This window comes from Shewanella sp. GutCb, assembly GCF_002836135.1.
Taxonomy (GTDB): domain Bacteria; phylum Pseudomonadota; class Gammaproteobacteria; order Enterobacterales; family Shewanellaceae; genus Shewanella.
In genome coordinates this window covers 57,672-115,342 of record NZ_PJBL01000025.1, presented here as the reverse complement: position 1 = coordinate 115,342, position 57,671 = coordinate 57,672, and the positions used below count along the sequence as shown (strand labels likewise).

Genomic DNA, 57,671 nt, shown 5'->3' with positions numbered 1-57,671 from the left:
ATCGCTGAAGCGCGCACATTAGCTCGCCGCGCAGCTGCCGATAAACACGCTAATGGTTTGATCATTAAAAATTGCCTATTAATCGAAGCATCGACACAAAATTGTGTCACCAGTGCTCTTTGTGTTGGCCAAGCAATTACCACCACCAGCGTCCCAAAATAGCCGCGCCTCAAACTAAGAGTAACCAATGTCCTTTACTAACCAAATCCAAGCTGTCGCGTATTGCCGAACGCCTTATAAACAAAAATTTGGCATTCCACGCCAACCAGGCTTAGTGTCCGCAGCACGTGGTTTTGTTGAACTTGCCGCCCCTTTTAATCAAGTTGATGCAGTTAGAGGGCTAGAGCAGTACTCTCATGTGTGGTTGCTGTTTTGTTTTCATGAGAACTTAGCTCAGGGCTGGAAAACCACCGTTCGTCCGCCAAGATTGGGCGGTAATGAAAAGCTGGGAGTATTTGCCACACGATCAACCTTTAGGCCAAATGGCATCGGTCAATCGGTGGTGAAGCTGCATGCGGTACATACTGACAATGGTAAAGTCAGACTTGAGATCTCAGGCATGGACTTGCTCGATGGCACCCCTATTGTCGATATAAAACCCTATATTCCCTTCTCTGATGCGATTGATGACGCACACGGCGGCATAGCCCAAGAAGCACCAAAGTTGGCAAGTGTGACATTTTGCGAAACAGCCCAACAACAACTTGAGCAATATCAGCAAAATCCCGCATATCCGCGCCTAGCAGAGCTTATTGAAGGCGTATTAGCACAAGACCCTCGCCCAGCGTATAAGAAGGCCAAAGCCGATCCTAAGTTGTATCAAGTCGCGCTATATGATTTAGATATCTTATGGAAAGTAATCGACGATAGTATAGAAGTGCTAGCGTTACGCCCCTCTCAAGTGGGACTGTAAGCATGAGCAGCCTTTTAGCCAGCACTAACTCAGTTGATAAACCAGATTATCGAACACAACATAAGAAACGCCTGTCTTATATGCCGTGGCTGTATTTCTCGTTAAAAGAGAAACACCTTTTATGGGCTAAACCTTGGCAAGATGAGGTGCAAACACATTTTTGCGCCGTAGAAACAATCTCGATAGCTGATAACTGCTTTATTGCGCCAGAGGCAAACCTGTTTGCCGAACCTGGCCGCAATATCGAAATGGGTAAGCAATGCATGATTGCCGCCGACAGCTTTTTACATGGTCCAATAACCTTGGGTGATGAAGTGGCTATCAATCACGGTTGCTCATTCGATGGCGGCCGTCATGGTATCACCATCGGCAACCAAACTCGTATCGCTAACAATGTCACTATCTATGCCTTTAATCACGGTATGGCGCCCGACACCCCCATTTATCAACAAGCCTCAAACTCCAAAGGCGTAGTGATTGGTAATGATGTGTGGATAGGGGCTCAAGCAGGCATTGTTGATGGTGTCACTATAGGTAATCACGCTGTCATTGGTATGGGCGCAGTTGTGACTAAAGATGTTGCCCAGTACGCCATTGTGGCAGGTAATCCAGCAAGAGTGATTGGAGATAGACGAGACAAAAACTAAGCCGTTGGCACTCGCTTTTCAGAGAATTCCAGCTCGGCAATTATTGCTTAATTGCCGAATCTCCAGTTGCAACTCTCATCATGCTCTTTCCCTTGCAGGATGAAAATAGATCAAGTGACTCCTGATACACACTAGAGCTGACCTGCAATAGACCTAACATGCTATGAAAGATATTATCGTGGCTAAACTCATTTTGCTCTGCGTTTTTTGTTAGACACTTAGTATCAACTTTCATTGGCTCGGCAAACCAAGTTAACAAGGGTACATGTTTTTGCGATTCCGGTGCCAATGCATAAGGAAAACCATGTAAATATGCCCCGTTTTCACCAAGCGACTCACCATGATCAGAGACATATAACATTGCCGATTCAGTGTTAATCGGTAATCCACTTAGCTTATCTATCACCTTTGAGATCACCCAATCGGTATAAGCGATGGTATTATCGTAAGTATTAATTAACGTCGCTGTACTGCAATTTTGGATATCACTGCGTGGGCAATCATCTTTAAATATACGTTGATTATCAGGATAACGCTTATAATAAGTAGGACCATGAGACCCCATCATATGCAACACTATCAAAGTAGTATTAGCCGTTAGATTTTGCAATTTATTCTCTAGTGGAGCCAGTAATGCTTCATCGAAACAGTAATCACCATCACACAGTGGCGAGTCTGATTTAACGTCGATGGTCACTGTTGGTACTCGCTCACATACCCCTTTACAGCCATTATTATCCACCCACAACACATCAACTCCAGCCAGTAAGACTAAGTCGAGTAAATTTTGCTGTGAGTTCGCTTTATTGTGATCGTATTCCTCTCGGCTTAATGCAGAAAACATACAGGGAATTGACACCGCAGTTGCAGTACCACAGGAGTACATGTTTTTGAATGAGGTCACCGGTTGCACTTGAGTGTACGGGTTAGTTTGTTTTGAATAGCCATTATGTGAAAAGTGATCTGCCCTCGCCGTTTCGCCCACTAGCATCACAAGAACCCGCTTAGCTCCAGCATGTTGATTATGCAGTTTTGGTTCACTATCTAGTAACTTAAATTCAAGTGGGGTCGAAAAATAATGGTCGCGTGCATATTTACCTGTTGCGACTAGATATTGAAAGGGGATAGAGGACTTCTGCAGAAATTTATTATTGCGCCCAACAGAGGCGTAATTGGGATAATACAAGTAAGCAATCATCACTATAGTAACGAGACTGATGAGGCTCAGCTTTACACTATGGGCCACATTTCTACCCATCGACAAATAATGGACGTCACTACGAGCAATCAAAATGGCTGGTAATAGCCCACTCAGCAAGAAGAACAGCACCGAATACTGATTGAGGTACATCATGGCTTCTGAGCTATGGCTCTGCAATGAGTTTTGTACCATACCGTAATCAAACACTACACCATAAGTTTGCCTGCTATAAAACGCTAATGAAGATAGCAGTAGCAACGTAATAAGCACTGGCTTTAACAAGTATCGATGACCGCCTAAGCTAAGCAGATTGATAACCTGTATACATAGACAAAAAACCAGTAGAGGTATGCTATATAAGAAACCGAGATTATATTCAGGCAGCGCTGTTACAACAGCCCAAACTTCTTTTAAAAATGGAAAGTTAAATACTAAGGTAAAATATAATGCAGTAATACAAACCAGCTGATTAACGCTAATATTACTCAGTAAATAATACAAAGGATTAATATGTTCTTCTCGACTCTTCATACAGAAATAAAACACCGTAATGGCTAAAGAGGCTAGGCTATCACTGAGCTTAGTTTTGTAGTGTAACCGAGTGTAACCCGCAAGTAAGCAGATGTAAGCGCTGAGTGGTAATCGCTCTGGTAAAATACCATGGTCCAAAGAGTATGATGAGTGGAGCTGATTTCAGTCCAGCATCCAGCTAGGCAAAGACTTTAACTAGCAGCTGTTTTTATCTATTTCAATAAATACCTGACCAGTTCAAAGCTATTTAGATCTTGTAATTTAAGCTAGGTTGTTGAATAAATTCAGCAACACTTATAAGTCAAGTTCACCAAATGAGCCGACTCACTCCCCTTTGTAAGTTAACCAAAAAATAATCTACGTTGTTCATTAATTTTTAACCCATGCTCAATCATTCTACCCTATATTAAAAATGCCCAACCAGAGAGTGATATCGATTTAAATCATGAAAGCCGCAAAATAAAGGTATTGTTTAACTTGTCCAGACTAAACACTAAAAGCAGAAAAGCAGAAAAGCAGAAAAGCAGAAAAGCAGAAAAGCAGCAAGTCTGATAGCAAGCTTTATAGGTTCAATATAAATTCGATTTAAAATATTTTGACGATGACTTTGTTCTATTTTTAAATGAACATTCCATTATTCTTATGAGAAAAAAAGGCCAAGTCATTGCTGAACTCGGCCTTTAAAACGAGATAAACAGTAATGCTATCGCTTAGCTTGCAGCAACACCTTTAGGGTTATCACCGTAGCTGTTTTCATCGTGACTGTCTTGTACATAGAAAACTATCAATACGATAAGACCAATCAGAGGAATAATCCCAATCAACTGCCACCAGCCACTTCTGCCAGTATCATGAAGTCGCCTCGCGCCGATACTTAGCGAAGGGATGAGTAATCCAAGCGAGAAGATAAATGTTAGCACGCCAAGACCCAGTAAAGAGTCAATAATACCCAGTAGGAAACTAAAAATCATATAAAACAAAATAAACATCCAGAATTCAGTTCGTCTTGCGCGCCCTGAAAAATCTGCGTACTTCTTTAAAGCTCCAATAAAATAATCCATTATTGTGGACTTTCCTTGTTGTTATAAATTTCTACACTCAATATTGAGCAAATACGTATATCACAATATCTCATAAAACGACCAAAGCCATCCAAACGGGTCACGGTAAGACTCTTTGCAGTCCACAACACCCGTTTTAAAACACTTGAATTGCCGCGAACTGCCATTAATGGTGATAAGCAAAAAATAAAATGCCTAATTCCACTTTAATCAGCAACAACGCTGACGCCACAAATGCTCACTCTAGAGATTACAAATACGTTAAATTAAATCACGTTAATTAACAAGCTCTTAAACTAAATAATCAAGCCTGTCTTTGGATATTATTTAATACCATTACAGTTAAAAAAATTTTCACGCTAACACTGTGTCAATACTGTACTCATCACAGCAAATGTGACACATGCTATATATCTCTAATATTAAAGCTTATTTCAGTTAAAACATTTGCGTTTATCGACTGTATTATTAGTGAAACTCAACAATTTTAACGAATGTCGAAATGGGTAGGTGACATCACTTCAACAAGTGATAAAATGGCGCCCATTCAACTCAATTTCGGACACTCGGTAATGCGCGTAAGCAAGTACCTGCTATCAACTCAAAAAGAAACACCGGCTAATGCAGAAGTAGTTAGTCACCAGTTAATGTTACGTGCGGGCATGGTCCGTCGTAATGCATCAGGCTTATACAGCTGGTTGCCGACAGGTTTACGTGTACTGCGTAAAATTGAAGCTATCGTTCGCGAAGAGATGAACAAGGCCGGTTCGGTTGAGATCCTTATGCCTATGGTTCAACCTGCGGATCTTTGGGTTGAATCTGGTCGCTTAGAAAAGTTTGGCCCCGAGCTACTGCGCTTCCAAGACCGTCATAACCGTGACTTCGTTTTGGGCCCAACTCACGAAGAAGTGATCACTGATATCGTGCGTAAAGAGGTTAACTCTTACAAGCAACTGCCCCTGAACTTGTTCCAAATTCAGACTAAATTCCGTGACGAAGTTCGTCCACGCTTTGGCGTGATGCGTTCACGCGAATTCTTGATGAAAGACGCTTATTCTTTCCATTTAGATCAAGAAACCATGGACGAGACTTATGAGTCTATGTTCCAAGCGTATAGCAACATTTTGACCCGCTTAGGCTTAGCTTTCCGCCCTGTAATGGCTGACACTGGCGCCATCGGTGGCAGCACATCACATGAGTTCCATGTTTTGGCTAATAGTGGTGAAGACTTAATCGCATACTCAACTGAGAGCGATTACGCAGCCAACGTTGAAAAATGTGAAACACCAATGCCAACAGACACTCGTCAAGTAGCCACCAATGAGATGACGCTTGTAGACACTCCGAATGCTAAAACCATTACCGAGCTCGTTGAACAACACGGCATTGCGATTGAGAAAACAGTTAAAACACTTATCGTTAAAGGCGCAACAGAAGAAGCGCCGTTAGTGGCGGTTGTTGTTCGTGGCGATCATGATTTAAACGAAGTCAAAGCTGAAAAGATTGATGCGGTACTGGCTCCATTTGAATTTGCCGATGAAGCTGATATCCGTAAAGCGATTGGCGCAGGTCCTGGTTCTATTGGGCCTGTAGGTCTTAATATTCCAGTATTTATCGACCACAGCGTCGCAGTAATGAGTGACTTTGGCGCCGGTGCTAACCAAGATAATAAGCATTACTTTGGTATCAACTGGGAACGTGATCTACCAGAGGCACCAGCATTTGATCTGCGTAATATCATCGAAGGTGAACCTAGCCCATGTGGTAAAGGCACTATTGCCCTGCTTCGTGGTATCGAAGTCGGCCATATCTTCCAGTTGGGCAACAACTACTCTGAAGCGATGCACGCTAACGTACTCGACCACAATGGTAAGTCTAAGACCTTACTAATGGGTTGTTACGGTGTTGGCGTGAGCCGCATGGTTGCAGCAGCTATTGAGCAAAACCACGATGATCGCGGTATTATTTGGCCAGAAGCTATTGCACCGTTCTCCGTCGGTATTTTACCAATGAACATGCACAAATCTCACCGTGTTAAAGATAGCGCTGAAAAGCTTTATCAAGACTTAACCGACGCAGGTATAGAAGTCTTGTTTGATGACCGTAAAGAGCGTGCGGGTGTGATGTTTGCTGATATGGAACTGATTGGCTTGCCAAATGTGGTTGTTATCGGCGACCGTAACATTGATAACGGTGTATTCGAGTATAAAAATCGTCGTACTGGTGAGAAGCAAGAAGTGCCATTCGAGCAAATTGTTGAGTTCTTAAAAGCGCAACAAGCTTAAGCTTTCTCTCATTAAGTTAGGGTAATTTAGCTTATGTTCATTTAGCTACCTCAATTTGAAATAGCTAAACTAGCGACAGTAGAACGCCGATGATGATTCATCGGCGTTTTTGTTTCTGCAGTGCCTTCAAACCATTAACGTTGATCTTCAATCACAATACCGTCGTCCAGCATACTGCCTATAGCGACTAAGCTAACGTCGCTAGAGAGTTGTGTCACCGCGCGAATCGATTGTTGAATCGCCACAATGTCAATGTTAAGCCGTACATTATCATCCACTTCGCACAGCAGGCACATCTTGTCATTGTCATTTTCACTGCAGACCACCAGTCTCACACGCTTGATGGCACTATGATAAAGCCGGACTCGTTCAACCTGCTCAGGATGTATAAACAAGCCTTTGACTTTAGTGGTTTGGTCGGCGCGCCCAAGCCAGCCCTTGATCCGCATATTGGTGCGGCCACAGTCACTTGGGCTGTCTAACTGCGCACTTAGATCGCCAGTCGCAAAACGAATTAATGGATAGTTTGGGTTAAAACTGGTGATCACCACCTCTCCCACTTCACCTCGTTTGACTGGCGCTAAACTGCCCGGCCTGACAATTTCCAAAATAATATCTTCAGCCACGACTAAACCCGCATCAGCAACACTCTCAAAGGCAATTAAGCCAATATCAGCGGTGGCATACGCCTGTTTAACCTCAATATCAGCCTCGTCAAAAACGGCTTTAAGCGCGGGAGTCAGCGCCTCCCCAGTCACTAACGCTTTACTAAAAGGCAATGGTCCTTGCTGCTGAAGCTTAGCTTTATCTAGCAATATTTTAAGAAATGAAGGCGTGCCGCAGTAACTGTTAGGTTGTAAATTATGAATGATATCGAGCTGCATTTCGGTCTGCCCAGGGCCTGCGGGGATCACACTACAACCGCAGGCTTTAGCACCAGAGTCCATAATAAACCCACCGGGTGTAAGATGATAAGACAAACAGTTTTGTACCAAATCACCCGCCCTAAACCCTGCAGCAAAAAATGCTTGCCCCATGCGCCACCAATCGTGGCCATCGGCTTCCGGCTCATAGATTGGCCCTGGCGACTGAAAGACCCTCCCCACGCCACTCATATTCGGTACCATACCCGCAAACGGCATATTTGCCGCTTGAAGCTTAATCAAATCTGACTTTCGAGTGATCGGCAGCGCAGCCAGTGCTGAGCGAGAGTTGATTTGGCTTAGGTCGATATTAGCTAACACGCGGTGATAATAATCAGATGACTCCTGAGCAAAACATAAAAAATCGCTCAAGCGAGACATTAACGTCGCTTCTCTTAGCGTCGCAGCTTGTTGTTCTTGTGCACTAAAAAATGACATGGGTATCGCTCCTTATTACAACCAGCGTTTACGGCGCTTATAAGATTTCAAGTTTTTAAAACTCTTACGCTTTTCTTTGCCGCCACCAAGATAAAACTCTTTCACATCTTCATTATTCAATAGCTGCTCATTGGATCCATCTAGCACTATTTTTCCTGACTCCATGATGTAGCCATAATTTGCCGCCTTTAGCGCATAGTTAGCATTTTGCTCCACCAGCAACATGGTGATCCCTTGGTCACGGTTAATCTTTTCAATAATGCCAAAAACCTCTTTAACCAGTAACGGTGACAACCCCATAGACGGTTCGTCTAAACAGATCATCTTAGGTCGTGCCATTAATGCGCGCCCAATTGCTAGCATTTGCTGTTCACCGCCAGACAAATATCCCGCTAACCCAGTGCGCTCTTTAAGACGAGGGAAATAGTTATACACCATGTCTATATCTTGATTCACCTGACTATCTTTACGGGTATATGCGCCAAGTTTTAGATTTTCAATAACACTCATGTCCTCGATGATCCGGCGCCCTTCCATCACTTGGAAAAGTCCGGAACGAACAACATCCTCAGCATTTTTGACATCAATACGCTCACCCATAAAATGGATATCACCGCGTGATACTTCACCATTTTCGGTCTTGAGTAGGCCTGAAATCGCTTTCAAGGTTGTCGATTTTCCCGCACCGTTAGGCCCTAATAGGGTCACAATTTCACCTTGAGGAACATCGATGCTAACGCCACGTAGTACTTGAATAACATCGTCATAAACCACTTCAATGTTATTAATCGATAAAAGAGGACTTTCAGGCTTTAACTGCACAGCTTGTGTCATAACAACTCCAACTTTCAATGTTATTGCCTAGCAAGAAAATACTGACTTGCTAGGCAAATAAACGAACTTCACGATCGGTTCAGGCTTAGTATCCTAACCAGTCAACACGGCGTTCTAGCGTTATCTGATCTACTTTTTCAACTTGTATATCGCCACCATTAAAGTTGCCTTTATAGATGTTAACTTGGTTAATACCACGGTGATCCTCAGGGGTCCATGTCGCGGGTAAACACACCCCTTCGAGCCCTTTAGGTACCCAGTTTTTACGCACATACATGCCCTTTTTGATATTCTCACCCGTGACACCACCGTTGGCTTTAGCCCACTCCATAGACTCTTTCATAAAGTAAACTGAGCACACACCGCGGATATAGTGATGTAGCCGTTCTTTATTCCCCTCACTGTCAGACATCTTTGAAATCTCGCGTACCAGTTTCATTCCCGGTACATCATCAGTCCAAAATGGCGTCATAGTGGGGAATATATAGTTTTTAACGCCCTCTCCCGCAGCTTTAAAGACTAATTTGTCGCCGCCCCAGATATTCGACATAAACTGAATATCGGTGCCTACGGTGTTACATGACTTAATCAGTGATTGCACTGAACCGCCTAAGTTACCGATATAGCCATAGTTTGTTTGAGAGCTTTTAAGGCTTAAACACTGGGCTTTAAAGTCACCCGGTTTCATTGAAATAACCACCGAAGGCTGAACATCAAAACCTAATTCTGTTGCATATTCAGCGCAGGCCGCTTTGGGGGCGTTAGGAAATGGATGGTTAGCGCCAATATGAGTAAACTTAGGCTTACCTTCACCGCCTTTAGCTTTCCAGTCATCGGCAGCCCACTGCACTAGTCCACGACAAGAATCTGAGTAAGATGCACCATAGAAAAAGTTATAAGGTGCTGGCTTTTTAGTGTTGGGATTCTTGCCCTGAGGATCAGTTAAGTGGCCAGAATAGGATGCTGAAAAAATAGGGGTTTTATCTTTCGCTGCAAAAGAGATCAGCGCCTCGGTATCTGCTGTGCCCCAGCCTTGCATGGCCACCATATTTTTACGTGACTGCCACTTTTTATAAGAGGCTATCGCTTGAGGCACTTTGTAGCCGTAATCAATGGTTTCATACTCAAGCTTGGTGCCATCAATACCGCCATGGGCGTTAATATAAGCGAGTGAATCACGCACACCGTCGGCATAGGGCTTACCGACAAACGCCGTAGGACCCGACATATCAGCTAAGTGGCCAACAAAAATAGTCTCTTCTGCGTGCGCTAAACCACTGGCTGTTGTGGCTAAACAAGCAAGGCTTGAGCCCAGCGCCCACTTTAAGTATTTCACTTTATTCAATCCGTTATTATTAGTATGGTTATGCATAGTTATGATCCTTCAAATGTTCAGTCAAAGTTGAAAGCTGTATACCGCTGCTGTTACAGCTCGAAAAAAATCAGTAAGCAAACGGGTAAAATTTCCAATAGTTCTTAATCTGCGCCCAGCGATGAGCAAGCCCCTCTGGTTCGAAAATCAAAAACAGAATGATGACCAATCCAATCGCCATCTCTTTGATATACGCTAAGCCGTCGGTCACCATGGGAATATTGCCCCAGTCGGTGTACTTCATCAGACTGACCATGGTTTCAAGCACTTCAGGCAGTAACACCATAAACACCACGCCCATTAAGGTGCCCTTTATCGAGCCCAGCCCACCAATAATCACCATGGCTAGAAACTGAATCGACATTAAGATAGTGAAGCCCTCTGCAGACACATAGCCCAAGTAGTGCCCGTATAATGCGCCGCCAATACCGGCATAAAACGAGGAAATACCAAAAGATAACAAGCGATACTTGTTGAGCTTAACCCCCATTATTTCGGCTGAAAGGTAGTGATCACGTACCGCAACAAAAGCGCGTCCGTCTCGGCTACGCATCAGATTGCAGCCCCAGGTGTACATAAACACCAAGGCAAATAGTGCGATGTAGAAAAAGCTCTGATCGGTATCAAACTCAAACCCAAACAGATTGACCGGTGCAGCCATCGAGCCTGAAGAACCGCCAGAGAACCAATCTGCTCGAGCAAAAAAGTCTTCAATGATAAACTGAGCCGCTAAGGTGGCTATCGCCAAATACAGCCCCTTAATCCGCGCTGCAGGCATACCAAACATCATTCCAACGGCCATGGTCAGAAAGCCCGCTAAAGGGATACAAAGCACCACTGGGATTTGAAAACTGGTATTTAACCAGGCTGAGGCAAATGCACCAAAGCCAAAAAATGCGCCATGGCCCAGTGAGATCTGCCCGGTAAAACCGACCAGTATATTGAGCCCTAACGCCGCAATACCAAGATAAGATATTTGGATAAATAGGGTTAAAAAGTAACCATCAAGCACCAAGGGTGCACCACAGGCAATGGCGATGACTGCAATCATCAGCAGCCGAACGGTTTTGGTTTCAAATATTGTATTGTCGGCTTTATAGCTTGTGCGGAAATCACCACACGGTCGCATCGCTAAGCTAGACATAAAAACTCCTTAAAAAATCTGATAAACATAACTTAGTGAATAATCTAAATGCGCTCGATATTACGGGTACCAAACAGGCCGTAGGGTTTAAACCAGAGAATGATCAACAGCACATAAAATGGAGCAATGTCATACATATTGCCGATATGCAGATACTGACTGTCGAAAAACTCGGCCACGTTCTCAAGTACGCCAATCATGATCCCCCCCACAATGGCCCCAACAATCGAATCGAGGCCGCCCAAGATGACGGCTGGAAATACTTTGATACCAATAGAGGAGAGTGAATCTGAGACACCGTTGACCATGCCGATCACAACACCTGCGGTAGCAGACACCGTGGCTGCTATTCCCCAACTCATGGCAAAGACTTGTTTAACGGATATACCTAAGCTCTGGGCCACTTGCTGGTCAAACGCCGTAGCCCGCATGGCTAAACCGTGCTTAGAATATTTAAAAAACAAGAAAAAACTGACCATGATAATGAGTGCAATCACGGTACTCATTAGGTAAGCCAGCTCGACATTAAGCCCAAATATAGCAATAGATTGGGTATCAAAAACTTTTGGATAACTCTGTGGTGACACACCAAAGATCCACTTAGTTAGCGACTGGAAGAAGATGGATAAACCTATGGTCACCATGATCACCGAGATAATAGGTTCACCAATCATCGGACGCAGGACAATCATCTGCAAAAACACACCGAACACCCCCATAAAGCAGAGCGTGAGGAAAAAGCCTAAAAAGAAAGGCAGTTCCAAATAGACTAATAATGCCCAACATACCCACGCCCCTATCAGCAAGAACTCGCCTTGAGCGAAGTTAACTATCTGCGTCGATTTATACACCAGCACAAAACACATCCCCACCACACCGTATAACAAACCGACAATCAGTCCATTGATGATTAGCTGCAGTAACAGTTCAAAATTCATGAGGCTCTCCTTTGAGAAAGATCAGTGTCTAACGTCGCACCAGCTTCAATAACGGTAGCTACCTTTAGCTGCGTTTGAATACGAGATTTGCTGCCATCTTGGAAGGTAATCACAGTATCAATATCGACATGGGACTTATCGCTATAGATGGACTCGATAATGTCAGCGTATTTTTCAGCAATAACGCCACGACGAACTTTACGAGTACGAGTAAGTTCGCCATCATCGGCATCAAGTTCTTTATACAGTAATATGAATTTATTGATTTTTTGTGCATCTGGCAGCGACTGGTTAACAATTTCAATCTCTTTAGTGAGCTGCTCATACACCTCAGGTAAACTCGATAAATTGGTATAGTTGGTAAATGCCAGCCCTTGCTGTTCTGCCCATTTTGAAACGATGCTAAATCGGATACACAAGATGGCAGAAAGGAAGGGTTTGTCTTTACCAAGAATGACCGCTTCACCGATAAATGAAGAGAATTTTAATTTGTTTTCAATGTATTGCGGGGAGTACTGGATCCCTTGACTGGTTTTGGCCAAATCTTTGATCCGGTCAATCACCACCAAATGCCCAGAAGGTTTGAAATAACCAGCGTCTCCGGTGTGCATCCAACCCTCTTTAACATCTTCGTCATAGGCGGCTTGGTCGCCCAAATAGCCATTGAACATACCCACCGTCTTGGCGATAACTTCACCCACACCTTCGCTATCGGTATTGATCACCTGCAATTGCGCGGTATCGAATGCTACGCCTACGCTGTCATAATCGACATCATCCTGATGATGAATGGTATATGCACCGCACATCTCAGTTTGGCCATATAGCTGGCGCAGTGGCACGCCAATACTCTGGAAGAATTTAAAGGTATCGGGTCCCATTGCTGCGCCACCCGTTGCCGCAGACTTTAGAAATGAGAAGCCTAATCTATCGCGCAATGCTTTCATTAAAATAAGATCAGCGAAGGTCGAGCGCTTCCCCTTAGCAAGTGCCGCTTCGGCGCGTTTGAGCGCAAATTCAAATAGCTTCTTTTTCAGCGGAGTGGAATCCATCATCCGCGCTTGAACGTCGGCTAAGATCCCTTCCCAAACTCGCGGTGCTAGCAGCACAAAGCTGGGACCTATCTCGCGTAGATCTGCCATCATGGTTTCCTGCTCTTCGACAAAATTAACGATTTGTCGTGCAATTAACGCCTGCCCAACCGCATAAACCTGCTCCATGATCCAAGGCAGAGGCAGTACCGACACATAGTTATCACCTGGTTTTCTAGGATCAGCGCGTAAATATGAGCAGCAATGCTCGATAAACTTACTGCCTTGCAGCAATACTATTTTGGGCTTTGAAGTGGTACCTGATGTGGTGCAATAGATAGCAATATTCTCAGGTTTCCCAGCATCGACTAGCTTGTCGTAACCTTGTGGGTTTTGCTTATCTAGCTTTCGCCCTGTCTTATATATGTCTTCGATGCTGATTAATCGTGGGTCGTTATATTTGCGCATCCCTCTTGGGTCGCAATAAACAATATATTTTACCGTCGGAATTTGATCGCCAAGCTCAAGTAATTTGTCGCATTGCTCTTCATCTTCAGCGATCACGACTTGCGCATTGCTGCGATTAAGTAGGTATGCCACCTCTTCATGCATTGAGTCTTGATAGATCCCAAGCGAATAACAACTCAGTGCATGGGCCGCAACTTCTCCCCATACCCATTCAGGTCTGTTATCACCGAGTAACGCAATCGTCGCTTCAGCTTCAATACCTAAATGGCGAATGGTCAGTGACAGCCACTTCACGCGGTTGTGATAATCGAGCCAGCTAAATTCGCTCCAAATACCAAACTCTTTCTCGCGCATGGCAATATCATCACCCCACAAAGTGGCGTTATGGCGTAATATCTTTGGAAAGGTATCCATATCCCCCATATCGAAGCGATTTGCCGATGATTTATTGTCCTTTTTCATTAGCCCACCTCTTGTAATTGCTCGTTATCATCTAAGCCTAAATAAGCCTGTCTAACGTGCTCATTAGCCATCACTTCATCGGGTAAACCACTCACGAGTTTCTTACCAAAGTCGAGTACCATCACTTGATGTGAAATATCCATAACCACCCCCATGTCATGCTCAATCATCACAACGGTAATGCCGAACTCCTCGTTGAGATCCAAGATATAGCGCGCCATATCCTCTTTCTCTTCTAGGTTCATGCCCGCCATGGGCTCGTCTAATAAAATAAGCTTGGGATTAAGGGCTATTGCACGAGCTAATTCGACGCGCTTGCGCAGGCCATAAGACAAGGTTCCAGCAACGGATTTACGCACGTGGGAGATATCAAGAAAATCAATTATTTCTTCCACTTGACGGCGATGTTTGAGTTCCTCTTTTTGAGCGGGTGAAGCCCAATAAAGTGGCCCAGTTAACCAGTTATTTTTCATCTGGTGATGTCGGCCAACCATAATGTTATCGAGTACCGACATATGGCCAAATAGCGCGAGATTTTGAAAGGTACGGCCTATTCCCAAATCAGCGCGATCATTTGGCCGTAAATGGGTCACTTCTTGGTGATCAAATTGAATGCTGCCCTGATAAGGACGGTATCGACCTGAGATGCAGTTAAGCATTGAGGTCTTGCCTGCACCATTAGGACCAATAATTGAGAATACAGCCCCTTTCTCAACTTCGAAGCTAACGTCGGTTAATGCTTTAACACCACCAAACGCCAGAGAGATTTGATCAACTTTTAATATTTTATCTGTCACACCCATACTCCTTTAAACTGCACATATCGCTTTTTCGCTATGCTCAAACCAGGTTGAGCATTAGCGTTAAACGACTGTCATGGGTAACCAATCACGGGATTTACAAGCGATGCTATGCAAAAAAACGACGGCAGAAGCGTTATCTCTACTGCCATCAAAGGTTAAAGTGCGTAGCGGAATGAAAGCTGAGCGTAGTCAGAGTCGACATCTTGGTCGCCAATTTCAAAATTACCGACTTCAAAACCAATGGCCAAATGAGGAGTCAAGTTTTGGAATAAATTGATGCTCCACTGACTGCGCTCCGCATTGCCTATGTCAGTTTCAACACGGCCATATAGCGCAGTACTTCTTAAGGTATCGGTCCAGTAATGGCGGTATGCCGCCAAATAAGAGGTGGTATTTTCAACCTCTTCTCCGACTAAATCTCTGGCAACACCAATACCTACATAACGACCAACTTCACCTTGATGGAATTGAAAACGCAGGTCATCTTTACCGAATGTTTTGATCCGCCCGGCGATAGAGCCACCGAGGGCTGTTTCACTATTTCCTAAGTCGGTATTGAGACTGCGGCCGAGGGCCGATATCGAGATGTCTCCCCAATCACCTTTAAGGTTATAACGCGCAACGACATCGGGTAGATCATCATTAGTGGTATCGCCACCAACGCTTTCTGGGTTTTCTATAGAAAATTGGAAATTACCAATGTCGTAACGGATCTGCCCTTGACGAATAAAGGCTAGGCCCACAGTTGCACCGGCAAAATCGGCAGACTCAGGAATGGCACTGGTGTTCATAAAGGTGGTCCAAGTCTGGCCCGCTGTTATCCCTTCATATTTAATAAATGCGTGACGTATTCTTGGGTTTGCGGAGTTAGATACCACCTGATTACCACCACCACCGAGAAAGTCCATTTCAATAAAGCCCATCACGTCGCCATGAACATATTTGGTGTTAAAACGTGTTTCGTTGGCAAAGATGCGAAATTGAGATGCACTCTCTTCAAGTGGCGCACCGGTACCAATCCAAAAGTCACGATAAGCAACATCACCACTGACATAACGAGCATCAACTTTGATGTAGCCACCGAAGGTTAATTTGCCATCGTCACCGACGTCAAATTCATAACTTGCTGCGGCAGAACCCGCCAATAAACACAGTGAACCGGCTAACGTAATTTTTTTTATTTTTGAAATAAGCATCTTTTATCCCCTTTAATGTCTGCACTTAAGATGAAGAAATAAAAGGGTTTGCTCAATTGTGAAATGGTATTAGTGCAGGAGTCTTAATACGTTAGCTGTAATACGGGCGGATTAACCCGTGGGGATTAATACCGATAGATTAAGACTTAAGTCGATAGTCTTTGCCGACCTAATAGAGTCAAAATATGATATGTTAATTCCCATAACAATTAAGGGATTAAATAGCTATAAAGCTAACATTTCCCAATAAGAAGGTGTGGCTACAGCATGTTTCCTAATTGGCTATTGGTTACAATTAGTATTAGCTATATTGGTTTGCTTTTTTTGATGGCATTTCTGGGCGATAGGTACCGAGAAAAACTTTTTAAGCAGCAACATACCATCATTTATTCACTCTCTCTTGGTGTCTATTGTACCTCCTGGGGCTTTCTTGGCACTGCGGGTCAAGCCGCGAGTAATTCGTTCTCATATCTACCGGTTTATATCGCTCCCATTTTACTGTTTATGTTCGCTTGGCCTTTCATTCAGCGCATTATCAGAGTGTGTCTCAAATTAAATATAACCTCTATCGCGGATCTATTAGCGGCACGATTTGGTAAGTCGCAACTGTTAGCGATAGTTGTCACCTTTGTCGCCCTATTTGGCACCTTGCCCTATATCGCCTTACAGCTAAAAGCGATTGTGAACTCCTATGAAATTTTAAGACAAGATCACCTATTATCGTCTTGGCAACTCGGCCTGGTTGTTAGCTTAATTCTGGCGGGGTTTACCATTATATTTGGCGTTAGGGCCATTGATGTCACCGAGCGTCACCCCGGAATGATGCTGGCTATCGCCTTTGAATCTTTCGTCAAGTTAATCGCCTATCTCACCATCGGTATTTTCGTGTCTTTCTTTCTATTTGATTCACCGCTGGACATTTGGCGTCAAGCCAATGAGGCTTCGCCGGTATCAACTGAGTTTACCTACCCCAATATGGTGTCGATGTTTGGGTTACTCTTTATCGTTATGTCAGCTTTTCTGTGTCTTCCGCGACAATTCCAGGTATTGATTGTTGAACTCAAAGAGCAAAAACATGCCATTTGGAGCCGCTGGACGTTTCCACTCTATATCTTAGTGTTTGCTTTCTTTGCCACTCCGTTAGGCCAAGCGGGCAATATCCTCTATGGTGACTCGCTGCAAAGTGATGCTTATGTATTGTTTCTACCCGCCTTTAGTGGCCAAGCATGGCTCGGATTATTTAGTTTTCTAGGGGCAATATCAGCAGCAAGTTCTATGGTTATCATCTCAACCATTGCGTTGAGCACCATGCTGAGTAATGAGGTGGTTTTTCCGACACTTTTTAAAGTAAGTAATATACAGAGTACCGATTTTAATAAATTTAGATCCCACTTGCTTAACATTCGCAAAGGATTAATTCTATTAGTAATATTTTTAAGTTATGGCATGTTTCTGCTAGCACCACCCGATACGCTAGCATCATTGGGGGAGGTTGCATTTGGTGCTATCGCACAGATTGGCCCAGCCCTCTTCGCTGCCTTTTTATGGCGCAGAGTGACCCTTATTGGTGTACTTGCAGGCATCATCAGTGGTTTTTCACTCTGGTTAACACTCAATCTATTGCCACAACTGGGCCTCTACAACCATCCTTTTGCGGCAAGTGAATACTCCATGACGACAATGGCCACGTTGGTGGGGCTATTTGTCAATATCATTATGATATGGATAGTTTCTTCGTTTACTCGACAAAGTGTTCATGAGCAGATGCAAATAGCTCACTTTATTGAACGACCAGATCTGGGTAAGCTGCAATCCGCAGTCCCTAAGTATATCAACCCAACGGAGTTAGAGTTATTGGTCGCCCGCTTTGTCGGTAAAGATAAAGCCGCCCATGGTTTTCAAGCTTTTTACTCAAGCCAAGAGCAGCCTGTAATTGATAAAGCGGCTCACAACCAAACACTGATCTTCTATACCGAAAATATGCTCGCCAGTGTCATGGGATCGGCCTCTGCGCGCTTGGTGATCTCCTGTGCTCTCAATGGTCGCGGGATCGCGATTGAAGATGTGGCACAACTAGTTGAAGAGGCCTCTAGTCACCGCACAGAATTTAGTCGCTCAGTGCTGCACAGCGCAATAGAAAATGCCAGTGAAGGGATCTCTGTGATAGACAGAGAGCTCAACTTAGTCGCTTGGAATCAGCACTATTTAAAGCTCTTTAATTATCCAGAGGATCTCGTCTATATCGGCTGTCCAGTCAAACAGCTTATTGAATATAACCTGAGTCATGGCCAGCATTTTAAGCATGATTTAACGCAGCAAGTTGAACGTCGTTTGGCTTATCTACGTCAAGGGAGCCGCCACAGTACGGAGCGACTACAACCCGATGGTAAAACCATCAGGATTGAAGGAAACCCGATACCTGACGGCGGCTTTGTGATGATATTTTCCGATATCACCATGTATCGAGAAGCGGAGAAATTACTAAAAGAAAAGAACTTAGATCTTGAAGCCCGGGTCTATGAACGCACCAAAAAACTGGAGCAAGCAAATCTTAGTCTTGAGCATTCTAATCAAGAGCTAGCAGTCGCACTGCAAAAGGTTGAACAAGCACACCAAAAGAAAAGCCAATACCTCAAGGCATGTAGTCACGATCTACTGCAACCATTATCAGCCGCAAGATTATTTTCCTCTGCGTTTGTTCAGAATGGTCAACTGTCGAATAAACAAAAACAACAAATGGGTTATATCGACAACTCATTACAGGTTGCCAATGAGCTGCTGCTGGACTTAAACGAAATTTCCCGTATAGAAAGTGGCATCATAGTCCCCGAAATTACCGAGTTTGCCTTGCAAGAGGTGATCGATTCGCTCGTCGATGAGTTTGGTGCTATTGCCGCAACGGAAGATGTAAAATTCAAGCATATTAACACCCAGATTTGGGTCAGCAGTGACAAGGTGCTGCTTAGGCGTATTTTGCAGAACCTCATCAGCAATGCATTTCGGTATGCGGGTAAAGGTAAAATTTTGCTTGGATATCGACGCATCGGAGACTGTATCTCGATTCAAGTCGTTGATGATGGGCCGGGGATCCCTGCAGAAAAACAAGCGGTCATTTTTGAACAGTTTACTCGATTGCAGCACTCAGGACATGAAGGTGTTAATGGTCTCGGCTTAGGTCTAAATATTGCGCAGGGTTTAGCCTCTTTGCTATCGCATCAATTAGCACTGTCTTCGACAGTTAATCGCGGTAGCATATTCAGTCTTCAGTTAAAAACCGTTTTAGCAAAAGCAGAGTCCATCGTTAAAGCCCCTGCTGATATCCTTACTCTTAATGGCGTTCATGTACTGTGTGTCGATAATGACCCTAATGTATTAGCGGGGATGGTGGAGTTACTCCAAGGTTGGAAATGCCACGTTTATCAAGCGGCATCAGCGCTACAAGCAAAAGCACAATTTTCAAAACACGCTCATAAAATTGACATTGTATTGATGGACTATCAGCTTGAAGATAATCAAAATGGGTTAGATTTAATGGTCGAGTTGCAACATCAATCAGACTTACCTATTGCCGCTATTTTGATCACAGCGACGATTGATGAAGCTGTGGTCAATAGAGCCAAGGAGCAAGGCTATGGTTATCTACGCAAGATAATTAAACCTATCGCTCTGCGTGCAGTGATGAGTGCCACGTTAGCAACAAGCTTACGGACAAACTATGCAGCATCCGCAACCACTCATTACAGCAGCGAAGAAGACAATTAAGCCGACATAGGTATGCCGGCTTAATTTGTAATAGAAGATCTTTCCAGCTTAATCTATTAAGCGGTTAGTGAGGTTTTATCGAGTTGCAGTTGACTCATGGCAATCACAGCTTGAGTGCGTGTATGCACCCCTAATTTTAAAAATATTGCACTGGCATGAGCTTTAATGGTGGCTTCTGAAAGCCCCAATTCATAAGCTATTTGTTTATTGAGTAGACCATCAGCAAACATCATTAATATACGATGTTGTCTCGGTGATAAGCTGATGATTTTACTTGTCATACTATCGGCTTCTATTGCTTCAACGTTACTGCAACCCGCAGGCATCCATTGTTGGCCTGCGAGTACTGCTTTAATGGCTTTGACCATCTGTTCAACTGAAGTCGATTTAGGAATAAACCCCGCCGCTCCAAATGACATGCTCTTACCTACCGTGACTTTATCTTCTTGCCCGGAAATCACAACGACCCCCATTTGGGAGTGACAATTACGGATATTGACTAAGGTATTAAAGCCATGAGCTTTTGGAATATTAAGATCGAGTAACAGTAGATCTGCATCTTGTTGCTTTAATAATTCATCGAGCTCTACAATCGTCTCAGCTTCAAATAATCTTACATTATCAAAGTGTGTGGTTAATATGTTGACCAGTGCTTGTCTAAATAATGGATGGTCATCAGCTATTATTATTTTTAGTGGCTGTAACATGTTTGATCCCTCATATATTCATTTTTTCAGTCTACTCCATTGCCTTTTATTATCAACTTGCCATTATTCCTTTACCCTGCCAACAATTCTTGATTTAACACTTTAATTACAATTAGATAGTCTGATAAGCATATTTAAATCTCATCATTACACCGCAACAACATAGACTTATTAACTAGGTTAACGGTTAAATATTTATGCTAGATACCCTTTAAAAGCTGACTCATACCCTCATTGATGTAGCGAAATGCACTCTTAATCACATAACAACAATGCTGTAATTCACCGTGGAGAAGTCAACGGCGGTGCTTTCACCTCTAGATAATGCTAAGAAACACCCATCAAACTTACGGCCAAAAAGAAGGTAAAAAATCGCCGTAACACCTGACTAAGAGGGACCGACGCATCACGACTAAAAGAAACTGGCAGACTAATTTACGGGTAAAGCTTGTACATAAAGCAACTCTCACATATTCTAAATTCAGGGACCGTTTTTGAATAAGTTTTGTTTTTCAATTGATAGGGATCGCCAATTTGTCAGATAAAATTGCATTAGTATTAGGTGGTGGTGGCGCGAGAGCTGCGTATCAAATTGGTGTCCTCAAAGCTATCGTACAGTTTTACCCTCGTAATCACGGGATCCCCTTTAAAATTATCTGCGGTACATCGGCGGGCGCTATAAATGCCACCTCCATGGCTACTCATGCATCCTGTTTTCATTTGGGCGTTCGCAAACTCGAATGGGTTTGGCGTCATATTCATGCAGAGAAAGTCTATCAAGCTTCTATCGGCAGTGTATTAAGTCATTTGGGTAAAATGGCGCTTAAAGGCGTACAAAGTGATGGCGCCTCTCGTAGTGCTGGCAGCCTGTTTAACAGTGAACCACTACGTGGCTTGCTTAGCGACCTGATTAGTTTTGAGCGTATTGGTCGCAATATTAGTAGCGGAGCACTCGATGCCGTTAGCTTAGATACCTCTTGCTACGACACCTCTCGTTCGGTCACATTTTTTCAAGGTAATCCTCTTATAGAGGATTGGCAGCGGGCACGCCGATGTGGTCAACGCACCCGTTTAAATACGGATCATCTATTGGCAAGTTCCGCTATTCCCTTAGTTTTCCCATCCGTAAGACTCAACCAAGAATATTATGGCGATGGCTCAGTTCACCAGCTAGCTCCCTTGAGCAGTCCGATTCATTTAGGGGCTAACAAAATTATGGTGATCAACTTAGAAAGCCCACATAAAGTGCAACCAAGAGAGCTTGAACACCACCCTAAAACAGCCACCATTGCCGGCCACCTGCTTGATACTATATTTTCAGATACATTGAACAGCGATTTGGAGCGGTTAGAACGGATCAATAGTACTTTGTCACTCATTCCGGAGGAAAGCCGTAAAGGTTTGCCCTTAAAACAGATCGAAACGCTAGTGATTAAACCGAGTGAGGACTTAAGCGCAATTGCCTCTCGTTATTTTCACGATATGCCCTTTGCTATCAAGATGATGATGAAGGCGTTAGGGATCAATGAGCACTCAGATTCAAGTATTGGCTCTTATCTGTTATTTGAGCAGAGTTATTGTAGCGCGCTAATTGAACTGGGCTATGAAGATGCAATGTGCCAAATTGACGATATCAAAACGTTTTTTGATATTAAATAGCTTTAGCACTGTCATCTGATTTAGCGACCAACCGCTCGACATTCCCCTATGCTTCACAAAACGGTCCTAGGGGCTATATTAACTTTGAGACTAAACTGACATTTGATGCTTAAGCAAGATAGTGTCTACGACACTTTGGCCCCAATGTTGGTAAATTTGAACCCCGGGATGAAACCCGTCGACAGCCATCAACTCGGGTTGAAGTTCAGCGCCAAAATCGAGCAATATGAACGGCGCCGTCGTTGCCAACTGAGTTAATTGTTGATTGAACTCATCACAACGCTTACCTAAAAACCAACGTAAAGGTTGCGGCAATGCAGGAAAACCGCCCATAGGCGGAACCTGCGTGAGTATTAATTGACGACACTTCACTGCAACGGTCAGGAACTCAACCAGTTCTAATTGTTTCCGCCGCCACTGCCGAGCAGAAATAGGACTAAGTACATCATTCACCCCGAGTGAGACCACCACAATGTCAAAGTCCAAAGCATGTTCATCATGCTTCTTTTTAAGCATTTTTAGCGTCTGTTCAGTGTTAGCCCCCGACTTTGCCAAGAGCTGCCAAGACACCTTAAAGTGAGCCGATAGTCCAGAGGTCACAGTGCCACTGAGCGCTTGCCGCTGCTTGCTAACACCAACGCCTGCTGCGGCAGAATCACCCAAGAGCAATAACGAAACCTCTGGTCCTGAGCCAAGTTCGCCAACGCGCATCCCTGCAGCCTCCGGTAGTTTAGGGGTGTTTTTTTTAACTAACCGACCTTGAATAAACATAAGCGGCAATAACAGAATAAATATAATGTTGTGCAAAAGTCATCTCCCAGACCGGTGCCTTAAAATCAGCCCTGCAGTAAATAGGCTTCGGCTTTCTCTATTCGTCTTGGTTTTCCAAGCAAAATAAGAATATCACCGGATTTTATCTGCCAGTCTAGCTCAGGGTTTTCCACTTCAGCACCTGCACGCCTAACGGCGCGGAGCTCAACTCGTAGTTTCTCCCATGGGATATCAGCTAATGTTTGCCCAACGGCATTCGCGCCTTTAGGTAATGCCACAGCATGCAGTAACTCCAGTGTAAAGTCTGTTTCTGCTCCTGAGAAAAAGCCATGCAAATATTGATAATGGTTACGACGTTCAGATTCCAAGCGCTTTAAAATTCGGGCTAGCGGCACGCCACATTGATACAGTACCTGTGAGACCAACATTAAGCTCCCTTCCAAGGTCTCAGGAATAACTTGGCTAGCACCTGCTTTTTCAAGCTCTTCCATGCCAGAATCATCACGAGTACGCACTAGAATTTTGGCCTCTGGTGCCAACTGACGACACAGCGGTAATACCTCTTCTAGAATACGTCCACTACTAAAGGTAATAACAATGAGTTTGGCGTGCCGTACATGTGCTTGTTTAAGGATACTGCGCTTACAGACATCACCAAAGTAGACGGGCTCGCCTGCGGTTCTGGCCTCCGAGACTCGTTTGGGATCTAAATCTAGTACGATATAAGGGATCGCTTCGGTTTTCATAAATCTAGCGATCGTTTGCCCAACACGCCCATAGCCTAGGATCAAAACAAGATCGTCAGCCGGATCAACATTAACCACAATAGGTTCACTTTTTTCAGGCTTAGGTTTAAGCCCTTGCAGTACTCTGGCAATATCGACACTGTGACGAACCAACCAAGGAGCAAGCGCCATAGATAACACGGCCACCATCACTAAAGTGGTACTCGTTTTAACGTCAAGCAACTGATAATTAACCGCTAATGCCAATACAACAAAACTAAATTCACCTACTTGCGCTAGACTCAGCGCGGTCGATACTGAGACTCGAAATGACTCTTTAGCGAGCTTTAACAGTGCAAAGACGACTAAGGCTTTGCCTAAAATCACAGTAATAAGCAATAAAATGATCTGCCACCAAAACTGCGCCACAAGCTGGAAGTCGAGCAACATACCGATTGAGATAAAAAACAGTCCCATCAGCAGATCTCTAAAAGGGCGAATATCGGCTTCTAGCTGCCGACGGTACTGGCTTTCACCCAACAACATACCGGCCATAAAGGCGCCTAGTGCCATCGATAAACCTAACCACTGGGTAATGGCGCCAGTAACTAATGCCACTACAAGAGTAGATAACACAAACAACTCGTTTGAACGAGAGCGCGCCACTTCATCAAATAGTCTTGGCAAAGCCCATTTGCCAAAGGCCATTAAAGCAATAAAGGCCAAAATACCTTTTAACAACGCGTAGGCGACATCAGTCAACAGTAATGGCGCACCATCGCTGGCTAAGAGCGGCAATAAAATCAACAAAGGTACTACGGCGATATCTTGAAACAACAGCACACTGACAGAAAGCTCACCATGACGGCGCCGCAGCCATCCTTGCTCATTGAGCAGTTTCAATACTATCGCAGTTGAAGATAACGCAATAGCAGAGCCTACTACTATAGATTCGGTCACACTCAAATTACACAATAAAGCAATGACTATACTCAATGCTGCCGTCACTATAACTTGAGCGCTACCCAAGCCAAATACGGTTCTACGCATCGCCCATAGTCGAGGGACTGAAAACTCCAGACCTAAGCTAAACATCAATAACACCACACCGAGTTCTGCCACTGATTGCATTTGATGTTGTGAAAACCAATGAAACCCGCTTGGACCACTAATAATCCCCGTCACCAAATAGGCCAAAATGGCAGGCAACCCAGCACGCCTAAGGATGGCGATAGAGACAATTGCTACAACCAGCATAAGCAATATTTGGATCAAAAAGCTGTGTTCCATACGTGTAATTCGCTCCTAGGGGGCTGTGATACTTTCGAGCTTTGTTTTTGTTCGGTTATTTATCATAAAGAATAATAGTTGTAGTACAAGGTAAAGCGTTAATAACAGTTCACTTGTGTCAAAGAAGAGAAGCATTAAAGCAACCCGAGGGCCGAGCTTGTTGGCTATTTTATGACGTCATGGCGAACAGTATTGAATAGTTAAGCCGCCTTACTCAAATAGCCTATAAACGGCACCAAAAACAACCATGAAGGATGAGTAACCTCTTGTCAAAATACTGTCACTGCAAAAAAGCTCTGCTAACAAAGAGAGTAACTTAATGACAACTAAAGATAAATAAAGACAAATATTATTAACGAATGTTTCGGCACAATTATTGCTTTATCTAAAATAGCTGATGCTGTTAATTAATTTGGAGTCGAGAACATGGAATTTGGCCTAGCGACCGAGTTTTTTCCTAACGAATATCGTGTACAAGCTGATGTTGAATCAGCCTACGCGTTAGATCTTGATCTCGTCAATATTATCCAGCAACTACACCAACACTTAGATCCGCGGACAGTCTTTGCCTGCTTCGGCAAAATCATGGGGCAATACTTGCCGCTTCACGGCGTGCAGCTCACTTATAAGCAATACCATTTTCATTGGGGACGTCAAGGTGGCTATTCAATTGAACAGCACCTCACGCTAGCTGACACCAGTGTGAAAGTTAACTATAACCTAAAAGCCACTTTGGTGCCGTCGCAGGCTCAGCGCTTAAACCAGCTACAAGGCTTGGTATTACAGCCGTTATTTAATGCTATTCAGTTCCAAGAAATATCCAAGCAAGCCATGTTTGATGCACTAACCAATTTAGGTAATCGCCACTATTACCTTGAGCAGATAAAGAAAGAGATCGCCCGTGCTCAGCGAACCCAGAGCGCTTTTTCTTTAGTGACCTTGGACCTTGATAACTTCAAACGGCTCAATGACCGCTACGGCCATCAACTTGGTGATGAGGCTCTTGTTGCCTTTGCAAAAATGCTAACAAATGTCATTAGAGATACTGACCAAGCCTTTCGAATTGGCGGTGATGAATTTACTATATTGGTTCAAGGGGATGCACAAGCCGCGGCAATTCTTTGTCAGAGAATTCTAATAGCACTAGAAGAGCATGCTGATTTAGCAGGCTACCAAGTCAAAACGAGCTTAGGTATTGCACAGTGGCGGCACAACGATACAGAGCAGAGTTTGTATCAAAAGTCTGATAGCGCTTTATATCAGGCAAAAGCGGCGGGGAGACAATGTTATAGTGTTTTTCAGCCCCAAGACTCATAAATTGCATCACTACAGCAACAATGGAGCATTAGCTTACCTCAGGGAGTATTTAGCAAGTTAACCTTTAAAGTTGATGCCTGTTTCATTTTCAGCACAAAGAAAAGCTTTCTCATTCCAATAGCCTATCGCACAGACCAATTTTCCGTTATAACACAATAATGGGACATGAGATCTTGTCCACGGTGGCACTTCAAATTCTTGCCAAAGTTTCTTTAGCTCTCTACCTTTACTGCGATATTGTGGTTGGCAACGTGTGCTTCCCGGCAAGGAAAACTCAATAGTCACCTTTTCGTCAGCACGGGGGAAACGCACTCCGGCATTAATGGCTAAGGTTGCTTGAATAAGCTTATTATGACCATAGTTCAGCCCCACTTCTAACAGCTCATCGAGTGAAGATACTGCGATATTGGCCGAGTGTGCTGACGCCGTCATCGGCAAAAAGTATCCAGTGCCTTTAAAGCGTTTTATCAATACATCGGTTAATTTTATCTCTAAATTTGCGTCGACTTTAGCATCAAGTAACTGTGCAATAATTTGCTCGGCTTGTACTTTTGACGGCGGAGCAAACCCCAAAAAATCCATGTGACCACGCAGCAGTAATACTTGCCACGCTTTGGAGTATTGCGCTAAAGCGGCAAGGTTTATAACACATTCGCCGCCCAGCTTTGTTTGAATTCGCGGTAATCGCGCAGCCAGCTCTTCATCAATAACGCTTTGCTGCATTGCGCACAGTTCAGCACTACGGCTCGCTGTGGCAGCAATGGCGCTCCAGCGCTGCTTTAACGTGGGAATGATTGATTGACGCAAAAAGTTTCTGTCATACTTTTCATCAAAATTACTCTCATCTTGAATATGACGAATGTCCCGTGTTTTAGCATACGCTTCAACATCACTTTTACTTAAATCGAGCAACGGCCGAATAAGCCACTTATCGTTATCGAGAGATTGTACTTTCCCCATCGCCGACAAACCTTTAGGGCCGAGTCCTCGCTTTAACGCTAATAAAATAGTTTCGAGTTGGTCATCTTGGTGATGCGCTGTCATCAAGATATCTGCTGCACACATCTGCGCTAATAAAGCCTCATAACGCACAGAGCGAGCTTCGGCCTCGACACTAGTTCTTGGTGCAAGCTTGACCTTTACGCGCGCTATAGTACACGGAAGTTGATATATCTCAGCTTGTGCTTGGCAATGTAAAACCCATTCATCTGCATTGACACTCAGTCCATGATGCACATGCACTAACTGACAATCGAACTGAGGATGCAGCTTGGCAAACTCAGCTAATCCATGGGCTAAAATTTCTGAATCTACGCCGCCACTATAAGCAAGTACCAGTTTGCGCGGCGCAGCTGACGCCGCGATAACAGGCAAGGCATCTACACAATGACCAATGAGCTGAGCAATATTCATGACTAAAAAACAATCCTGACTTTGTCTGAGCCTGTTAATGACTCAAGCGCTAGCATCAAATCATCCGTTGGATTCACGCGCCACTCATCACCCAGCGTAAACTGCGCTTTAGTTTCTGGCTGAGCATAATTAATCAGCACCGGCACAGCGCCATTTTTCCAAGGCTCGACGGCTAATTGGAAACGGTTCAACCATTCGGCGTTAATATCCTCTGACTGTAGGTCAACTTCTACCGCATTGGCAAAATGACTACGAGCTTCACCGATATCGATAATATTACGCGCCGTCATACGGTTGCCACCGGCAAAATCATCAAAGCTAACTTCACCTTCAATGATCAGAATCCGGTCTTTCTCAAGCAGATGATTATACTTCTCAAACGCCTCAGTAAACAGCATGACCTCTAGACGGGCACTCTTATCATCGAGGGTCACTAAGCCCATTTTAGAGCCACGCTTGGTCATCATCACTCGCGTTGCAACGACCAGACCTGCGGCCTTCATTGTTTTACCACGTTCCGTTGGATGTACGTCTTTCAAACGTCCAGAAGTGTAATGCTTAAGCTCTTTAAGGTATTGATTAATCGGGTGCCCGGTTAAATACAAGCCCAAGGTGTCGCGCTCACCCTCCAACCACACTTTTTCAGGCCATGGGGTGCATGCAACAAATTGCTGCTTGTCATCTTCAGGTTCACTATTGAGCAATCCAAACATATCATGCTGGCCTAATGCTTCAGCTTTTGCATGTTGGTCAGCTGCCCGTATTGCCTCTGGCAACGTTGCGACTAATGAGGCCCTGTGCGCCCCTAAATTATCGAGCGCACCTGCACAAATAAGCTTTTCGATGACGCGGCGATTGAGTTTTTTGAGATCTATTCGCGCACAAAAATCAAATAGGTCGGTAAATGGGCCGTCTTTTCGCGCAGCTAAAATAGAATCAACAGGGCCTTCACCAACCCCTTTAACCGCGCCGATACCGTAAACAATATTGAGGTCATCATCGACGGTAAATTTAAATAAGCCCTTATTCACATCAGGTGGAATAAGCGGTATGCCCATACGCTCACATTCATCAACCAAAATCACAATCTTGTCGGTGTTATCCATATCTGCTGACATTACCGCCGCTAAAAACTGCGCTGGGTAATGGGTCTTTAGCCAAAGCGTTTGATAGGATACTAATGCGTAAGCGGCTGAATGTGATTTGTTGAAACCGTAACCGGCGAACTTCTCCACCAAGTCGAAGATCTTCATCGATAGCGGACCATCGACACCGTTATTAATCGAACCCTCTTCGAATGTTCCGCGCTGCTTGGCCATCTCTTCAGGCTTTTTCTTACCCATCGCACGACGCAACATATCCGCGCCGCCGAGGGTGTAGCCGGCAAGCACCTGAGCTATCTGCATCACCTGCTCTTGATACAAAATAATACCGTAGGTTGGCGATAGCAGCTCTCTTAACGATTCATGCTGATACTCAGCATCTGGATAAGAAACCTCTTCTCGGCCGTGCTTACGTTCAATAAAGTTGTCTACCATGCCTGATTGCAAAGGTCCGGGTCTAAACAGCGCTACCAGTGCAATCATGTCTTCAAAACAATCAGGCTGAAGACGTTTGATCAAATCTTTCATACCACGAGATTCCAACTGGAAAACCGCTGTGGTTTCATACTTTTGCAGTAACTTAAAACATTTAGGGTCGGTGAGCGGTATTGACTCAATGCGAATGTGTTCTTCACCGGTTTTATCTTTAACGCTGTTCACCATCTTTAACGCCCAATCAATAATGGTGAGCGTTCTTAAACCCAAGAAATCAAATTTAACCAGACCAGCGGTTTCAACATCATTTTTATCGAATTGGGTAACTGGGTTAAGGCCTTCTGAATCACAATAGATAGGCGAGAAATCAGTAATTTTGGTGGGTGCGATAACCACACCACCGGCGTGCTTACCGGCGTTACGTGTCACGCCCTCTAGAATACGGCACATATCGATGAGATCTTTGACCTCTTCACTGCCGTCATACGACTCTTGCAACGCAGGTTCAACTTCAAATGCTTTAGCCAGTGTCATACCTGGTTCTGCAGGCACCATTTTAGAAATACGATCGACAAATCCATAGGGATGACCCAATACACGACCCACATCTCGAATAACCGCTTTTGCCGCCATAGTACCGAACGTAATAATCTGCGACACAGCGTCACGACCATAAAGTTCGGCCACATGGTCTATCACTTCATCACGTCTATCCATACAGAAATCGACGTCGAAATCTGGCATTGAGACACGTTCAGGGTTAAGAAATCGCTCAAACAGCAAATCGTATTCAAGCGGATCCAAATCGGTAATTTTAAGCGCGTAAGCCACTAATGACCCGGCACCAGAACCACGGCCAGGACCAATTGGGATGTCCTGATCTTTTCCCCATTGGATAAACTCCATAACAATAAGGAAGTAACCCGGAAAGCCCATTTCGTTAATCACTTTAAGTTCGATTTCTAAACGTTCATCGTACTCGGGACGCTTTTCAGCTCTGACTGCAGGGTCTGGAAATAAAAACGCCAAGCGGGCTTCTAAACCTTTTTCTGAAACATCAACCAAAAAGGCTTCAATCGACAAATCACCGGTGGGAAAGTTAGGCAAGAAGTACTCATTTAAACGTACCGTTACGCTACAACGCTTGGCTATCTCAACGGTATTTTGTATCGCTTCAGGGATATCGTCGAACAGTTCACACATCTCCTCACTACTTTTAAAATACTGCTGGTCACTGTATTTTTTCGGTCGTCTAGGATCGGCTAGCGTGAAACCATCAGAAATCGCGACGCGAATTTCATGTGCTTCAAACTGTTCAGGTTTATTAAAAACCACTTGGTTAGTGGCAACCACTGGCAGGTCTTTTTCTTGCGCAAGTTGAACCGCCAGATGCAAGTAACGCTCTTCATCTGGGCGTCCAGTACGCAATAACTCAAGATAATAACGGTCTGGAAAATGTGTTTGATAAAACTCAACTGATGACGCTACCTGGCCAGGATTCTCTTTTAAAAGGGCACGACCCACATCCCCCTGACGTCCACCAGACAGTAAAATAAGGCCATCATTATATTTAGCTAACCACTCTTGGTCGATAACGGCTTTATCTTTAATATGGCCGCGAAGATAAGCATCGCTGATCAGCAAGGTTAAGCTGGAGTAGCCTTCGTTATTCATCGCTATCGCGGTAATAGAACAGAGTTCATCAAAACCGGGGACTTGTACCCAAAAATCGGTACCGATAATGGGTTTGATGCCAGCACCATGACAACCGCCATAGAACTTAACCAACCCACACATGTTGGTCTGATCGGTTAACGCGACCGCAGGCATTCCCAACTCGCTTGCTTTAGCAAGAATAGGCTTAACCTTAGACAGCCCATCAGACATTGAATAGTCACTGTGGACGCGCAAATGCACAAAACGAGGATCAGACATAGTGGGAGTATCTTTCTTTTAGGTAGATGACAACAAATAATGAATCTAACAGAGTAGAACAAGGGCTAGCAGCAAACAAGTTAAACTACCAACCCAGTAAGCAGATGAACGACTTTTTAACTATTTATTACATTGCTTCACGAACAGGTCGGAAACTCTTACGGTGTTCCGCTAACACGCCATGTTTGGCTAAAGCCTCAAAATGCACCTTCGTTGGATAACCTTTGTGCTTTTCAAAGCCATATTCTGGATGTTGAGCAGCGAGCAATTCCATCTCTCGATCGCGCACAACTTTTGCAATGATAGATGCTGCACTTATTGCATCAATAAGGCCATCACCCTTGATGATGGCGTGGCTCTGCACACCAAAATCTGGCGTACGATTACCATCAACTAACACTGAAGAGGGTTTAATCGTTAGCCCAGCTACTGCACGCTGCATTGCCAACATGGTTGCGTGTAAGATATTAAGCTCATCTATCTCAACAGGTGATGCTGAACCGATAGAGATACTTAACGCTTTTTGCTGGATCTCAACGAACAACAACTCACGCTTTTTCTCTGATAACTTTTTAGAATCGTTAAGCCCTGTGATTGGGTTATTAGGATCGAGTATTACAGCCGCAGTCACAACATTACCCACTAATGGACCACGACCCACTTCATCGACCCCAGCGTACTGCCCAATACAGAGTTGGGTGATCTGCTCAGGGGTAATATCTTTTATAACAGCCATTATTTTGGCTCCTCAACTAATTCAACTGTCTCAATTAATTTAATCACCGCATCAGCTGCGCGAGCGCTAGCATCGCGTCTTATCGACTTGTGCATCGCCATAAATCGATCATGTAATGGGGTAAAATCGCTATCAAGTTGCAAAGACACGGCATCTGCAATTTTTTCGGGAGTACAATCAGCTTGAATAAGCTCTTCAACGACATCTTCATCAGCGAGTAAATTAGGCAGCGAATAACGCTTTGTTAGCATCATTCCTTTGGCGATTTTATAGGTAATAGGGCTGACACGATAAGCGACAACCATAGGCCTTTTAACTAACATAGCTTCGAGTGTTGCAGTGCCAGAAGCCAGTAAAATACAATCTGCTGCAGCCATGACCTCTCGAGAATGACCTTCAATTAAATCGATCTCTAGATCCGGCGCATGAATGCTCAATGCTAATTCAAACTGCTCTCGTCGTTTTTGGTTGACAAGAGGCGTGACAAATTTAAGATCCGGATAACGCTGCTTAATTAAATTTGCAGCTTTAACAAAAGGTTCAGCAAGTTGTTTAAGCTCTCCGCCACGACTGCCTGGTAATACCGCTAAGTATTCTGCGGTCTGATCCAGTCCAAGCAAGATTCTCGCCTCAGTTTTACTGCTTTCTAGTGCAATATCATCAGCAAGTGTATGACCCACAAACGTACAAGGAACGTCATGTTGATCATAGAAGGCTTTTTCAAATGGCAGCAATGACAACACCATATCGGTGGCCTTGGCGATTTTGAAAATCCGTTTTGGTCGCCACGCCCATACAGACGGGCTGACATAATGAACGGTTTTAAGACCACGCTGTTTAAGCTTTAACTCAAGGCCGATATTAAAATCTGGGGCATCGATACCAATAAAACAGTCAGGTTGGATCTGCATCAACTCATCAATTAACGTCGCCCGCACTTTAAGAAGCCTGGGTAGACGTGACAGCACTTCAACAATCCCCATGACCGCTAACTCTTCATAAGAAAAAAGAGATTCAAAGCCTAATGCATCCATACGCGGACCACCGATCCCAACAAATCGTGCATCTGGATAGCTTTTTTGAAGCGCCTTAATCAAGCCGGCACCAAGGATATCACCCGAGATTTCTCCGGCGACCATGGCAAATATACGAGGAGTGTTTATGCTCATAAAGAAGAGTCTATTTTATGATTAATGATAAAGAAAAAACCCGTTGGATAACGGGTTCTTATTTAGTGCTATCGAACAATGCCTCGTGTCGAGGATGCGATAAAGTCAACCAACAGCTTAACTTGTTCATCGTCAACCGCGGCCTCCTTTAGTTGTTCTACCGCTTCTTCAACGGTTAAACCATTGCGATACAGCGTTTTATATGCACGGCGAACAGCAAGTTGAGATTCTTTAGCGAACCCACGGCGTTTAAGCCCTTCACTATTCAACCCTCTTGGTACAGCGGGTTGACCTGAAGCCATCACAAAAGGCGGCACATCATTAAGAACCAATGAGTAACCCGCCGTAAATGCATGATCACCAATATGCACAAACTGATGCACACCCGTCATGCCACCAAGAATAACCCAGTCACCGACATGTACATGCCCAGCAATTGAAGCATTATTAGCCATAATTACATTATTACCTACCACACAGTCGTGCGCGATGTGCACATAAGCCATGAACAGGTTATTTGAACCAATACGTGTTTCCCAATTATCTTGAGTCGTACCACGATGTATCGTTACTGATTCACGAATAACGTTGTTATCGCCAATGATAAGACGGGTTGCTTCACCCGCAAATTTCTTATCTTGGCAATCTTCACCCACGGAGGCAAATTGATAAAATTTGTTACCTTTGCCAATAACTGTTGGGCCTTTCACCACAACGTGCGAACTAAACCAACAGTCGTCACCGACTTCAACGTCTGCGCCAATATAGGTCCAAGGACCTATGGTGACATTGTTGCCAATCTTGGCATTTGGATGGATATAAGCTAATTTATCGATCACTTAGAAATCTCTCTACGAGCACACATAATTTCGGCTGAACAAACAACCACGCCATCCACTTTGGCTTCACCGGTAAATACGCCGATCCCGCGACGCTCTTTAATCATTTTCACTTCAAAATGCAGCTGATCGCCTGGCTCAACAACACGTTTGAAACGCGCTTTGTCAATACCCGCAAAATAGTATAGTGCATTAGAAGAAGGTTCATCACTCATCGTCTTGAATGCTAAGAGCCCTGTGGCTTGCGCCATGGCTTCTAAAATCAATACACCTGGCATCACTGGCTGAACCGGGAAATGTCCCTGAAAAAATGGCTCATTAATAGTGACGTTTTTGATAGCATGCAAGGATTCACCCGGAGTGTAATCCAATACTCTATCAATCAATAAAAACGGATATCTATGAGGCAAAAACTTTAGGATCTCTTTGATATCCATTGTATTCAATTGATTTGACACGAAACTTATTCCTTAACCTGCACACGGCAGCTATTCATTTACTTTACGTTTTTCTCTAGCATCTTAACGCGCTGAAAAAGCCCATCAAGCTGTCTAAAGCGAACTGTGTTTTTACGCCACACCTTGTTATCCATGGCGACGGTCGCTGAAGAATAGACTCCACGCTCACGGATAATACTGGTGATATTGGTGCTGCCAGTAATATGGACACCATCACAAATACTCAAATGACCTGAAATTGCACAATTACCACCAATAATACAATGTTTACCAATAGTGACACTACCTGCAACAACGGTACACCCCGCAATAGCGGTATTAGCACCAATAATATCATTATGTGCAATTTGGACTTGGTTATCTAAAATAACCCCGTCGTGAATTTCTGTATGGTCTATTGCACCACGGTCAATGGTCGTATTAGCACCAATCTCAACTCGATCGCCAATGCGTACTCCGCCCGTTTGTGGAATTTTAATCCACTGGCCTCGCTCATTAGCATAACCAAATCCATCAGAGCCTAATATAGCCCCCGAATGAATGATGCAGTCTTGGCCTAAATGCACATTATGGTAAACAGTTACGTTAGCCCATAATAAGGTGTTAGAGCCAATAATACTGTCTTGACCAATCACGCTTCCGGCGCCTACTTGCACATTATTCCCAAGAACAACATTGTCACCAATAACCGCATTAGCACCAATCGCAACGTTATCTCCTAGCATAGCAGAAGCTGCTATTTGTGCTGAAGGATGGATATTGTCAGCCGCCTTTGGAGTGGTATCGAGCAGTTGTGCAATGCGCGCAAAACCAACATAAGGGTCTTTAAGTAAGATGGCATTGCCGTTAAAACCTTCGGCATCTGCAGGCGTCATCAAGATCGCCGACGCAGCTGTTGTTTCCAGCTGCGAGCGATATTTTGCATTCGCCAAAAAAGAGATTTGACCTAAACCTGCACCGGCCAAAGTGCCGACAGTTGAAATTTCAACTGAATCGTCACCTTGAACATCTGCATTTAAATGGTCAGCCAGTACTCTTAAAGTATAGCTTTTCATCTATTTACTTGCCTTTACCGAGTGCTTCAACAACCTTGTTGCTGATATCAGCAGATGGCTTAACGTAGATAACTGCGCCACGTTGTAACACCATGTCATACTGTTCTTTTTCTGCAATGGTGTTGATTGTCTTTTGAACTTCAAGCAACAACTTATTTTGCTCTTCACCATTACGACGACGCATATCTTCGTCCAACGCTTTACCTTTAAGTTGTAACTCAGCTTTTATTGATTCCATTTTACGAACCATATCAGTCTTCTGAGAGTCACTCATTAATGCTGCATCACGTTGTTGCTTTTCAAGCAAACCACGTAACTCTTCTTGCATCTTTTGTACTGCGGCAACACGGTCACCAAATTCAGCTTTCAAGGTCTCGTTAACCTGTTCGCGCTGAGGTAGCTGCTCAAATACAGCTTGCATATCAACTACTGCGATTTTTTCAGCGTGCGCTGCTAGTGGTGCACCTAAAAGAACCAATACCATCATTGCGCGATTTAACATCTTATTCAAAACATACTCCTTTATCTCAGCAAAACTTGCCGATTACATTTAAATTATTTTTAGAAAGTTTTACCAATATTGAATGAGAAGATCTCTGTTTCATCATCCTCATACTCCTTGATTGGCCATGCAAGACTAAACACCATAGGACCCATCGGTGATAACCATTGCACACTCATACCCCAAGAGGCACGAATACGATTCGGATCGCTATAATCTTCAAGTTTATCAAACTCTTCAACAGGAAGATAACGATACGACTCATAGTCAAACTCAGTATCCCATACGTTACCCGCATCCACAAAGAAGCTTGTGCGTACCGAGTTGGTATACGCTTCATCTAAGAATGGCGTAGGGACAATTAATTCTAAACTGGCTGTCGCAATCGCATTACCACCGATTGAGCGACCCGAGCTAACTTGAATTTGATTTGGATCACCGGGTAATGAGCAACCACTACCAGATGGATCTGGCGAGCAAGGCTCACTGCCACGGTAAAGGTAGAAAGAACGAGGGCCTACCGAATTCGATTTAAAGCCACGTAATGAACTACTTCCGCCTGAGTAATAGTTTTCCCAGAACGGCAGGATTTGGTCGTTATTATTAAACTGACCATAACCGTTACCATAACCTAAACGACCACGTGCCAACACGACGAAACTCTGGCTTCGATTAATTGGAAAGTAGAAGTTAGTATCAAAATCGGCTTTAAAATATTGTAGATCAGAACCAGGAACCGTCATTTTACCATTTAGACGTTGCGATGAACCGTCTGATGGAAAAGTACCACGGTTCAAGTTACTACGTGACCAACCTAGGTTCATCTCAAAGTTATCGAAACTCAATCCAGCATTTGGATCGTCCGAGTCCCGGTAAATATCATAGAAACGAATGGCTTGCTCGTATGCAGAAATCTCTGAAATTTCGTTATGACGATAACCAATACCACCGTTTATGCGGTTATATTCATTAATAGGGAAGCCTGAGTTTAATGAAATACCATAGGAGCTGTTTTTATAGGCTTCAAGGTTAGCTTCATCGGCATCAAACTCACTCCAATAAATACTTCCACCGAGGCTGACACCATCTTTAGTAAAGTAAGGATCGGTAAATGACAGGTTAACGTTCTTAGAATACTTGTTGGTATTCAAGTTAATACCCGCTTGATTACCTGTACCTAAGAAGTTGCTCTGTTGCACACCAAACTGCAAGCTAAGACCCGATTCAGTACCGTAACCAACACCGGCGTTAAACGAGCCTGATGGCTGTTCTTTAACGTTAAATGCGACATCGACTAAATCGTCAGTACCAGGGACCTGCACGGTTTCTGTATCTACGGTCTCAAAGTAACCCAAACGGTTAAGGTTAGACTTTGATAATTCTACTTGAGCAGAGTTTAACCAAGCACCTTCCATTTGACGTAATTGACGACGCATTACTTCATCTTTAGTAACAGTATTACCAGAGAAGTTTATATTACGCACGTAAACACGTTTACCCGGTTTAACATTGATGTTTAACGTCACTTCTTTTGTTTCGTCATCAATCTCAGGGTAAGTCTTCACTTCTGGATAAGCGTAACCATAACGGCCAAGATATTTACCGTACATCTCTTCGGTAAATGTCACATCGCCGCCGTTATACATATCGCCTTCTTTGATAGGTAAAATGGCTTGAAGTAACTTCTCGCGCCCCATCAAATCACCAGTTAAGTTAACGTCTTTAACTTTATACTGTTCGCCTTCATCAACATTAATAGTGATATAAAGACCTTTACGGTCTGGCGTCATGGCGACCTGAGTTGAAGTCACATCAAATCGAATATAACCACGGTTCTGATAATAGGTTTTAATGGTTTCTAAATCGGCTTGTAGTTTCTGCTTCTGATAGCGACGTTCGCCAAACAGATCCCACCACGCAACGTAATCTTTAAGCCCAAGCATACCAATAAGCTCTTCATCGCTAAATTCGCTATTACCAACAACGTTGATCTGACGAATTTCGGCGGCAAGCCCTTCGGTAAACGTAAACTTAAGTTCGACGCGATTACGCGGTAGATTTACAATTTCCGCTTTGACTTTAGCGCCGTACTTACCGACGCCATAATAAAAGTCTTGTAGACCTTTTTCGATGCCAGATAGCATGGTGCGGTCGAGTGACTCACCAATCTTAACACCGGAACCGTCAAGGCTTTCTTGCAACTGTTCATCTTTAATATCTTTGTTACCTTCAAAGGTAACAGAGCTAATTGTCGGTCTTTCAGTGACTTTCACCACCAAAACATTACCGTCGCGTAACACTTCAATTTTTTCGAAGTTAGTTGACGCGTACAAGCTCTTAATCGCTTGCTGCAATTTTAATTGATCAACAGTGTCACCTACCTTAACAGGTAGATTTAGCAGAGCTGCACCCAGTGCGACTCGCTGTAAACCTTCAACTTGGATATCAGTTACTTCAAAAGGTTGGAATGTATCTGCCCAACCGTTCCCTGAAAAAGACGCTCCGACTAATAACATCGAGGCAAAAATTTTATTCAATCTCATAGAGCACTTCTAATTATTTGTCTGTCCTTGATCAGAGTCGGGAAAAGTCATTGAAGAGCGCTACACTCATCAACGTCAACAGCATAGCTGCCCCAATTCTGAATCCAATTTCCTGAACCTTTTCAGGTACAGGCCTGCCTGTAATCACTTCAACGAAGTAATACAAAAGGTGTCCTCCATCTAGCACTGGCAAAGGCAAAAGATTAATAATGCCTAAGTTCACGCTAATCAAAGCAAGAAAACCTAAAAAGTAAACCAATCCGACATTAGCACTATTTCCTGCACCTTGTGCAATAGAAATAGGCCCACTCAGATTTTTAACCGAAATATCACCAGTTAATAACTTGCCGATCATCTTAATGCTGACGGAGACAAGTTGCCATGTTTTATCCACTGCAATTGGAAAAGAGTCTATAAACCCATATTCTAGTTGTAACTTCATGTTTTCTGGCCAAGGTTCAGATGTCGGAGCAACCCCAATCACACCTTCAATTTGACCAGCAGCGTTTTCACGTGACTTAGGTGTCACCTTTAGTGTTAGCTGCTCGCCATCTCTTCTCACCGTGAGATTGACACTTTTATTTGCTGATTGCTGAATTAGGTTAACAAATTGTGTCCACTCGGTATACCGCTCACCATCAACAGCTACTAATATATCGCCCACTTCAATGCCGGCAAGCCCTGCGGCTCCATCTTCACTGACTAACGCCAGTGTAGGCAAAATTTGTGGACGGTACATCCCCAAACCAATAGCCGTTATCGGTAATTCTTTTTCTGGATCGAATCTCCACTCACTCGTATCTAAAGTGTATGTTTGCTCCCCTGAAAGAGTGCCTTCTAGGCGACTTAGCGGTGCAACAGAAATGTTGACTTGCTTATCACCTATGTGACCAGCAAGTGCGAGATTAACTTCTTCCCAGTCCTTAACTTTTTGTCCGCCGACAGACAGCACTTGTAATGGCTCTTTTACAATTATTTGTGCTGCTGGAGAGCCAACTATCGTAGAGTCAATAATCGGTTTAATTGCTGGTACGCCAATAAGATACATGGCATAGAGCGCGATAATGGCGAAAATGAAGTTTGCTATTGGGCCGGCACTGACAATAGCAATGCGTTGCCAAACATTTTTGCGGTTAAAGGCTTGATCTTTTAACGCTTCTGGCACGTCATCGACACGCTCATCAAGCATTTTTACGTAGCCACCAAGAGGGATCATTGCTAACACATATTCAGTGCCATCTTTACCCGTTCGGCGAAAAATCGCTTTACCAAAACCAATTGAAAAGCGCTCTACCTTAACACCACATTTTCTAGCCACCCAAAAATGACCATACTCATGCGCGGCGATTAAAATACCGAGTGCAACAATAAAAGAACCTAGGTTCCAAAAAAAATCTATCATTCCCTTCCTTTGAACTAATTGAGCTTGCTAACCGCTTCGAATGCATATCGACGAGACTGACTATCGAGCGCCATAATATCGTCAATATTGGTTAATGAATCAGCTGTTACTTGCTTTAAGCTCTGTTCATTGATGATTGCTATATCGGTAAAACGTATCTTGCCATCTAAAAACGCTTGCACTGCAATTTCATTGGCAGCATTTATCACTGTGGTCGCTTCTTGTCCTTGGTGACAAGCCTCTATCGCTAACGCCAAACAAGGGAAACGATTAAAATCAGGTTCTAAGAAGCTTAACTGTCCGACTTTGAAAAAGTCTAAAGGTTCAACTCCTGAGTTAATTCTCTGTGGAAAAGACATACAATGAGCAATCGGAGTACGCATATCTGGGTTACCCAATTGCGCGATAACTGAGCCATCACGGTACTGCACCATAGAGTGAATCAGGCTTTGTGGATGAATAACCACTTTTATCTGATCAGCACGAGCATTAAATAGCCAACGTGCTTCTATATATTCCAAGCCTTTATTCATCATGCTCGCTGAGTCGACAGAAATCTTCCGCCCCATCGACCAATTAGGATGTTTACAAGCTTGCGCCGGAGTCATCGATGAGAGTGTTGAAAGTTCAGATGTCAAAAAAGGTCCACCGGACCCTGTTAGCAAGATGTGTGACACACCAGCATCATTTAAATCACATCGACCAATCTCAAGCTGAGTGCGTTCAGATAAACATTGAAAAATGGCATTGTGCTCACTATCGACAGGTAAGACTTGTGCGCCAGATGTTTGCATCGCGTTAATAAAGAGTTCACCAGACATCACCAGTGACTCTTTATTCGCCAGTAACACTCGCTTACCGGCTTTAACCGCTGCGAGGGTTGACGGCAATCCTGCCGCGCCGACAATCGCCGCCATGACAGTATCAACTTCAGCGCTGCTCACAAGAGAAAAAAGTTCATCTTCGCCTGTTGTCACTTCAACGGCTAAATGGCTAGGTAGCTGCTGTTTAAGCTCACTAGCCGCTTTGGCATCAACCATATGGGCAACCTTAGGGCGATGCTTAATACAAATCTCGAGCATTTTTTCGACATTGGTATTGGCCACTAATGCAAATACACAATATTGCTCTGGATTCGCCTCTACAACGCTTAACGTGCTAGCACCAATAGAACCTGTCGCGCCTAAAATCACCATATTTTGCATACAGTTACATCCAAAAAGCTATATAAATTAAGGTAAATACTGGTAACGCGGCAGTTAAGCTATCAATGCGATCTAATATGCCACCATGACCCGGTAAAATCGTACCTGAGTCCTTGATGTTAGCGACTCGCTTAAACATGCTTTCAGATAGGTCACCAACGGCTGAGGCAATCGCTGTAAATAAAGTCACTGCGATCAATAGGCCTAGCTCTTGTTCAGGCGAGAAATACATTACGCCTGCCACAATCACCATGGTTGTTGCGAGTCCTCCTAATAAACCTTCAATGGTTTTAGCTGGACTAACATTGGGCATCAGTTTTCGCTTACCGAAGGCCTTACCCGCAAAATAAGCACCAGAATCAGTAGCCCAAACAACTAACATCACCAGAAACACAAGCGTGCCGCCGTAGTATGGCGATGCTTCAGTGCTTAACGCTTTAAGAGACAGTAAAGAAACAAAACAGGGGATTAAGGTAAGCTGACCGAACATTGATTTAAGCATGTGGCTCTTTTTCCAGAACCCAGCACCTCGCGGATAGGTAATCACCATCATAAATGAGATAAGCCACCATAGGCCGCCCATCGCTATCACCCCTAAAAATATCGGGTGCATCATGCCTCTAACCCATATTTCGTCAGCGGGCACCATAATATTAAGCGCGATAAGCAACACGCCAATGGTGATGGTAAAGCTCCATTGAGTCATTTCACACTGACTATCAATGATGCGGCCCCATTCCTTACCGGCAATGAGAAAAACGCCCAATAGTGCCCACGAAAAGTACTCAGTTGGCAAACCAAATATGGCGCCAAAAACCAAGGGGATTAACCATATTGCTGTTATTATTCGTTGTTTTAGCAAAAAACTTCCCTCATTTTATTATTACAAAGCGCGAATAGTATCAATTTGATTTCCAGTCAAACCAAAACGGCGCTGTCGGCTAGCAAACTTAACGACGGCATCTTTGAAAGCATCCTCGTCAAAATCTGGCCATAGCGTGTCAGTAAAGACTAACTCTGCGTATGCTGCCTGCCAAAGGACAAAATTACTGATTCGATAATCGCCACCAGTGCGGATCATTAAATCAACTTCAGATTGGTTATACATGCATAGCTGCTCATTTAACGCTTCTTCGGTGAACTGCTCACTGCTCATTTCACCCGCTTCAACTTTCATCGCTAGCTTTTGTGCTGCTTGCATAATATCCCAGCGACCACCATAGTTAGCCGCTACATTTAACACTAAATCACTATTTCCAGCGGTTCTTTCTTGGGCTGTTGCGATTTGCTTTTGCAGCCGCGCTGAAAAGCGACTTATGTCACCGATAATATTGAGTCGCACGCCATTGTTATCGAGTAACTTCAGCTCTCGTTGCAATACCGTAAAAAACAGCTCCATTAACAAGCTGACCTCTTTATCCGGTCGACGCCAGTTCTCACTGGAGAAGGCAAACAAAGTTAATGACTCAACTCCTAAGGCTCGTGCTGTACTCACCGCACGTCTAACCGCCTTAACACCCGCCTTATGACCAAAGACTCGTGGCTTCCCTTGCGCCTGTGCCCAACGCCCATTGCCATCCATGATGATGGCAACATGCTTAGGTATAGACTGTTTTACCAAAGCAGAAAGCGCTCCTGGTAATGCCTCTGACAAATCAGTGTCAGATTGGGAATCGAATGACATCTATTACAACCCTTAAAATAGACAAACGCCGTGTAGTATAACTCTACACGGCGTCTGAACTCTATAGCCTGTTTCTGTTTCACGCTCAATATTCAATCAACCATTAAGCTTTTAGCCTAAGGCGTGAGCGATAACGTACTACACGTTTTAAGAAAGCGCTATAAACTCTGATGGCGCTCAAAATTAGAACTCCATCAGTTCCTTTTCTTTTGCCGCTAGAATTTCATCTATTTTCTTGATATGTGCATCAGTAAACTTCTGCACTTCATCTTCTGAACGACGAACGTCGTCTTCTGTACATTCTTTATCTTTCTCTAGTGCTTTAACATCAGAGTTTGCATCACGGCGTACATTTCGAACCGCGATACGGCTATTCTCAGCTTCTGCGCGAACAACTTTAATGAGGTCTTTACGACGCTCTTCTGTCAATGCAGGCAGAGGAATACGGATAGTGGCACCGGCAGACATTGGATTCAAACCAAGACCTGAGCTCATGATCGCTTTTTCTACAGCAGCAATCATAGTACGGTCAAATACCGATACGTTGAGTGTGCGAGCATCACCAATAGAAACGCTTGCAACCTGCTTTAGCGGCGTAAGAGAGCCATAATAAGGTACTTTAATAGTATCGAGTAAGCTTGGGTGGGCACGGCCTGTGCGCACTTTAGCCATTTGAGTTATTGTAGACTCGATACATTTGTCCATGCGTGTTTTTGCATCAGTTTTAATTTCATTTATCACGTTATATGTCCTTTTTAGTCACTAGGAGCTAATTGCCTTTTGAGGCCTATTAGACTCGTTTCTTTGCGCCAGACGAGTAAAAATCTGTAAAGCATATAATCAAAACACATCAAGTGTATGATTAAATTACTACACATGCCTTGTCGCGTGTGACAATGTTACCTAGGCTAGCATCTGCTAATGCAGAGTCGCACTCAACCTAGAGTCACATTGTCGAAACCTGTTTACTTACAGCTTGAATACCCACTATGGGCTATAATCACTGCGCTAATTAACCAGCGTTAATGAGTGTGCCTTCTTGCTCGCCCATGATCACGCGACGCAATGCGCCAGGTTTATTCATGTTGAAAACAAGTATTGGCATATTGTGATCTCTGGCCAATGTAAATGCGGCCAAATCCATCACTTTTAATTCTTTGTCGAGTACTTCGTTGTATACCATTTGATCATACTTAACCGCGTCAGGGTTTTTCACTGGGTCATCGGAATAAACGCCATCAACCTTGGTTCCTTTAATCACAATCTCTGCTTCAATTTCAATACCGCGTAAACATGCAGCAGAATCTGTAGTACAGAATGGATTACCGGTACCCGCAGCAAAAATAACGACTCGACCTGACTTTAGCAAACTAATTGCTTCAGCCCAGTTGTAATCATCACAAACACCTTTCAATGGAATTGCTGACATCAAACGTGCATTTACATAAGCACGATGCAATGAATCACGCATCGCCAAACCATTCATAACCGTAGCCAGCATACCCATATGGTCGCCGACAACACGATTCATTCCAGCTTGTGCTAGACCTTCGCCACGAAACAAGTTACCACCACCAATGACAACACCGACTTGAATACCTAATTCGACAAGTTCTTTAATCTCCTGTCCCATGCGATCAAGCACTTTAGGGTCGATGCCGAAGCCTTCTTCACCCATTAGCGCTTCACCACTTAGTTTTAAAAGAACACGGCGATAAGCAGGTTTAGGATTGGTACTCATATTTATTAGTCCTGATAATGGCTTTAGGGAATTGTATACTCAAATAGCCTCACAATGCAGTATTCATCTCTTACATCATAAAGTTATTTCAGTAAATACAATAAGACCGCAGCAGTTGCTACGGTCTTATGTTGACTACAAAAGGAGATTAACCTTTCGTAGAAGCAAGAGTTGCAGCTACTTCAGCAGCAAAATCTTCTACTTTCTTCGCGATACCTTCGCCAACTTCTAAACGAACGAAGTTTGAAACAGAAGCGCCTTTCTCTTTAAGAATAGTGCCAACTGTTTTCTTAGGTTCCATGATGTAAGCTTGGCCAGTAAGAGATATCTCACCAGTAAACTTCTTCATACGACCTAGAACCATTTTCTTAGCAATCTCTTCAGGCTTGCCTTCGTTCATAGCGATTTCGATCTGAAGTGCTTCTTCTTTTGCAACAAGAGCAGCAGGAACATCTTCAGGGTTAACGAATTCAGGCTTTGAAGCAGCAACGTGCATTGCAATGTGCTTTAGAGTCTCTTCGTCAGCTTCACCAGCAACAACAACACCGATGCGCTCACCGTGACGGTAAGTAGCAAGGTTTGCACCATCAATGTACTCGATACGACGTACATTGATGTTTTCACCGATCTTAGTCACAAGTGCAACACGCGTTTCTTCAAACTGTGCTTTCAATTCTTCGATAGTCACTTTAGATGCAACAGCAACTTCTAGAGCGGCGTTAGCAAATGCTAGGAAGCTTGCGTCTTTTGCAACGAAGTCAGTTTGACAGTTAACTTCTAAAAGTGCAGCGAAACCTTCGCCATTCTTAATAAGAATTGTACCTTCAGCAGCGATGTTACCCGCTTTTTTAGCAGCCTTTGCAGCACCGCTCTTACGCATTGCATCAATCGCAAGCTCGATGTCACCATCAGTTTCAGTCAATGCTTTCTTACAGTCCATCATGCCAGCGCCAGTGCGGTCACGAAGTTCTTTAACTTGGGCAGCAGTAATTGCCATTGTTAAATCCTCTACAGATAATTCGTCAAATTCAATAGATATAAAACAGGGGCCAGAGGCCCCTGTTTACCAATCAAGTATCTTGGTTAATAAGGGGAGATGAAAATCATCGACCTTATTATTCAGCTTCTACGAAACCGTCTTGCTCAGCTTGAACAGCTAGGTCTTGGTTACGGCCAGCTTTAGCAGCGGTAGCAACAGACTCAGTGTATAAACGGATCGAACGCATAGCATCATCATTACCAGGAATGATGTAGTTGATACCGTCTGGAGAAGAGTTTGTATCAACAACAGCAACAACTGGAATACCTAAGTTGTTAGCTTCTTTAATCGCAATATGCTCATGGTCAGCACCGATTACGAAGATCACGTCTGGAAGACCAGCCATGTTCTTAATACCACCAAGAGATTTTTCTAGCTTCTCAAGTTCACGAGTACGCATAAGCGCTTCTTTCTTAGTAAGCTTGTCGAAAGTACCATCAATAGCCTGGCTTTCAAGATCTTTAAGACGCTTAATTGATTGACGAACTGTTTTCCAGTTAGTCAACATACCACCTAACCAACGGTGATCGACGTAGAACTGGTCACAAGAAACAGCAGATTCTTTGATAGCTTCGCTCGCAGCACGCTTAGTACCAACGAAAAGAACCTTACCTTTTTTAGAAGCGATGTTGCTAATGAACGCTAATGCTTCATTGAACATAGGCACTGTGTGCTCTAAGTTAATGATATGAACGCCGTTACGTGCGCCAAAGATGAAAGGCTTCATCTTTGGGTTCCAGTAACGTGTTTGGTGACCGAAGTGAACACCGGCTTGAAGCATGTCGCGCATTGAAACTGTAGTCATTTTATTTACCTTTAAATAATTTGGGGGTTAGACCTCCACATATCCCATATCTTCGACCCGGTTAAGGGCACCCCGAAGAACGTGTCGATATGTGTGTGATTTAGTATTTAGCATTAGCCATGTATAATGGCGGCCAGATTAACGCTTAGCTTCCCACATGAAGTGGAACGTCAAGAGTCAACCATAACGGCGCGCTTTATACCATATTTAGAAAAAAAGCACAAATATTTGCGGATTTTTTGCGGTATAATACTTCCAAAGCAAGACGACCAATCAAAAGACATAAGAGACATAAGAGACATAAGAATGAGCATAGTAATCAAGACAGCTGAAGAAATTGACAAAATGCGCGTCGCAGGGAAACTTGCAGCCCAAGTACTCGAAATGATTGCACCGCATATTAAAGCAGGTGTGACAACCAACGAACTAAATGAAATTTGCGCAACCTTTACTGAAGATAACGGCGCTATTTCGGCACCACTTGATTACCATGGTTTTCCGAAATCTATATGTACATCAGTGAATAGTGTTATTTGCCACGGTATTCCCAATGACACCGCTCTTGCTGACGGTGACATCCTCAATATCGACATTACTGTGATAGTTGATGGTTACCATGGTGATACTTCAAAGATGTTTTTAATCGGTGATGTTAGCCCTAAAAATGCTCGTCTTTGCCGTATAGCTCAAGAAAGCCTTTATGCTAGTATTAAAAAAGTCCGCCCAGGTATGAAGTTAGGTGAGATTGGCACTTTAATAGAAAAGTTCATTAAATCTAAAAAAACGGGGCTAGAAAAATACAGCATAGTGACCGATTATTGTGGTCACGGTATCGGTGCAGTATTCCATGAAGAACCACAAGTCATGCATTATAAGAATAATGACAAAACTGTGCTTCGCCCAGGTATGTGCTTTACCATCGAGCCAATGATCAATGCTGGACGTCACACCAGTGTCCTCGACAAGAGTGACAACTGGACAGTAACCACATCAGATGGCAAAAACTCTGCACAGTGGGAGCACACATTGCTTGTCACTAAAACCGGTGTCGAAGTGCTTACTTTACGCGAAGAAGAAAAAGATTTACCTCGCATAATTAATCACTAAGCAACTGAATAGAATAAGTTTAATAGGCGTGATTCATCACGCCTACTTTTGTATTAATGAACACCATCGCCAAGCTATCTACTAAGTAAGTTGCCCTTAAGACCTCACTCTTCACAATCCCGATATGATTTATAGTCATAAAGCCCTTCAAATTTAGTTTTTTTGCATAGATAATCACACTAATAAAGTCACGCATTAAAGAAAATAATAATGAATAGTGCCCAAACAGCAAAAAGTGTTCTTATCGATTTAAACTGCACATTATTAGATTCGTTTAATGATAAATCAGATATTCGTGCGATCGTGAGTGAGCGCAGCCAGCATGTCGATGCTCTATTACAGAAAGAGTGGCTTACGCATGGTTTACAAGCATTTCCTATTTCACTCATTGCAGTTGGTGGCTATGGGCGCGGCGAATTACACCCTCAATCCGATGTCGATTTGCTGTTTCTTACCGACGGTGAGTTAACCGTCGATGCTGAACAAGCCTTGAGTGCTTTTATCGCCTTCCTTTGGGATGCGGGTCTAGAAGTCGGTCACAGTGTGCGCTCCATAGATGAAACCCTTTCGCAAGGTCGTTCTGATATTACTATCGCAACCAATCTACTTGAATCTCGCCTACTATGCGGTCCGCAAACACTATTTAACACTCTTTATTATAATATTCGCCAAGATGATTTTTGGTCCAGTAGCGACTTTTATGTCGCTAAACGTGACGAACAAATAGCCCGTCACACTAAAGCCAACGCATTTGATTTGGAGCCCAATTTAAAGAGTTGCCCAGGCGGGTTACGCGATATTCAAACCGTAGCCTGGGTCGCGATGCGGCATTTTAATGCTAACAAGCTAGAAGATCTTGTCGTATATGACTTTCTAGAGCCTCATGAGTTAGCAGAGTTACTCGAATGCCAAGATTTTTTGTGGCAACTGCGCTGCTGCTTACACTTAATATCAGGCAGAGATGAAAACCGACTGTTGTTTGACTTGCAACGACAAGTTGCAGATTTAATGGGATATGAGGACCAAACCCAACTCGCTGTAGAGCAGATGATGAAGCGCTATTACCGCACCGTCAGGCGGGTAATGGAACTTAACCAAATGCTATTGCAACTGTTTAAACGCGCAACGTTAGGCCATATTAAAGCATTAGAAGTCATACCGATTGATAAACAATTCCAGCGACGAGGAGCATTCATAGAAAGTCTTCATCCTGACTTGTTTGATACGCCAGAAAACATTCTTCGATTGTTCCTATGCGTTGCCAAAAATTCTAATGTGAAGTCTATTTACGCGGTGACTTTACGCAGCCTAAGACTGGCCAGAAGAACCCTAACACAACCGCTGATCTGCGATGAACGATGCCGTGAACTCTTTATGGAAATATTGCGTCATCCACGCGGTATTGTATCGCTATCACTCATGCATAATCATGGTATTTTGTCTGCTTACCTACCCGCTTGGAAACGTATTGAAGGACAGATGCAGTTCGATCTTTTTCATGCGTATACCGTAGATGAGCACACCCACAGACTGCTACTTAATATCGATCGATTTTCTCAACAAGAGCAGAGAGAAGAGTTTCCGCTTGGTTCGGTACTCATTAACCAGCTGCCTAAAAAAGGTTTACTGGTATTAGCGGCTATTTTTCATGATATTGGTAAAGGTCGTGGTGGCGACCATAGTAAGTTAGGCGCCGTTGATGCTCTGGAGTTTTGCAAACAGCATGGGCTCAACGACCATGATGGACGACTGGTCAGCTGGCTAGTAGAGAACCATCTTGTTATGTCATTCATCGCACAAAGACGCGATATATCAGATCCTGATGTCGTCGGTGATTTTGCCGAAAAAGTCCGTGACACCGTTCACCTCAGCTATCTTTACTGCCTAACAGTGGCGGATATATGTGCCACTAATGAAAAAACCTGGAATAGCTGGAAAGGTTCACTATTACGTGATCTCTATTTTTCAACACAACGGGTATTAGCAAGAGGCAAAGAAAAACCCGTTGATATCAGGGCGCGTGTGCGTGAACACCAAGCTAAAGCTAAAAAGGACCTAATACGCCGTGGTATTAAAGAGAAAGATTTAGATACATTATGGCAACGCTTTAAAGCTGATTACTTCTTGCGTCACCAGCCGAACCAAATAGCATGGCACGCCGAATCAATCATTAAGCACAAAAATGATGAAACCTTAGTATTGATCTCTAAACATACTACCCGAGGCGGCACTGAACTGTTTGTTTATGGTAAAGATAAACCCAAACTATTCGCCACTGTTATGGCAATTTTGGACAATAAAAATATTAATGTGCATGACGCTACAGTCATGATCTCAAAAGATAAGTATGCACTAGACTCTTTTGTTATTTTAGAACAAGATGGCAAGCCAGTTTCGCAGCTATCGCGGATCCAAGGTATTAAGAAAACGTTAATTAAAGCCTTAAGCAGTGATACACCAAAGTTACCAAAATTCAGAAATCTGTCAAGAAAGATGAAACCTTTTAAAGTTGCGACTCAAGTCAGTTTCCCTCCTACCCGTCGTCATGGTACAAGTATGATGGAACTCATTGCATTAGATTCACCAGGCCTACTGGCAAGAGTTGGCGAAGTCTTGTATCGCTGTGAAACTCGATTATTAGCCGCGAAAATATCTACCATAGGTGAGAGAGCAGAAGATTTTTTTCTATTGCAAACTGCCGAAGGCGAGCAGTTAAATGAAGCGCAGCAGATAAGATTACGAGAAGCACTCACCAGTGCACTTTAAACATATTGATAAACAATAATACCGGGAGAAGTAAATGGAGGCTTTACGCCAACGTATAGAGGCGGCTTTTGAAGCTCGCGCTGAAATAACCCCAGCATCAGTAGAACCCAGTGTTCGCGCAGATGTTGAGAAAGTCATTGCAATGCTAGATAAAGGCGAAGCAAGAGTCGCAGAAAAAATTGATGGCGAATGGCATGTTCACCAATGGCTAAAAAAAGCCGTGTTACTTTCATTCCGTATCTTTGATAACGCTGTTATCGATGGCGGCGAAACAAAGTACTACGATAAAGTTCCAATGAAATTTGCCGACTATGATGAAGCTCGCTTCAGAGCAGAAGCTATTCGAGTAGTCCCGCCTGCTGCGGTTCGTAAAGGCTCATTCATTGGTCGTAACACGGTATTGATGCCTTCTTATGTAAACCTAGGCGCCTATGTTGATGAAGGTTCTATGGTAGATACATGGGCGACTGTAGGTTCTTGTGCCCAAATTGGTAAGAATGTACATCTATCAGGTGGTGTCGGAATTGGCGGCGTTTTGGAGCCACTACAAGCCGGTCCTACAATTATTGAAGACAACTGTTTCATTGGCGCACGTTCAGAAATTGTAGAAGGCGTGGTTGTTGAAGAAGGCAGCGTTATCTCAATGGGTGTTTACATCGGCCAGAGTACGCGTATTTTTGATCGTGAGACGGGTGAAGTTCATTATGGTCGAGTTCCTGCAGGCTCTGTCGTAGTTTCTGGTAACCTCCCCTCTAAATGTGGCACATACAGCTTGTATGCCGCTATCATTGTAAAAAAAGTTGATGCTAAGACACGCAGTAAAGTTGGCATTAACGAGCTATTACGCATCGTTGATTAACGTGTTCGATTACGCCATAAAAAAACCCACTTTTTAGTGGGTTTTTTTATGCATTGCTAAAATCACTGCTCGAATGAAACATTTTGTTACCCAGAGTCATACAATGATCCAGACTCCACACCTTGATACAGTTCGCTACACAATGGTAACAATATTCTACACGCAATGAGCTTTACTCAATGGAGACCCCAAAAATAGAAGAGTAGGAGCAGGACATGATTAAATTCTTCGTGATAGCAGGCACCGCGCTAGCAATGACTTTTAGCGCCAATGCAGCAATGACACCTCAAATGGAAACCGCACTCGTATCGGTCTGTAAAGCAGGTGCTAGCAACAGTAACTATCAATTTAACAGCACAATGAAGAGTTACCGCATAAATAAAAGCCGAATATTCCCAAAACTGGTTTGTAATGGTGAATCATTTTATAACTTTGCGCTTAATGCAGGTGCTGATAAAACAGCAGCAAAAATTGCGCCCTATGCTAGAGGTACTGTAACAATTAAGGATATTGCACAAACGGAGCAAGATGACGATCTTTACGTTGTTAATTTTTAAATTATTTTCTCGGCATAAAAAAGAGACAAAAGTCTCTTTTTTATTGACCACGAATACTAAAAAACCACCGTTTTATTCCCGTATACCACCACATCTTCGTTAATGACCAGTTGCAATGCCTTACTGAGTACACTTTTTTCGACATCGCGGCCACATTTCGACAGTGCCTCCACGCTATAACTGTGATCAACAGGGATAACATCTTGCTTAATAATGGGACCTTCATCCAAAGAGTTCGTCACAAAGTGAGCCGTAGCACCGATAATTTTAACGCCTCGCTCCCACGCCTGTCTATACGGTGACGCACCAATAAAAGCGGGCAAAAATGAGTGATGAATATTAATAATCTTATCGGGATATTGGCCCACAAATTCCGGCGTCAATACCCGCATGAATTTAGCGAGTACGACGTAATCGGGTTTATAACCATTGATAACGTCCAACATCGCTTGCTCATGCTCGTTACGACTCATATCTTGATGGCTAATATAATGAAATGGCACATCAAACTTCTCAGTCAAAGGGGCTAACAGATCGTAGTTACCGACAACGGCAACAATCTCAGCATCTAGCGCACCGGAATACGATTTAATCAGCAAGTCACCAATGCAATGTGCCTCTTTAGTCACCATCACCACAATACGTTTTTTGCCGACATCAACCAACTTAGTATGATTTATTGTTGGTAACACGCTCTGTAATTCAGCTACCAAACTAACGGGTTCAAACAGCCCTTCTAGTTCGGTTCGCATAAAAAAACGCCCCTGAGCGTTATCTACGAATTCACTGTTCTTAACGATATTGAGGCCATGGGAAAAGCACACACCCGTGATCTTAGTGATAAGTCCTGGCGCATCGGCACAGTCAATCATCAGTACCTTACGTTCCATAGGTTTTCTCGCGGTCAGATTGCGCATATCTTAAGTGACATGAGCCAAGTTTAATTTAAATGGCTTGATTGATGAAAACAACCTTGGCTAAATAATAAACCGACAAATAGCAAATCGATTATTAAAGTATTAGTTATTTAGCCACTTTAATGAATAACCATCAATCTATAGCGCGAATAGACTCATCAGCGATTGCTACGCCGTTTAATCACTCAATATTGGCACCAAAAATATCGCTATAATCCCGGCAGATATAAGGTAAGTAAGCTGTTCTAGAAAATGTTAAATAATAGAAAATGAGGTGAAATTGGCTTAATAGTCGATTGAGTGAAAGTGAATATTTATACATCTAGAATGTAATGCAACTGACATTTGATGACATCTGTATTTGATGCTCAGTGATCACAGAAGCGTGATCAAGTATTATTTTAGTGACCCGTCGCCAAAGGGTGTCCCTATTTGGCGACGGGTAAAAAAGTTAAGCCGCTAGATCTTTATCAATGAGCTCATTCCAACTAGGCAACCATGCTAACGCCTCGACTTCTGGCTCCATGGTTTCTCCGGCGTCAATCTTTAAGAAATCACCTAAACGTGTTGCGCCAAGCTCTTCGAATAGCGCTGCTAGTTGCTCAGCTGCACCGCAAAAGGTTTCATAACTTGAATCCCCTAATCCTATTACGCCAAACTTGAGTTCCGGCAGATATGGGGCTTTAGACTGCATATCGTAAAACCATGACTGGATCTCATCAGGAAGATCGCCCTGGCCTGTTGTCGAGCATATCAGCAATAGCAATTCATCTTGAGGCGGAACAAAACCTACAAGTTCGTCGCTTTGATACAAAACAGCCTCACGCCCTAAGTCTGTTAATGCCTGTTGTAAAGTTTCTGCGACATATTGCGCACCACCGTAAACTGTTCCAAAAACTAGATTCACTTTTTTCATGTTTTACTTCGCCTAAAAGCCATTTAGTTATATCCTTAACATACTGTATCGATGAACATTGCTGCAAGCAATGCAGCAATTAAAAGTGAATGTGTACGAGGACCAGCCGTAATGAGACACTCTTGCAGACAAAAACACCGTAAACACCTCAATCGTTCAGCACATATTAGAAGAATGTGCTATTTCCATACCGTAAAACAACTAGAATATTTGAAAGCCTCGTATAATAATGAACAAACTTCAACTAATGAGTTAAAAGACAGCTGTAAGCCTACCTCTTAATTATCTGCGACTTGTATGGCATTGTTAGCATTAGACAATGCCTCTTCTTGCCATCCTAGCCCTTCAAACAAGTCTAGCCATTCCTGCTCGAGCTCGGTTTCAATATTAACTCGTTCGCCCGTTCTTGGATGGTTAAAACTGAGTTTTTTAGCTATGAGCCACAATCGATTTACTCCAAAATGATCTCTAAAAAATTTATTCTGCTTACCATCACCATGCGTTGTATCCCCAAGTATAGGGTGGCGTAAATGTGCCATATGACGGCGCAATTGATGTTTACGCCCAGTGTGTGGAGAAAGATGGACCAGTGCGTATCGACTCGTTGCATAACGACCTGAGGCAAAAGGGATCTCGCTATTGAGTATAGGTCGATATGAAGTCACCGCATTTTGCGCGGCTTTATTGGGGTCCACATCTTTATCACCTAAATCGTCCAACTCCACTTTTAGCGCATAGTCTAGGGTTGCAGCGTCATACATATTACCGCGAACAATGGCTAAATATTCTTTATCAATCGTATGAGAAGCAAACTGTTCACACAATGCCTTAGCCATTTCACTGCTTTTAGCAAATAACAATATACCCGATGTGGGCCTGTCTAAGCGATGCACAGGAAAAACATGACACCCCACTTTATCCCGCGTTAGCTGCATAGCAAAAAACCGTTCTCGCCTCGCTAAATAACTGCGGTGAACCAATAAGCCAGCAGGCTTATGAATAGCGACAACATCATCATCTTCAAATAAAATCTCGATATAAGGTGCAGGCTCATCTTCTAGGCCTAACTCTTCAAGCTCAGTAAGCTCTTGCGCCTCATCTATCTCATCTGGTTGGGTTAATTCAGCTTTAGTTTGTTTCACTTAATAGCTCATCTAATTCTGTAATGGTTTTAATTATGCGACAAAATTCAGGTTTGCCAGCCCATACATGTTCCGCCATGGGGGCAATCGCTATCGCTTTTGGTAGCGGCATCGCACTATCGAGTAAATAATGCATTTTAGGGATTAGAATAAATTGCAGCCACTGTTCAAATGCCATGGTATCACAGGCAAACGGCGCGCTACTTTGCATCGCGCTTTCAGACGGTAGAGTGGCACTCCATAATGCAGCAATGACGAGTTCATCATGCAATTTAATAAGCTGTTGTCGGGTCAAATAGGTTAACAAGGCTAACACTCCTGTTGCATGAATAGGCCTGCCAAATGGCCTATACCACTTAGCTTTCTTTCCTTTAGAACATTTTCTGCTGGTTAACTTAGGCTTATAATAAGTACAGATTCACAGGGGGAATTGAGAATGAATAGTACAATTAGAAAGAGCATTTATTAGGCCGTGCTAGCGTAATCTCGTCTTTAGCACCTTCACTTCCAGTGCAATAAACGACTGCCAACTAGAATTTAAACTACTAAATGAAATTTAGCATCAGATCATACCATCTAGCCGCAGTTATCCCTATAATGTGGGTTAATTAATACTGACTCGATAGCGATATGACTGAAATAACGACCCTTAGCCAATTTCTTAAAACGGCCAAAACCCAATTCCAAGTTTATGATATGGGCCGTAGAGTTCAACATATCGATATGGTGGCGTTTCAGCAAATTGAAGCGTTACTCACGCCTTATCCCTCTCCAATTCAGGGACATGCTCAGTTTGCGATTGTCTTTTGGGATGCAAGCCAACAACACTATATTTGGTTTATAAAATTAGCGCTCGATGAACGTGGCTTGCTTTCGCCAGCGCCGCGCACTCAATTCATCAAGATGATAATTGAAGCTTTAGGCAGAGACCCGACCCAACCTTTAACCGATCAGCAGCAAGAGCAACTCGCTAACCACCCTTTTAACTTTAAGCCTTCTCAAGAAAAGTTAGCCGTATTTAACGCGTTAGTGCGAAAACAACTCGGTGAAAAAGCCTCTAGCCAGTATGAATTTGCTCATCAATATTTATCTGGACAACATCCAGCTGAAAACTGGCAAAGCATCGGAATGCAGGGCATTGCAGATGTTTGTGTTAGAGCGGCTGAACTTGATCATCAACAGCATATTAATGCCAGTTTCGATCGCGCGGCAGTAGAAGTACAAATTGCTATGTGCCAGTGCCTAGAGCACCTAACTATCGACGATGAACTCGCAACACAACTTTTCGAAAAGTTTGCTGCAGCTTCCACAGAAAGCCAAGCTTACCTTTTAAGGGCATTAGCATCTCACCCTGAGCAAAGTCAGCAAGCGATCGCTTATTTAGCCAGCTGTAATGGTTTATCCGCAGATATGTTGATTACCATTGCTGCTCGAAATTGGTCAGCGTTAAAAGATGAACCAACTCTCAGTATCTACTTAGAAGCACTTGCCAAACAAGAACAACACTTCTTTAACCAGATTTTTGCTGATATTGTGGCTATTCCATTAATTCGCACACAACTGTTAACTCAATTGCGAAACCCTAACCGAAGTGCAGCGCTTTCTGCAGCTATTGGCGGCTTATTTAAGGTAATTAAAGCATGATGACAGATTTCTTATTAATCGTAGCGGTAGTTGTTATCGCCGCCTTTTTTTGGCAGTTAAGGCAAATGGCGGAAATGAGCCGTACTTTTGCAACCAAAGAGTGCCAAAAACAAAAGGTACAACTGCTTGCCATCGCTCAGGAAACAGCAAAGCCAAGCTTCGGTGGCAGTACTGGTTTCACTTGGAAAGTAAAATACCTATTTGAATTTAGTACCGATGGCATTAATCAATATAGCGGAAGCTTGTGGATGCACGGTAAAAAAATCCACAAAGTACAGTGGCCTATTTTTCCGGAACCTGAATGGCATGATGCACCAGAATCTCGTGGGTCTGTCGGCGGAAGCTGTGGTGGTCGCTCTAAAAGCAATTGTAGTTCTGGTGGGTGTAAGTAACTAGGCTGAGAGTATTCCCAGTCTAGGTTAAACAGGACCCATTGCCTTCATCTTTGCGCTAAAGCACAAATTGGGGGCAAAGAAAAAGCGCGGCTCCATAGGAGACGCGCTTTCGCTATTTCTTTGTAAGCTCATCCTGCTATTTTAATGCTCCTTGCACCATCCATGCGTAACTGTGCTCCCTGCGTCGTCCATGTTCCTTTTCTTTCCTTGTATCTTTCGATACTCATCCCTGTTACTCAGTAATCCTTTTACTAAGCTTGCTCATCCTAAGCGTGTCCAATATCATCCTTGAGAATCCATTCATTCACTATCCGTAGCATCCTACCTTCCTAGGCAGTAAAACTTTCCATCCTGGAATGTTTAACCACTCCTTGGTCGCTCTGGCAATCATTCCTTGAAAGCCTCGTCCTTGATAGTTATCCATATTAAGTGCGGATCCTTCCGTCACTCTTAGATCATCCTAATCTGTAAATCCTTTCTGTCATGCTTCCTTGCACAATCAAATAATAAACTAAAATCCCATAAAAATTGGCTCAATAAGTAACATTTAACATGCAGTCACATTTTAGTCATACAATAATAATAACATAAGCCACTGTTTATAAACTATTTTAAATAAAAACCTACTCGTTACCAGCAAGTAATCAGCCTTATTTCGCACGAAGCTGTAAGAGATCTCTCACATAAATCCGAGCAATTTATCAAAGATAAAAGAAAGGGCGTACCTTTCGGTACGCCCTGATCTAGCTTCTTTTTAGCTTTCCCGCTATATATGTGCTCCCTGCATCATCCTTGCTTAACGTGCATCCTGCATCTTCCTTGTAAA

General features: G+C 43.5%; 47 protein-coding genes (1 of these 47 only partly in view). 13 read left to right on the top strand and 34 right to left on the bottom strand.

Annotation, left to right across the window (positions count from 1 at the left end):
- The 3 genes in view from rcsF to CXF86_RS14870 are tightly spaced (at most 25 nt apart) and all read left to right on the top strand, a layout consistent with a single transcriptional unit that may run on beyond the window.
- Positions 1-162 carry the 3' portion of an Rcs stress response system protein RcsF gene (gene rcsF, locus CXF86_RS14880; protein ID WP_101092785.1) on the top strand. Its footprint begins 222 nt before the window's first position, so the window shows 162 of its 384 coding nt (coding positions 223-384); its start codon lies off the left edge, out of view; it ends in the stop codon at positions 160-162.
- Between the two features lie 25 nt (positions 163-187).
- Entirely contained in the window at positions 188-913 is a 726-nt protein-coding gene (gene tsaA, locus CXF86_RS14875) for a tRNA (N6-threonylcarbamoyladenosine(37)-N6)-methyltransferase TrmO (protein WP_101092783.1), read from the top strand.
- 2 nt (positions 914-915) lie between these two features.
- Positions 916-1,560 carry an acyltransferase gene (locus CXF86_RS14870; protein WP_102039364.1) on the top strand — a complete coding sequence of 215 codons (645 nt, stop codon included), beginning with the start codon at positions 916-918 and terminating at the stop codon, positions 1,558-1,560.
- A 40-nt stretch (positions 1,561-1,600) separates the two neighbouring features.
- Here the strand turns inward: CXF86_RS14870 and CXF86_RS14865 are convergent, their stop codons facing one another.
- Entirely contained in the window at positions 1,601-3,292 is a 1,692-nt protein-coding gene (locus CXF86_RS14865; RefSeq protein WP_101092879.1) for a phosphoethanolamine transferase, read from the bottom strand.
- 710 nt (positions 3,293-4,002) lie between these two features.
- Positions 4,003-4,353, bottom strand: coding sequence for a DUF805 domain-containing protein (locus CXF86_RS14860; RefSeq protein ID WP_101092779.1), 351 nt, complete (start codon positions 4,351-4,353; stop codon positions 4,003-4,005).
- A 572-nt stretch (positions 4,354-4,925) separates the two neighbouring features.
- On the opposite strand from CXF86_RS14860, the gene CXF86_RS14855 reads away from it, so the two are divergent.
- Positions 4,926-6,638 (top strand): proline--tRNA ligase, encoded by a 1,713-nt coding sequence (locus CXF86_RS14855; protein WP_101092777.1) that lies wholly within the window; start codon positions 4,926-4,928, stop codon positions 6,636-6,638.
- A 134-nt stretch (positions 6,639-6,772) separates the two neighbouring features.
- Here CXF86_RS14855 and CXF86_RS14850 read toward each other — a convergent pair whose 3' ends face one another.
- The 8 genes from CXF86_RS14850 to CXF86_RS14815 form a co-directional block, all read right to left on the bottom strand.
- On the bottom strand, positions 6,773-7,999 hold the full coding sequence (locus tag CXF86_RS14850; protein ID WP_102039363.1) for a phenylacetate--CoA ligase family protein: 1,227 nt from the start codon (positions 7,997-7,999) through the stop codon (positions 6,773-6,775).
- A 15-nt stretch (positions 8,000-8,014) separates the two neighbouring features.
- Positions 8,015-8,833: an ABC transporter ATP-binding protein gene (locus CXF86_RS14845; protein ID WP_102039362.1), complete on the bottom strand. Its 819-nt coding sequence runs from the start codon at positions 8,831-8,833 to the stop codon at positions 8,015-8,017.
- A gap of 85 nt (positions 8,834-8,918) precedes the next feature.
- A complete protein-coding gene (locus CXF86_RS14840; RefSeq protein ID WP_257982728.1) occupies positions 8,919-10,205 on the bottom strand; it encodes an ABC transporter substrate-binding protein in 1,287 nt (428 codons plus the stop codon).
- Positions 10,206-10,275: 70 nt separating this feature from the next.
- Positions 10,276-11,349, bottom strand: coding sequence for a branched-chain amino acid ABC transporter permease (locus tag CXF86_RS14835; RefSeq protein WP_101092769.1), 1,074 nt, complete (start codon positions 11,347-11,349; stop codon positions 10,276-10,278).
- A gap of 44 nt (positions 11,350-11,393) precedes the next feature.
- Positions 11,394-12,287, bottom strand: coding sequence for a branched-chain amino acid ABC transporter permease (locus CXF86_RS14830; protein ID WP_101092767.1), 894 nt, complete (start codon positions 12,285-12,287; stop codon positions 11,394-11,396).
- Positions 12,284-14,248 carry a long-chain fatty acid--CoA ligase gene (locus CXF86_RS14825; RefSeq protein ID WP_102039361.1) on the bottom strand — a complete coding sequence of 655 codons (1,965 nt, stop codon included), beginning with the start codon at positions 14,246-14,248 and terminating at the stop codon, positions 12,284-12,286. Before CXF86_RS14825 ends, CXF86_RS14830 begins: the two co-directional genes overlap by 4 nt.
- Complete coding sequence (locus CXF86_RS14820; RefSeq protein WP_101092877.1) at positions 14,248-15,045, bottom strand: ABC transporter ATP-binding protein; 798 nt, start codon at positions 15,043-15,045, stop codon at positions 14,248-14,250. Before CXF86_RS14820 ends, CXF86_RS14825 begins: the two co-directional genes overlap by 1 nt.
- A 161-nt stretch (positions 15,046-15,206) precedes the next feature.
- Complete coding sequence (locus tag CXF86_RS14815) at positions 15,207-16,247, bottom strand: DcaP family trimeric outer membrane transporter (protein WP_101092763.1); 1,041 nt, start codon at positions 16,245-16,247, stop codon at positions 15,207-15,209.
- A gap of 267 nt (positions 16,248-16,514) precedes the next feature.
- Between CXF86_RS14815 and CXF86_RS14810 the strand changes: the two genes are divergently transcribed.
- A complete protein-coding gene (locus CXF86_RS14810; protein WP_102039360.1) occupies positions 16,515-20,009 on the top strand; it encodes a hybrid sensor histidine kinase/response regulator in 3,495 nt (1,164 codons plus the stop codon).
- 56 nt (positions 20,010-20,065) lie between these two features.
- On the opposite strand, the gene CXF86_RS14805 is transcribed toward CXF86_RS14810, so the two are convergent.
- A complete protein-coding gene (locus CXF86_RS14805) occupies positions 20,066-20,716 on the bottom strand; it encodes a response regulator (RefSeq protein WP_101092760.1) in 651 nt (216 codons plus the stop codon).
- 534 nt (positions 20,717-21,250) lie between these two features.
- Between CXF86_RS14805 and CXF86_RS14800 the strand changes: the two genes are divergently transcribed.
- On the top strand, positions 21,251-22,375 hold the full coding sequence (locus CXF86_RS14800) for a patatin-like phospholipase family protein (RefSeq protein ID WP_101092758.1): 1,125 nt from the start codon (positions 21,251-21,253) through the stop codon (positions 22,373-22,375).
- A gap of 90 nt (positions 22,376-22,465) precedes the next feature.
- Here the strand turns inward: CXF86_RS14800 and CXF86_RS14795 are convergent, their stop codons facing one another.
- Together CXF86_RS14795 and CXF86_RS14790 are read right to left on the bottom strand one after the other, a co-directional pair.
- Positions 22,466-23,182, bottom strand: coding sequence for an SGNH/GDSL hydrolase family protein (locus CXF86_RS14795; protein ID WP_257985374.1), 717 nt, complete (start codon positions 23,180-23,182; stop codon positions 22,466-22,468).
- A gap of 29 nt (positions 23,183-23,211) precedes the next feature.
- Positions 23,212-25,161 carry a monovalent cation:proton antiporter family protein gene (locus CXF86_RS14790; RefSeq protein ID WP_101092756.1) on the bottom strand — a complete coding sequence of 650 codons (1,950 nt, stop codon included), beginning with the start codon at positions 25,159-25,161 and terminating at the stop codon, positions 23,212-23,214.
- Positions 25,162-25,587: 426 nt separating this feature from the next.
- Here CXF86_RS14790 and CXF86_RS14785 point away from each other — a divergent pair, with 426 nt between their 5' ends.
- The gene (locus CXF86_RS14785; RefSeq protein WP_101092754.1) at positions 25,588-26,478 is read left to right on the top strand and encodes a diguanylate cyclase DgcS; all 891 of its coding nucleotides are present in this window, start codon (positions 25,588-25,590) and stop codon (positions 26,476-26,478) included.
- A 57-nt stretch (positions 26,479-26,535) separates the two neighbouring features.
- Here the strand turns inward: CXF86_RS14785 and tilS are convergent, their stop codons facing one another.
- From tilS to rpsB, 17 genes are all read right to left on the bottom strand, one after another.
- Positions 26,536-27,891, bottom strand: coding sequence for a tRNA lysidine(34) synthetase TilS (gene tilS / locus CXF86_RS14780; protein WP_102039359.1), 1,356 nt, complete (start codon positions 27,889-27,891; stop codon positions 26,536-26,538).
- Positions 27,892-27,893: 2 nt separating this feature from the next.
- A complete protein-coding gene (gene dnaE / locus CXF86_RS14775) occupies positions 27,894-31,364 on the bottom strand; it encodes a DNA polymerase III subunit alpha (protein ID WP_102039358.1) in 3,471 nt (1,156 codons plus the stop codon).
- Positions 31,365-31,491: 127 nt separating this feature from the next.
- Entirely contained in the window at positions 31,492-32,100 is a 609-nt protein-coding gene (gene rnhB, locus CXF86_RS14770; protein ID WP_102039357.1) for a ribonuclease HII, read from the bottom strand.
- A complete protein-coding gene (gene lpxB / locus CXF86_RS14765) occupies positions 32,100-33,269 on the bottom strand; it encodes a lipid-A-disaccharide synthase (protein WP_102039356.1) in 1,170 nt (389 codons plus the stop codon). Before lpxB ends, rnhB begins: the two co-directional genes overlap by 1 nt.
- Before the next feature lie 68 nt (positions 33,270-33,337).
- Positions 33,338-34,108 (bottom strand): acyl-ACP--UDP-N-acetylglucosamine O-acyltransferase, encoded by a 771-nt coding sequence (gene lpxA / locus CXF86_RS14760; RefSeq protein ID WP_102039355.1) that lies wholly within the window; start codon positions 34,106-34,108, stop codon positions 33,338-33,340.
- Positions 34,105-34,566, bottom strand: coding sequence for a 3-hydroxyacyl-ACP dehydratase FabZ (gene fabZ, locus CXF86_RS14755; protein WP_101092742.1), 462 nt, complete (start codon positions 34,564-34,566; stop codon positions 34,105-34,107). The genes lpxA and fabZ overlap by 4 nt, the downstream gene beginning before the upstream one ends.
- A 38-nt stretch (positions 34,567-34,604) precedes the next feature.
- A complete protein-coding gene (gene lpxD / locus CXF86_RS14750) occupies positions 34,605-35,621 on the bottom strand; it encodes a UDP-3-O-(3-hydroxymyristoyl)glucosamine N-acyltransferase (RefSeq protein ID WP_102039354.1) in 1,017 nt (338 codons plus the stop codon).
- Positions 35,622-35,625: 4 nt separating this feature from the next.
- On the bottom strand, positions 35,626-36,123 hold the full coding sequence (locus CXF86_RS14745; RefSeq protein ID WP_101092873.1) for an OmpH/Skp family outer membrane protein: 498 nt from the start codon (positions 36,121-36,123) through the stop codon (positions 35,626-35,628).
- A gap of 59 nt (positions 36,124-36,182) precedes the next feature.
- Positions 36,183-38,666, bottom strand: a complete 2,484-nt coding sequence (bamA, locus tag CXF86_RS14740) for an outer membrane protein assembly factor BamA (RefSeq protein WP_102039353.1) — start codon at positions 38,664-38,666, stop codon at positions 36,183-36,185.
- Positions 38,667-38,697: 31 nt separating this feature from the next.
- Positions 38,698-40,068, bottom strand: a complete 1,371-nt coding sequence (gene rseP, locus CXF86_RS14735) for a sigma E protease regulator RseP (RefSeq protein WP_102039352.1) — start codon at positions 40,066-40,068, stop codon at positions 38,698-38,700.
- A gap of 14 nt (positions 40,069-40,082) precedes the next feature.
- Positions 40,083-41,273: a 1-deoxy-D-xylulose-5-phosphate reductoisomerase gene (gene ispC / locus CXF86_RS14730; protein WP_102039351.1), complete on the bottom strand. Its 1,191-nt coding sequence runs from the start codon at positions 41,271-41,273 to the stop codon at positions 40,083-40,085.
- A gap of 4 nt (positions 41,274-41,277) precedes the next feature.
- A complete protein-coding gene (locus CXF86_RS14725; protein ID WP_102039350.1) occupies positions 41,278-42,135 on the bottom strand; it encodes a phosphatidate cytidylyltransferase in 858 nt (285 codons plus the stop codon).
- A gap of 21 nt (positions 42,136-42,156) precedes the next feature.
- Positions 42,157-42,957, bottom strand: a complete 801-nt coding sequence (gene uppS / locus CXF86_RS14720; protein WP_102039349.1) for a polyprenyl diphosphate synthase — start codon at positions 42,955-42,957, stop codon at positions 42,157-42,159.
- 183 nt (positions 42,958-43,140) lie between these two features.
- A complete protein-coding gene (gene frr, locus CXF86_RS14715; RefSeq protein WP_101092728.1) occupies positions 43,141-43,698 on the bottom strand; it encodes a ribosome recycling factor in 558 nt (185 codons plus the stop codon).
- A gap of 271 nt (positions 43,699-43,969) precedes the next feature.
- On the bottom strand, positions 43,970-44,698 hold the full coding sequence (gene pyrH, locus CXF86_RS14710; RefSeq protein WP_101092725.1) for a UMP kinase: 729 nt from the start codon (positions 44,696-44,698) through the stop codon (positions 43,970-43,972).
- A gap of 148 nt (positions 44,699-44,846) precedes the next feature.
- Positions 44,847-45,695: a translation elongation factor Ts gene (tsf, locus tag CXF86_RS14705; RefSeq protein WP_101092724.1), complete on the bottom strand. Its 849-nt coding sequence runs from the start codon at positions 45,693-45,695 to the stop codon at positions 44,847-44,849.
- A gap of 118 nt (positions 45,696-45,813) precedes the next feature.
- Positions 45,814-46,542 carry a 30S ribosomal protein S2 gene (rpsB, locus tag CXF86_RS14700; RefSeq protein WP_101092723.1) on the bottom strand — a complete coding sequence of 243 codons (729 nt, stop codon included), beginning with the start codon at positions 46,540-46,542 and terminating at the stop codon, positions 45,814-45,816.
- A gap of 126 nt (positions 46,543-46,668) precedes the next feature.
- Here rpsB and map point away from each other — a divergent pair, with 126 nt between their 5' ends.
- The 4 genes from map to CXF86_RS14680 all read left to right on the top strand — a co-directional run bounded on the left by map (position 46,669) and on the right by CXF86_RS14680 (position 51,831).
- Positions 46,669-47,649 (top strand): type I methionyl aminopeptidase, encoded by a 981-nt coding sequence (map, locus tag CXF86_RS14695; RefSeq protein ID WP_257985373.1) that lies wholly within the window; start codon positions 46,669-46,671, stop codon positions 47,647-47,649.
- A 210-nt stretch (positions 47,650-47,859) separates the two neighbouring features.
- The gene (gene glnD / locus CXF86_RS14690; protein WP_101092721.1) at positions 47,860-50,415 is read left to right on the top strand and encodes a bifunctional uridylyltransferase/uridylyl-removing protein GlnD; all 2,556 of its coding nucleotides are present in this window, start codon (positions 47,860-47,862) and stop codon (positions 50,413-50,415) included.
- Between the two features lie 34 nt (positions 50,416-50,449).
- Positions 50,450-51,274, top strand: a complete 825-nt coding sequence (gene dapD / locus CXF86_RS14685) for a 2,3,4,5-tetrahydropyridine-2,6-dicarboxylate N-succinyltransferase (RefSeq protein ID WP_102039348.1) — start codon at positions 50,450-50,452, stop codon at positions 51,272-51,274.
- 215 nt (positions 51,275-51,489) lie between these two features.
- Positions 51,490-51,831 (top strand): DUF3718 domain-containing protein, encoded by a 342-nt coding sequence (locus tag CXF86_RS14680; protein ID WP_102039347.1) that lies wholly within the window; start codon positions 51,490-51,492, stop codon positions 51,829-51,831.
- Between the two features lie 56 nt (positions 51,832-51,887).
- Here CXF86_RS14680 and purU read toward each other — a convergent pair whose 3' ends face one another.
- The 4 genes from purU to CXF86_RS14660 all read right to left on the bottom strand — a co-directional run bounded on the left by purU (position 51,888) and on the right by CXF86_RS14660 (position 55,122).
- Positions 51,888-52,721 (bottom strand): formyltetrahydrofolate deformylase, encoded by an 834-nt coding sequence (gene purU, locus CXF86_RS14675; protein ID WP_102039346.1) that lies wholly within the window; start codon positions 52,719-52,721, stop codon positions 51,888-51,890.
- Between the two features lie 478 nt (positions 52,722-53,199).
- Positions 53,200-53,664 carry a flavodoxin gene (locus CXF86_RS14670; protein WP_101092717.1) on the bottom strand — a complete coding sequence of 155 codons (465 nt, stop codon included), beginning with the start codon at positions 53,662-53,664 and terminating at the stop codon, positions 53,200-53,202.
- 278 nt (positions 53,665-53,942) lie between these two features.
- Positions 53,943-54,767, bottom strand: a complete 825-nt coding sequence (truC, locus tag CXF86_RS14665) for a tRNA pseudouridine(65) synthase TruC (protein ID WP_101092871.1) — start codon at positions 54,765-54,767, stop codon at positions 53,943-53,945.
- A gap of 25 nt (positions 54,768-54,792) precedes the next feature.
- Positions 54,793-55,122 (bottom strand): YqcC family protein, encoded by a 330-nt coding sequence (locus CXF86_RS14660; protein WP_308303188.1) that lies wholly within the window; start codon positions 55,120-55,122, stop codon positions 54,793-54,795.
- 314 nt (positions 55,123-55,436) lie between these two features.
- Here CXF86_RS14660 and CXF86_RS14655 point away from each other — a divergent pair, with 314 nt between their 5' ends.
- Complete coding sequence (locus CXF86_RS14655) at positions 55,437-56,450, top strand: DUF3549 family protein (RefSeq protein ID WP_102039345.1); 1,014 nt, start codon at positions 55,437-55,439, stop codon at positions 56,448-56,450.
- Complete coding sequence (locus tag CXF86_RS14650; protein WP_101092714.1) at positions 56,447-56,842, top strand: DUF3301 domain-containing protein; 396 nt, start codon at positions 56,447-56,449, stop codon at positions 56,840-56,842. The genes CXF86_RS14655 and CXF86_RS14650 overlap by 4 nt, the downstream gene beginning before the upstream one ends.
- Positions 56,843-57,671: the final 829 nt, after the last annotated feature.

Bases quoted from the DNA above. Each gene is read 5' to 3' on its own strand.
- CXF86_RS14870 (WP_102039364.1), top strand. From the start codon at position 916: ATGAGCAGCCTTTTAGCCAGCACTAACTCAGTTGATAAACCAGATTAT.
- map (WP_257985373.1), top strand. From the start codon at position 46,669: ATGGCGGCCAGATTAACGCTTAGCTTCCCACATGAAGTGGAACGTCAA.
- dapD (WP_102039348.1), top strand. From the start codon at position 50,450: ATGGAGGCTTTACGCCAACGTATAGAGGCGGCTTTTGAAGCTCGCGCT.
- CXF86_RS14670 (WP_101092717.1), bottom strand. From the start codon at position 53,664: ATGAAAAAAGTGAATCTAGTTTTTGGAACAGTTTACGGTGGTGCGCAA.
- glnD (WP_101092721.1), top strand. From the start codon at position 47,860: ATGAATAGTGCCCAAACAGCAAAAAGTGTTCTTATCGATTTAAACTGC.
- CXF86_RS14745 (WP_101092873.1), bottom strand. From the start codon at position 36,123: ATGTTAAATCGCGCAATGATGGTATTGGTTCTTTTAGGTGCACCACTA.
- lpxD (WP_102039354.1), bottom strand. From the start codon at position 35,621: ATGAAAAGCTATACTTTAAGAGTACTGGCTGACCATTTAAATGCAGAT.
- uppS (WP_102039349.1), bottom strand. From the start codon at position 42,957: ATGTCATTCGATTCCCAATCTGACACTGATTTGTCAGAGGCATTACCA.
- CXF86_RS14815 (WP_101092763.1), bottom strand. From the start codon at position 16,247: ATGCTTATTTCAAAAATAAAAAAAATTACGTTAGCCGGTTCACTGTGT.
- lpxB (WP_102039356.1), bottom strand. From the start codon at position 33,269: ATGAGCATAAACACTCCTCGTATATTTGCCATGGTCGCCGGAGAAATC.
- CXF86_RS14785 (WP_101092754.1), top strand. From the start codon at position 25,588: ATGGAATTTGGCCTAGCGACCGAGTTTTTTCCTAACGAATATCGTGTA.
- CXF86_RS14790 (WP_101092756.1), bottom strand. From the start codon at position 25,161: ATGGAACACAGCTTTTTGATCCAAATATTGCTTATGCTGGTTGTAGCA.
- tilS (WP_102039359.1), bottom strand. From the start codon at position 27,891: ATGAATATTGCTCAGCTCATTGGTCATTGTGTAGATGCCTTGCCTGTT.
- rnhB (WP_102039357.1), bottom strand. From the start codon at position 32,100: ATGGCTGTTATAAAAGATATTACCCCTGAGCAGATCACCCAACTCTGT.
- bamA (WP_102039353.1), bottom strand. From the start codon at position 38,666: ATGAGATTGAATAAAATTTTTGCCTCGATGTTATTAGTCGGAGCGTCT.
- rseP (WP_102039352.1), bottom strand. From the start codon at position 40,068: ATGATAGATTTTTTTTGGAACCTAGGTTCTTTTATTGTTGCACTCGGT.
- CXF86_RS14650 (WP_101092714.1), top strand. From the start codon at position 56,447: ATGATGACAGATTTCTTATTAATCGTAGCGGTAGTTGTTATCGCCGCC.
- rpsB (WP_101092723.1), bottom strand. From the start codon at position 46,542: ATGACTACAGTTTCAATGCGCGACATGCTTCAAGCCGGTGTTCACTTC.
- CXF86_RS14840 (WP_257982728.1), bottom strand. From the start codon at position 10,205: ATGCATAACCATACTAATAATAACGGATTGAATAAAGTGAAATACTTA.
- ispC (WP_102039351.1), bottom strand. From the start codon at position 41,273: ATGCAAAATATGGTGATTTTAGGCGCGACAGGTTCTATTGGTGCTAGC.
- CXF86_RS14855 (WP_101092777.1), top strand. From the start codon at position 4,926: ATGCGCGTAAGCAAGTACCTGCTATCAACTCAAAAAGAAACACCGGCT.
- pyrH (WP_101092725.1), bottom strand. From the start codon at position 44,698: ATGAGTACCAATCCTAAACCTGCTTATCGCCGTGTTCTTTTAAAACTA.
- dnaE (WP_102039358.1), bottom strand. From the start codon at position 31,364: ATGTCTGATCCTCGTTTTGTGCATTTGCGCGTCCACAGTGACTATTCA.
- CXF86_RS14845 (WP_102039362.1), bottom strand. From the start codon at position 8,833: ATGACACAAGCTGTGCAGTTAAAGCCTGAAAGTCCTCTTTTATCGATT.
- purU (WP_102039346.1), bottom strand. From the start codon at position 52,721: ATGGAACGTAAGGTACTGATGATTGACTGTGCCGATGCGCCAGGACTT.
- CXF86_RS14810 (WP_102039360.1), top strand. From the start codon at position 16,515: ATGTTTCCTAATTGGCTATTGGTTACAATTAGTATTAGCTATATTGGT.
- CXF86_RS14830 (WP_101092767.1), bottom strand. From the start codon at position 12,287: ATGAATTTTGAACTGTTACTGCAGCTAATCATCAATGGACTGATTGTC.
- CXF86_RS14850 (WP_102039363.1), bottom strand. From the start codon at position 7,999: ATGTCATTTTTTAGTGCACAAGAACAACAAGCTGCGACGCTAAGAGAA.
- CXF86_RS14655 (WP_102039345.1), top strand. From the start codon at position 55,437: ATGACTGAAATAACGACCCTTAGCCAATTTCTTAAAACGGCCAAAACC.
- tsaA (WP_101092783.1), top strand. From the start codon at position 188: ATGTCCTTTACTAACCAAATCCAAGCTGTCGCGTATTGCCGAACGCCT.
- CXF86_RS14825 (WP_102039361.1), bottom strand. From the start codon at position 14,248: ATGAAAAAGGACAATAAATCATCGGCAAATCGCTTCGATATGGGGGAT.
- CXF86_RS14680 (WP_102039347.1), top strand. From the start codon at position 51,490: ATGATTAAATTCTTCGTGATAGCAGGCACCGCGCTAGCAATGACTTTT.
- CXF86_RS14835 (WP_101092769.1), bottom strand. From the start codon at position 11,349: ATGTCTAGCTTAGCGATGCGACCGTGTGGTGATTTCCGCACAAGCTAT.
- CXF86_RS14865 (WP_101092879.1), bottom strand. From the start codon at position 3,292: ATGAAGAGTCGAGAAGAACATATTAATCCTTTGTATTATTTACTGAGT.
- CXF86_RS14860 (WP_101092779.1), bottom strand. From the start codon at position 4,353: ATGGATTATTTTATTGGAGCTTTAAAGAAGTACGCAGATTTTTCAGGG.
- tsf (WP_101092724.1), bottom strand. From the start codon at position 45,695: ATGGCAATTACTGCTGCCCAAGTTAAAGAACTTCGTGACCGCACTGGC.
- CXF86_RS14805 (WP_101092760.1), bottom strand. From the start codon at position 20,716: ATGTTACAGCCACTAAAAATAATAATAGCTGATGACCATCCATTATTT.